This is a genomic window from Streptomyces sp. NBC_00989 (assembly GCF_045162655.1).
GTDB lineage: Bacteria > Actinomycetota > Actinomycetes > Streptomycetales > Streptomycetaceae > Streptomyces.
Genome location: NZ_CP108728.1, coordinates 1,146,098 through 1,203,768 on the forward strand (window position 1 = coordinate 1,146,098; position 57,671 = coordinate 1,203,768).

Consider the following 57,671-nt stretch of genomic DNA (forward strand, 5'->3'; position numbering starts at 1 on the left):
CGACGCCGCGAAGGGCCATCAGGCGGCGGTGGGCCTCGGCCAGCACTGGACCCACGACGGCGCCGTCAGCGACGTACGCCGCACCTGGCAACGCTGGATCACCGCCCGCGAGGACGGTCCCTTCCCGCCCGGCGAACTCCGCGACCTCAACTACCTCGCCCACGCGGCCTGTTACGCGGGCACGAAGGACATCTCGGCGCCGATCCTGGCCATGATGGGCCGCCGGGCGACGACGACTCCGTGGTCGTACACCGGGGATGCGGAGAAGCAGATCGTGAAGTGGCGGAAGGACCTGGGAGTGCGGCCCTGATACTGGGACGAGCAGAGAGTTGCCCGCACAAGGAGGTCGTACGTCATGACCGATTCCGAACTGGCCGCGCTGCGGGAGCGGGCCGAGGGCGGGGACGGGGACGCCGTCGACGAGCTGGTCCAACGTGCCGCTGGACTAGGGGACTTGAAGGAGCTGCGGCGGCTTGCCGAGGCCGGCAGCTCGGACGCCGTCGATGAGCTCGTTCAACTCGCCGCAGAACAAGGCGACTTGGCTGAGCTGCGGCGGCTCTCCGATGGTGGCAGCGCGACCGCGACCGATCAGCTCGTCGAGACCGCCACCGAGCTCGACGACCTGGACGAACTGCGGCGTCTTGCCGCCGGGGGCAATGTCACCGCCGCCGAGCAGCTCGCGGAACTCGGCGCCGAATAGCGGTCACTCCGCGGGCTGTTCCGTCGGCTGGGCCAGGCCCGCTGTCCACTTGTCCTCGATGCGGCCGAACTTCCAGACCAGCAGGGCCACGACCCAGGTCGCGAAGAACAGGCCGACGATGAGGAAGCCGATGACGTTCAGGTCGAGGCCCGCTACCCAGTCCCAGAAGAAGCCGTGGAGGTCGAGCTTCTCGGCGAACAGGCCCAGGAGTTCGACCGTGCCGATGATCAGGGCGACGGCGACGGACAGGCCGGTGATCGTGAGGTTGTAGTAGACCTTGCGGACCGGCTTGGAGAAGGCCCAGCCGTAGGCGAAGTTCATGAACGTGCCGTCGATCGTGTCGAGCAGCGACATACCGGCGGCGAACAGGACCGGCAGGCACAGGATCGCGTACCAGGGCAGGCCCGACGCGGCGCCCGAACCGGCGAGGACCAGCAGCGCGATCTCCGTCGCCGTGTCGAAGCCGAGGCCGAACAGCAGGCCCAGCGGGTACATCTGCCAGGACTTGGTGATCGACTTCATGAAGCGGCCGAGGATGCGGTTCATGAAGCCGCGGTTGTTCAACTGCTCTTCCAGCGCGGCCTCGTCGTAGTGGCCCGAGCGCATCTGGCGGAACACCTTCCAGATGCCGGCCATGATGACGAGGTTGATGCCAGCGATGACGTAGAGGAAGGTGCCCGAGACGGTCGTACCGATGAGGCCGGTGACGTCGTGGAGTTGGGAGTTGTCGTCGCGGACCGGGTTGGCCAGGGCCTTCACGCCGAGGGAGAGCAGGAGGGTCAGGCCGAAGACGATGCTGGAGTGGCCGAGCGAGAACCAGAAGCCCACCGACAGCGGTCGCTGGCCCTCGCTCATCAGCTTGCGGGTCGTGTTGTCGATCGCCGCGATGTGGTCCGCGTCGAACGCGTGCCGCATGCCGAGCGTGTACGCGGTCACGCCCATGCCGATACCGAAGGACTTCTCGCCGACGCTGTAGTGCCCCGGCGCGACGATCCACACGAGCGTGAACCAGCCGATCACGTGCAGCCCCAGCACGAACGCGGCCATCCCGCCGACCCGGGTCCACTCCTGCCGCGTCATCGACGTACGGACGCGGTACCAGAGCGACGGCCGCGAAGCCGCGGCCGTGACAGGGAGGGTCGGAGGGGACTCGGGGGCGGCCGTCATCGGGGAGGGTCCTTCTGCCGGGTACAGGTACGGGTGTGAGCATGGCGAGCATGACTACGCGGTTGCCGCGAGCAACCTCGTGCCATCCTCCCGCACCTGCAACCCATTCGCAGTAACGGTCGGCAAAGACCACGGCAGGTCTTGCCCAAAGGGAGGAAAAATACCTGGTCAGGCCGCCATCAAACCCCTGCCGAGCCAGTCCTTCGTGTCCTTCACACCCGGCAGCGCGTAGAAGTAGCCGCCGCCCGTCGGGGAGATGTAGTCGACCAGGGGCTCGTCGATGAGCCGGGTCTGGGTGGCCTCGAACTGCCGCTTCACGTCCTGCTGGTAGCAGCAGAAGACCAGGCCCATGTCGAGGTTGCCGACGGCGTCGATGCCCCGGTCGTAGTTGTAGCCGCGGCGCAGGATGCGTGAGGTGTCGGTGGCCGCGGTGCGCGGATTGGCGAGACGGATGTGGGCGTCGAGCGGGATCGCCGCGCCCTTGGGGTCCTTGGCGTAGAGCGGGATGTCCGTCTCCTTGGCGCCGTCCAGCGGGGCGCCGGTGTCCTTGCGGCGGCCGAACATCAGCTCCTGCTCGCTGAGCGACACCCGGTCCCAGAACTCGACCAGCATGCGGATGATCCGGATCACCTGGTAGCTGCCGCCGTTCGCCCACGCCGGTTCGCCCTGTCCGTCGCCGACCCAGATCAGCCGGTCGGTCTCGCGGGTGGACTTCACGTCCGGGTTGGCTATGCCGTCCTTGAAACCGAGCAGGTTGCGCTGGGTGCCGGTGGGGCGCGGGGTGTTCTGGAATCCGTCGATGCGCCACTTGATCTGCATGCCGCCCCGGGTGTGCCGGGCGATGTCCCGCAGCGCGTGCAGCACCGTGTCCTGACGGGCGCCGCACACCTGGAGCGACAGATCGCCGTGGCACTCGGCGGCCCGCAGGTTGTCGTTGGGGAACGTCTTCATCGGGGTCAGCCGGCGCGGTTTCGCCTTGGCGAGTCCGTAGCGGTCGTCGAAGAGGGACGCGCCCACACCGACGGTCACCGTGAGGGCGTCGGCGGGAACGTCCGGTCCGAGGATGCCGTTGTCGGCGGGCGGCGCGCCGACACCGAGGTCGGCGGGGGTACCGCCGGAGGTGAGGATGCGGGCCCGTTCGGTGATCGTCCGCAGCAGGTCGGTCAGTTCGGCGCGGTTGTCGGCGATCACGTCGAGGGAGACGAAGGTCGCGGCGGCCGGGGTGGGAGTGAGGATGCCGGCCTGGTGGGTGCCGTGGAAGGACACCTTGGCGGCGTTGGTGGCGTCCGCGGCCTGGGCCTGGGCCGTACCGCCGGTCTCGGCGAGCGCGAAGGCTCCGCCGGCCAGCACCGCTCCGGCGGCCCCGGCACCGAGCGCCGTCCGGACGAAGGAGCGCCGTCCGGCTCCGGCCGGGCAGCCCGGGGTTTCAGCAGACTGCATCGGACGGTTCCCCTCGCTACGGATGTTCTGAGTGCTGCGGCTGTTCTGAGCGCTACGGCTGTTCTGGGTACTGCGGGTGTTCTCGGTACCGCTTGTGTTCTCAGCACCGCGTGCGTCCTCGGTGCCGTTCGTGTTCTCGGTGCTCATCAGGCCGACTTCCTGATCTCCAGCAGGTCCGGCACCGGTGCCAGGTCCTCCAGCAACTTCCCGGTGGCGCCGTCGAGTTGGGCCTTCGCCGTCCCGTTCAGCTGCTCGACGGGCGTCCAACTGCCGCCCCGGTGAGCCGAATCGAGCAGCTTCTGCAGCCGGGCGATGTCGGCGTCGATGCCGGGAAGCAACTTCGGGGACTCCTTGGTCAGCAGCGGCTTGAGTACGGTGAGCAGCTCACGCGTGCCGGCGAGGTTGCTGTCGACGGTCGCGAGGTTGGTGCCGCTGCCTTCGTCGGTGTCTCCGGTCAGCTCGAACTGGAGGGCGTTCTCCAGGATTTCGTGGGCCCGCAACGGCAGATCCCCGGGGTCGAAGTCCTGGGTGGGGAACGCCTTCCGCAACCCCCCGACCGCGGCGGCGAGTTGCTGCGCGGGCACCTTCAACTCGCCCGCCGACTGCCCGTGCCAGAGCCCGTACTCGAGGCGGTGGAAGCCCGCGAAGTCCTTGTCCTGGACTCCCCCGGCCAGCCCGTCTGCCCGGCCGTTGATCTTCTGGTCGAAGTCCTCGAAGGTGCCGTAGGCCGCACCGAGGGAGGAGTACGTGCGGTGTGCGGTCAGCCAGTCGGTGCGCGCCTTGGCGAGGTGGTCGCCGGCGATGTCGTCGCTGAGCTGCCGGGTCTGCGTGACGAGGGTGGCCAGGCCTTGGTCGACGTACCCCTTGTAGGCCTTGAGGGGTGCGGCGAGGTCGTTCTCGGAGACGGGGACGACCGCCTTCACCGCTCCTCCCCCGCCGCTGACGTGGACCGTGGCGGAGGTGACGGCCTTCGCGCCGGTGGGCACGCAGCGCCAGGCGTACGAGCCGCCCGCGACGGTGGCGACGAGGTCCCGGGTGGTGCCGGGAGCGAGGCCCTCGACCTCGCCGTAGACCGCGTTGCTCGCCGGGTCGATCAGGTACACCTCGGCGGTCTTGTCACCGGTGTTGTGCATCTGGAAGGTCTGCCGCCCGGCGTCGGGCGCGGTGAAGCCCTTGCCGCACTCCGTCTCGGAGACGGCCACCGTCTCCGAACTCGCGGGCTTGGGACGGGCGAACGCGACGACGAACCCGGCCACGACCGCTGGTACGGCGACCACGGCGACCGGGACGACCCAGACGGGGCGGCGGCGCGGCGACAAGGACGGGGACGGGGATGGCTTGCTCAACTCGGCCGCCACGGGCGCTGGTTCGGGTGCGTGTTCGGGCGTCCGTGTCTTCACCCCGCGCACGAACAGGGGCATCACAGCCGCCAAATAGCCGACGTAGCCCACCACTTGGAGCCAGGTCATCGTGGGCATCAGGTTGAACACGCCCTGGATGAGGGTGCTGTACCAGGAGCCGGCGTCGACGCTGCCGCTGAGGTCGAAGGCGTAGGCGGTCAGGCCGGGGAGGACGCCGCCCTCCTGGAGGTCGCGCAGGCCGTAGCCGAGGACACCCGCCGCGATGACGATGAGGACGACGCCGGTGGCGGTGAAGAACTTCGTCAGGTTGATCCTGAGGACGCGGCGGTACAGGCCCCAGCACAGGGCCGCCGCGAGGACGAGGCCGATGCCGGCGCCCGTCAGGGGACCGGCGGACTCGCCGGCCGCGCGGGCGGTGGTCCACAGGAACAGGGCCGTCTCCAGGCCCTCGCGGCCCACCGCGAGGAACGAGGTGAGCATCAGCATCCCTGCGCCCATGCCGAGCGCGCCGGTCACCTTGTCCCTGATCTCGCCGGAGAAGGTGCGGGCCGACCGCCGCATCCAGAACACCATCGCGGTGACGAACGCGACGGCTATCACGCTGAGGATCCCGCCGAACGCCTCCTGGGCCGTGGCCGAGAGGTTCGCCGCCGTGAAGGTGAGCACCGCGCCGAAGCTCAGCGCGAGGGCGATCGCGGCCAGGACGCCCGTCCACACCTGCGGCAGCCGGGACCTGGCGTCGGCGCGGACGAGGGTGGCGACGAGGATCGAGACGATGAGTCCCGCCTCCAGCCCCTCCCGCAGCCCGATCAGAAAGCTCGGAAACGCGTCGTCCCACATGTCGTGCGGCCCTCCCGGCCGGTACCGGCCCCTGGCGTTGGTTAGCCAAGGCATGCCTTACTGCCGCGGACCATCATGACTACATGGGTGTAGTCGATCAGTCATGAAGTGGCAACGACCGGGCAAAACCGCGGAACTTTCCCGCCGGGACCTTCGGCGTGCTCAAGCGGAAGCGGCGGCCGGTGCCGAACCACGGGGCGACCGGGACGCCTTGCCCGACACCGGTCGCCGTGGACGGTACCGGCCGGGCCGGCCCCGGTCTCCGCTGCGGCCGAGCAGTCCGAGGTCTTCGGTGCGGTCGCCGTCGGGGCTGTAGTGGTGGTCCGTCCACTCGTGGTCCAACTCGGCGCAGCCGTGCGGTTCTTGGGGGCATGGCCGGGCCGGTGCCGGGAGGTGCACGTCCGTCTCCGCCGCGTCGTCGCCCGGGGCGGCCGGTGCGTCGCGCTCCAGCTCGAACCAGACCTCCTTGCCCTCCTCGACGAGGCGGCTGCCCCAGCGGTGGGCGAGCGCGTCGACCAGGAACAGACCGCGGCCGTTCTCGCTGTCGGGGTCCACGTCGAGGTCGTCGCTCTCGACGCGCCGGTGCGGCGGCCGGGGAAGGTGCCGTCGCTCGTCCGCGACCTCGCAGCGCAGTATGCCGACGCCCAGGGAGAGGGTGAGCCGGTAGCGGCCGCCCGCGTGCACGACCGCGTTGGTGGCGAGTTCGCTGACCAGCAGTTCGGCGACGTCCACCAGGTCCTGGAGGCCGTACTCGGCGAGCCGCTTGCGGACGAGTTCCCTGGCCTGGCGGACCGAGGACTTTCCGGGGCCCAGGATCGTGGTGCAGCCATCGCCCACGGTCGGCAGGCCGCGTGGACGGTCGTTCGGCATGGTCTTTTCCCTTCGGCCCCGGGGGCGTTCGGCTCGTGCGGTCCGAGGCCGGGTCCGCCAACAGACCCGGCCTCGTATCCACCATGCGTCCGCCGTGCCCTTCGGGGCGCGGGGGGAACTACCCGAATCCACGGGCCGGTTCGTCAACCTGCCGATACGAGGGCCGTCTCCATACGGATGGTCCACCCCTCCATCGCCCCGTCGCCGGACCGCATGTCGACGAACTCGCAGACCTGGCGGGTGTGCCAGAGCCCGTCCTCCGGCCGTACCTCGGCACCCGGCGGCCTGAAGCCGAGGAACGGGTCGGTGATACGGCCGCGCGGGGTGCGCAGTTCGCAGATGATGCGCTGTCGGGTGGACCACAGCCGCAGGTGTGCGCGGTCGCAGCCCTGGGACGCCGCGTAGCGCGTGGCACCGGACACGGCCTGCCCGAAGCGGGCCGCCTCGCCGGGTGCCATGCCGCGGGCCCGTGCCTGGTCCGCCGCGAACCGGTGACCGGCGGCCAGGTCCCCGTCGAGGCCGACGCCGACCGCGTTCCGCGGCGGTGCGGGCAGCGGGCCGAGGCTCTGGGTCGCGTAGACGGCGGGCTCCGTGAAGTGCGAACTGGGCCGGACGCCCTGCCGGTTGAGCTCCGTCGGGTGGGTGTGCCGGGCCGCGTCGACGACGTCGGGCGGTGCGGTACGGGTGTCGTACAGGCACATCAGGTCGGGCGGGGCGCCGGTGAAGAGTTCGGTGGCGAGGGCTTCGTACCGCTTCCACTCGGGGATCTGGCGCGGCGAGCGGCCGTCCCAGACCGGCTCGCCCGTCATGTGGAGAAGGCCCTCGGGGCTCGCGTGCGTGACGTAGTAGTCGAGGGCGGTGGCCATGCTGTTCGCGGGGCTTCCCCGGTACCACTGTGCGGAGTCGCGGAAGTCGACCCGGCGGGCGTCCGGGCCGAGCGCGTCCCGCAGCAGGTCCAGTTTGCGCGGGGTGGTGATGACCACCGGGTCCGGTTCCTCCTCGGCGACGATGCCCTCCCTGAGGAACGGCACCACCACCGCCAGGAACTCCTCGTCGGACGAGTGGATGCCGGCGTGGTGCTTCACGGGCGGGACGGGTGCGGTGGGTGCGGTGGGTTCTCCGTGTTCCATCGGGCTGCCTTCCTTCTCGTTCGGTTCACGGCCGTACGTGGTCTGGCAGTACGTCGTCGCGGTCGTACGGCATCAGGTGCGGGTGGCCCGGCGTGCCTCGGCCCAGACGGCGGCCTGGCTGCGCGAGGTGAAGCCCAACTTGCTGAGGATGCGCTCCACATGGCCCTCCGCCGTGCGCAGCGCGACGACCAGCCGGTCGGCGATCTGCTGGTTGGTCAGCCCCTCGGCGATCAGTTCGGCGACCTCCGTCTCACGGCGGGTGAGCGGGCTGTCGAACACCGGCCGGGCCGCGGACTCGCGCTCGCCCAGCGCGTAGGCCACCGCGTGGTCCGAGGCGAGTTCGAGGCCCTCGCGGTAGGCGCTCTTGAATCCGTCGCCCAGCAGCGCGCGGGCGACGTCCTCGGCCTCGGTGCGCACCGGGCCGTGGGACGGGGTGCGGTCCAGCGCGACGTGGGCGTCCTGCCAGATCCGTTTGGCGGCGCCCAGCAGGACGGCGGCGGGACGGCCCTCGCCGTCGCGGGCGTGGACCGCGGCGAGCAGTTCCAGCGTCATGCCGGTGCCGAACACGTCGCCGACCGCCCGCTTGAGCCGTAGGCACTCCCGGGCGTGGACCCGGGCCGACATCTGGTCGCCCTTGGCCCATTCGGCGAAGGCGAGGATGCGCAGGAGGTAGGAGTGGATCCACTGCTCGCCGTGGGCCAGGCAGATCTGCCGGAACTCCTCGCACAGGGCCATGGCACGGTCGTACTCGCCCTGGATCGCGAGGACATGGGCCAGTTCCACGTACTTGAAGCCGACCAGGCTCATCGACTCGCCCGCGCGCGGCGGCCGGGAGAGCGCCTCCTCGTACACGGCCTTCGCCCGCTCGTAGTCCCCGCTGATCAGGCAGGCGCCGCCCCGGCCGAAGAAGGTGTGCGCCACCTCGGCCTCGTCGCCCAGCCGCAGGGCGAGTTCGCGTGCCTCCTCGACGAGGGGCGCGGCCCGGACCGCGTTGCCCTGGCTGAGCAGCATCAGGGCGAGGGCCCACAGGGCGCGGGCCCGTGCGACGGTCGGCTCGGGGGCGGCGGCGAGCAGTCGCTCCAGCCAGTACCGGCCCTCCACCAGGGCGCCGGTCGCGAACCAGAAGAACCACAGGTGCCCGGCGAGCTTCAGTCCGGCCCGCAGCTCGCCCGGTGTGTTCAGACAGAACTCGAACGCCGAGCGGATCAGGTCCGACTCCGCGTGCAGCCGCCGGACCAACTCCGGCTGGTCGGGGCCGAACCAGCGCCGCTCGCACTCCTCGACGAAGTCCAGGCACCAGTCCCGCACCCGACGCCGGGCCGCCTCCTCCGCGTGGGCACCGTCCTCGCGGAGCCGGTCGAGGCCGTACTGCCGGATCGACTCCAGCATCCGGTACCGGGCGTGTACGGCGTCGCCGTCCCGGAGCAGCAGCGACTTGTCCACCAAGCCGGCCACGGCGTCCACCAGTTCGTCACGGTCGAGGCCGGGCCCGGCGCAGACCTCCTCGGCCGCGCCCAGGTCGAAGCTCCCGGCGAAGACGGAGGCGCGCGCCCACACCGTCCGCTCCTCGCGGGTGCACAGGTCATGGCTCCAGTCGACTGCCGCGCGCAGGGTGCGGTGCCGGGGCAGGGTGTCCTCACGGCCCGCGCCGTCCGTGCCGTCCGTGCCGTCCGTGCCGTCCGTGCCGTCCGTGCCGTCCGTGCCGTCCGTGCCGTCCGTGCCGTCCACGGTGTCGGCCAGCAACCGGTAACGGCGGTCGAGGCGTTCGAGCAGCTGCTGCACGCCGAGGGCGCGCATCCGTACCGCCGCCAGTTCGATCGCGAGCGGCAGCCCGTCCAGCCGACGGCACAGGGCGGCCACCGCGTCCTGGTTGGCCGCGGTGAGGGAGAACCCGGGCAGTACGGCGGCGGCCCGGTCGGCGAAGAGTGCCAGTGCCGGGTACTCCAGCGCGGGTTTGGGAGGCAGCGGCTCGCCCGGCGTGGGAGTCGCCAACGGCTGCACTTCCAGGACGTGTTGGGCGGGCACGTCCAGCGGATGTCTGCTGGTGGCCAGGACGCGCACCGCCGCGGTCTCCGCGAGCAGCGTCTCGACGAGCCGGGCGCACGCGTCCGCCAGGTGTTCGCAGTTGTCCAGGACGAGCAGCGACTCCCGGTCCTGGAGATGGTCGACGAGGACCCGTACCGGTGAACGACCCGACACGTCACGGATGTTGAGCGCCTCGATCAGGGCGAGCGGCACGAGCGAGGCGTCCCGCACACCGGCCAGCTGGACGATGTGCACCCCGTCGGCGAACGACCGCGCCAGCCGGGGCACGGCGTGCAGCACCAGCCTCGTCTTGCCGACACCGCCCGTCCCGGTCAGACTCACCAACCGGTGGGCGGCCACGAGACGTTTGACCTCGGCGGTCTCCTGACGCCGGCCGACGAAACTCGACGTCCTGACGGGTTGGCCGATGTTCTGCCGTGTCACGGATACCTGCACAATCGGTCCCGCCTCCGAAAGTGGACTTCAAGAACTGTATGGGCGAGACGCGGACGAAGCATCCGCAGCCCGACATTGCCACTTGAAGGCACTTTCCTGACGGAACGTGCACGGAATCCGTCACATGACGATCACCAGTGGATCAGCCGTGCAACGGCGGCGCTGGAGCCCTCCGGTCCACCGGGCGGAGGGCTCCACCGGACGGGAGGACTCCAGCGGCCGTACGACTCAGCCGGCGCTCAGCCGAACGAGAACGGCGGTGTCGGTACGAGGCAGCGACACCGTCAACTGCCCCTCGCGCGCGTCCCATTCCACACCCGCGTCCGAGGTCCCCGGATACAGCACGGTCGCGCGCACGGAGGCACCGCGCAGATGCGGGACCGTGAGCGTGCGGCCGGTGTCGTCCGACTTGCGTCTCCACACCATCACGTACGTCGCGTCCGCCCCCCGCAGCCCGTGCGCGATCCACCCGTCCTCCCACCCGGGAAGACCCAGCGGCCAGAACGGATGTGCCGTGGCGATCTCCCCCCGGACCTCCTTGTAGACGGAGACCGCCGAGCGGACGAGGCCGAACTGCTCGTCGTCCATGAGGTTGATGAAGCCGGAGAGGTGGATACGGCCGAGGAGCGGACCGGTGAGGGTGAAGGCGATCTCGTCGGGGGTCTGGTCCGGCTGGGGGTACGCCCACACCGCGGCCTGTTCGGGTGTCGTCGCGGTGGCGGCCGCCGCGGCGATGGGCGGGTAGCGCAGCGGGTCCTGCTGGTCACTGGTGGACTGGATCTGGGAGACGGCCAGTTGGGCGTAGTCCATGCGCAGACCGCCCGATCCGCAGTTCTCCAGGACGAGTTGGGGATGGCGGTCGAGGAGTCCGGCCAGCCAGTCGAGGTGGGCGCGGTGGTGCCCGAGCAGTCCGGCGCCCGCGCTCTCGGTGCCGTTCTCCGTGCCGGGGCCGATGTTGATGTTGTAGTCGAGCTTCAGATAGCCGACGCCCCACTCCCCCACCAGCCGGTCCACGACCTCGTCGAGGTGGGAGCGGGCGGCCGGGTGGCGCAGGTCGAGGTGGTGCCGGCCGTGTTCCGTGACGCGCAGTCCGCCACGCCGGAAGAACGCCTCGGGCGGCAGCGTCACGGCCAACGGGCTGCGTACGCCCACGACTTCGGGTTCGAGCCAGAGGCCCGGGGTCATGCCGCGCTTCGTGATGGCGTCGAGGACTTCCTGTATGCCGCCCGGGAAACGGTTGGGCGCGGGCTCCCACGCGCCGACGGAGTCCCACCAGCCCTGGGCGTCGTCGTCGTACCAGCCCGCGTCGATGACGAAGACCTCGGCGCCCGCGTCCGCCGCCGCCTCGATGAGCGGCAGGAGCCGTTCGGTGGTGGGGTCGCCGTTCAGGGTGTTCATGTAGTCGTTGTAGATCACCGGGAGGGTGCGGTGGTCGGGGTGGTCGCGGCGGATGCCCCGGCGGTAGTCCGTGAGGATGCCGAAGGCCGCGTCCAGACCGCCGGTCCCCGCGCGGACGAGGACGGCGGGGACGGTGTGGAACTCCTCGCCGGGTGCCAGGAGTTGGTGCCACTGGTGGTGGGCGTCGGAGGGGCCGAACAGGGCGACGTAGGCCGCGCCCTCGCGTTCGCCGGTCTCGTAGCGCCAGCCCGCGCTGGACTCGATCTGCCACAACCAGGCGTTGCCCTCCCGGTCGGTGAGGGCGGCGACCGGGAGGTGCCGGCCGGTGGACCAACTCCCTTGTGAGTAGCGCTCGAAGCAGCCGCGCCCCTCGCGTCCGTGGGCGAACCGGCTCAACGGCACGACCTCGTCGCGGAGTTCGGCCCGGCGCCAACGGCATTCGGCGAGCCAGTCGTTGTCCGCCCAGTGCAGGGTCAGTCCGTCGAGACCGTCTTCGACAACGGAGGATTCGGCGACAGGGGACGCGGCGACGGAGGAGGTGATCCCGCCAAGGGTCAGGGTCGTCACGCTCTCCAGCCGGAGCGGCTCGGCACCCTCGTTGACCAGCCGTACCCGCGAGCGCAGGAAGCCCGCGTCCACGCCCGTCGCCAGGGTGACCTCGGCGAGCAGCCCGGTCACGGGGTCCGTGAGCCGGATCGTCGTGCGGTCCCCGCTTCCGTCCCGCACGGTCTCGTGGTCGCGGTAGGTCAGACGGTCGCCGATGGCCGTCTCGATGAAACGTTCCCCCGACCACATGCGCCCGTGCCCCGTGGCGGTGACCTCGACGAGAGGCACCAGGCGGGCCCAGTCCTGATCGGGCGCTCCCAGCCGGACCGCCCCGGCGGCATCGACGAGGGCGTGCAGCCCGAGCGCCGGTTGCGACCAGATACGGGACCTCTCGACTGTTCCTACGACACTGGTCAACGCAATTTCCCCTTCTGGGACGGTTCGGTCCTGCGGCTCTCGTACGGGCGCTGAGCTGGGGCTTCTCGCCCGGTGGGCGGGAACTCGCCGCTCCCGCCGGTGTGTTCGAAAGGTAAATCCCCAGTTACGGTCTCTTGACGCCCACGTTGTGACCGCTCACAATCCTCGCATGGATGTGACCGGTCACACAAGCTTCGGCGGCCACGGCGACCCCCCTCAGGGGCCGCAGAAAGCCGCCAGTATCCGCGACGTCGCGGCTGCCGCAGGCGTCTCCTACCAGACCGTTTCGCGGGTCATCAACGGCCACCCGAACGTCAAGGAGGAGACCCGAAAGCGCGTCGACGCCGCCATCCAGACCCTCGGCTTCCGGCGCAACGCCACCGCGTTCGCCCTGGCCAGCGGCGTCACCCGATCGGTCACGGTCATCACGTCGAACACCGTCCTCTACGGCTATGCGGCCACCCTGCAGGGCCTGGAGGAGGCGTCCCGCGCCGCCGGATACGCACTCGGTGTGCGGGTGGTGACCCCGGAGGACGACCTGGACCGTACGATCGCCGCGGCCGCCGACACCGGTGGCGGCGTGGTGGTCATCGGCTACGACCGCATCGGTGCCGCCGCCCTGGACCGCGTACCCGCCCATGTACCGTGCGCGGCACTGGTGGAAGCGCCTCCGCCGGGCCGGACACCCGGCCGTCCGGCGGTGTGGGCCGACGACCGTGAGGCGGCCCGTGCCGCCACCGAGCACCTGCTGTCGCTCGGGCACGCGAACGTCCACTACGTCGCCATCCCCGCCTCGACCGGAACCCGGCGCCTGGCGGGCCCCCGAGCCGAGGGCTGGCGCCAGGCACTCGAAGCGGCCGGCATCACCCCGCCTCCGCCGTCCGGCAAGGGCTGGGACGCCCAGGCCGGCTACGAGGCCGGAAAGAAGCTCGCCCGGAACAAGGACGTCACCGCGATCCTGTGCGGCAACGACGACCTGGCGCTGGGTGTGCTGCGGGCCCTGCACCACGCGGGCCGGCGGGTGCCGGAGGACATCAGCGTCATCGGTTTCGACGACGCCCCGCACTCCGCGTTCGTCACCCCGTCCCTCACCACCGTCCGGATGGACTTCCACGGTCTTGGCCGCGCCGCGTTCGGGCTGCTGCGCGCCCAACTCGACACCGGTCAGCAGGAATCCGCGCCGCTACCTGCCGAACCCACCCTCATCCTCCGGGAGAGCTCGGGCCCACGGGCCACGTGAGCCGGACCGGACGTCCGCCCTCGCCCCATCCGTCACGTCCGCCGCGCTCGCCGTGTCCGTCAGCCGCCCTCCCCTCAGCCGTCGTACAGCTCCGCAGCACCGCCCTGCCCTCCTCCCTTCCGCGTACGAACAAGGATCCGCCATGAGAAGAGCCGTCTCCGTCCTTGCCACCGCCTGTGTCCTCGGGCTCACCGCCACCGCGTGCAGTGACAGCACCGGCGGCGCCACGACCGCCGCACCCGAGAGTTCGGTCGACCCGACCGCCTCCCTCAAGGGCGTCAAGCTCACGATGTGGGTCGCCCAGAACAGCGTCTCGGAGCCCAAGCAGGCCATCGAGGCGTTCGAGAAGGCCACCGGGGCCAAGATCAGCACCGAGGTCATACCGGACCCGTACGAGTCGAACGTCCCGACCAAGCTCGCCTCGGGCGTCAAGCCGGACCTGATGTTCTGGCAGCCCACGGGCAGCACCCTGCCGTTCGTCCAGCCGGCCAAGAACCTGCTGACCCTGGACAACGAGGACTGGGTCGCCAAGCTCGGCACCACGGAGAAGACCCTCGGCCAGGTCGACGGGCACCGCTACGCGGCCATCGTCACCAGCCCCGCCGTGCTCGGCGTCTACTACAACAAGGACGTCTTCGCGAAGGCCGGCATCACCACCATGCCGACCAGCTACGACGAGCTGCTCGCCGACGCCGCGAAGATCAAGTCGAAGGTCTCGGGCGTGGCCCCGTTCTTCGAGGTCGGCGGCGACAAGTGGCCGCTCCAGTGGCAGGTGCAGGCCCAGATGACGGATCTGCCGCAGTCCTTCTGGGACAACCTCAACAAGAACAAGGACAGTTGGACCAACAAGACCATCGTCGACGCGATCACCAAGTACAAGACGAAGGTCCTCGACGGCGGCCTGGCGCAGAAGAACTACAAGACGGCCACGTTCGTCGACCAGGGCAAGGCGATCATGGACGGCACCGCCGCGATGGCGGTCAACGTCACCGCGCTCCAGTCCGAGATCCAGGCCACCTCCAGCACGGCGGAGATGGACAAGAAGCTCGGCTGGTTCCCCATCGCCAACAGCTCCGCGAAGGCCGAGTACTCGCCGGACCAGACGAACGGCGTCGTCGCCTTCAACACCGGTGACACCAAGCGGCAGAACGCGGCCCGGCAGTTCATGTCCTTCTGGCTCGGCCCGGACTACCCGGCCTACATCAAGGCCAACAAGCTCGTGTCGGTCGAGCCTTCGGTGGCCAACCCCGACGGCCTGCCGCAGACCGCGATCGCCCAGGCCAAGGCCCTGTCCAGCGCCCAGGGCGTCTTCCAGGTCAAGGCGCTCACCGCCCCGGACCTGCACCTCGCGCTCGCCGACATGATCTACGGCAAGAAGACCCCGCTCCAGGTCGCCCAGGCTGCCGAGGACCAGTTCAAGCAGGTCCTCAAGGCGCGCGGCGTCTCCGGCTTCTGACCGGCGCCACCGAGCCAGCCCCTCCCCCGGGCCGCCCGTCGGCGGCGTGCCCGGGGCCGTACCGGAGGTAAGAAAGTGGTGGACACCGCCACGATGAATGCCATCGACGCCCCGCGCGCGAAGGACCGAGCCGAGGACGACGACAAGGACCGGACGTCCCGGCGCAACCGGCTCCGCAGCAAGGCCAACCAGCCGTGGTGGTTCGCCCTGCCCGCGCTCGCCGTGTTCGGCGTGTTCTTCCTGCTGCCGAACCTGCTGAACTTCGTCTACCCGTTCACCGACTGGTCGGCGTTCCACTCGCAGATCGGCTTCGTGGGACTGTCGAACTTCAGCACCATCCTGCACGACGGGTCGATGGCCCGTGACATCCGGATCACCCTGGAGTACGCGGTCCTCGTGGCCGTCTTCCAGAACGGCTTCGGTCTCGCCCTGGCCCTGCTGCTGGAGCGCGACACCCGCTTCAACCGCTTCTTCCGCGCGGTCTTCTTCCTCCCGGTACTGATCTCCGCGCTCGCCGTCGGCTACATCTTCCGCGCCCTGCTCGCCCAGGACGGCGCGCTCAACAGCGTGCTGTCCTCGCTCGCCGGACACCACGTCGACACCCCCTGGCTCGGCTCGACCACCTGGACGCTGGTCGTGGTGACCCTCATCCACGGCTGGAAGTGGATGGGCCTGGCCATGCTGATCTATCTGGCGGGCCTGAAGAGCATGCCCGGTGATGTGCTGGAGGCGGCCCGGATCGACGGGGCCGGCTGGTGGCGCACCTTCTGGTCGGTCAGGTTCCCGCTGCTCGCGCCCGCCGTCACGTTCAATGTGACGACCGCGCTGATCGGCTCGATGAACACCTTCGACATCGTGCAGGCGACCACCGGAGGCGGTCCCGGCGGCGAGACCGAGGTCTTCAACATCTACATGTTCCGCATCTTCGGCCAGGGCCTGTACGCGCAGGCGTCCGCGATGAGCCTGGTGCTCTTCCTCATCGTCGTCGTCCTCGCCGTGCCCGTCATCGTCGGCCTGCGCCGCAGGGAGAACAACCAGTGACCACCGTTACCGCGTTCGCCCCCACGCACCGGCGCCCGCTGCGCTGGGTCCAGCCGCTCGTCGTCCTGATCGTCGCCGGAGTCACCATCGGCATCCCGCTGTGGCTGGTCGCGGTCACCTCCTTCAAACCGCAGGCCGAGGCGATCAAGCCCAACCTCTCCCTGCCCCACCACGTCCAGGCCGCCGCGAACTACAAGCAGAGCTTCGACGAGGGCAAGATCGTCCAGGGCTTCGTCAACAGCCTCCTGGTCGTCGCCCCGTCCGTCGTCCTCGTCCTGCTCCTCGGGGCGGGCGCGGCCTGGGTGTTCGCCCGCCGCAAGGGCCGCCTGGTCAACACCCTGTACGCGCTGAGCATCAGCGGACTGCTGCTCCCGCCCGCGGTGATCACCATCGTCATGGAGCTGCGCCAACTCGGCCTGGCCGGCACCCGGCCCGGCATGATCGGCGTCTACGCCGGGATGTACCTCTCCACGTCGATCTTCTTCATGACCGGGTTCATCCGCGCCCTTCCCGAGGAGCTGGAGGAGGCCGCCCGCATGGACGGCGCGGGCCCGATCCGGGTCTTCTTCCGGATCATCCTGCCGCTCCTGCGCCCGGTCATCGCCACCGCCACGATCATGGTGATGCTCTATGCCTGGAGCGACATCTTCTACGCCTTCTTCGTCCTCGGCGGCGGCGACAAGGCCACCCTGCCGCTCAACCTGTACCAGGTCGCCAACGCCCAGCTGTACCTCAACAACTGGCACCTGATCTTCGCCTACGTCGTGATGATGAGCCTCCCCATGGTCCTCGTCTTCGTCATAGCGCAGCGCCGCATCGTCTCCGGCATCACGAGCGGCGCCGTCAAGTAGCCCCGGGGGACGGCCAGTTGAGCCGCCCCGGTCACCCCCGAAGTACCCGACAGCCTCCCGCAACGCCGCGGGAGGAGGAGGACAGCCATGCCTCGAACACCCCGTACATCCCGTTCTGTTCGCGCCCTCATGGGCGTGACCGTCGTGACCGCCGCCCTCCTGGGCACGGCGCTGACCGTCCCCGTCGCACAGGCGGCCACCCCGACGCTGAGCGTCGACCTCGGCACCACCACCGGCGCGGTCATGCACGGAGCCAACGGCGCCCTGTACGGCCTCAGCGACGACGGCGTGCCCGGCGACAACATCGTCACGCCCCTGCACATGACGTCCATCGCCCAGAAGGCACCCGACGGCGCCCAGCACCCGAACGGTGACGCGCTGGTCGTCCAGCCGGAGTTCGCCCGCGGTGGCGGCGGCGACAACCTCATCTACATGCAGGACGTCTACGCCGACTGGCCGTACGAGAACCTCGGGCTGAGCGACTACCTCACCAAGGTCACCACGATGGTCACCAAGGTCGCGGCCCGCTCCGACGCGAGCACGTTCGTGTGGGTGCCGTTCAACGAGCCCGACGGCAACTGGTACACCGGGCTTGGCAGTTCGACCACCGCCACGTACCAGAGCGCGCTCGCGAGCTTCGAGAGCGACTGGACGACGGTCTACGACAAGATCCGCTCGATCATCCCGAACGCGCGCATCGCCGGCCCCAACGAGACGCACTACGACGCCCGCCTGATGGGCGACTTCTATCCGTGGGCCAAGGCCAACAACGTCCTTCCGGACATGACCACTTGGCACGAGCTGGACCCCAGCTCCCTCTCCAACTTCGAGGGAAACCTGGCCGCCTACCGCACCATCGAGACCAACGCGGGCATCAGCCCCCGCCCGGTCAACATCAACGAGTACGGCGACCGCCGCGACCTCTCGGTGCCGGGCCAGATGGTCCAGTGGATGTCCATGTTCGAGCGGAACAAGGTCTACGCCGACCAGGCGTACTGGGACATCGCGGGGAACCTGGACGGCAACGTCAGCCAGACCAACATCCCCAACGGCGACTGGTGGCTGCTGCGTTGGTACGCGGGCCTGACCGGCAAGACCGCCAAGGTGACCCCGCCGCAGTCCAACGTCGTCGACACCCTGCAAGGCATCGCGTCCCTCGACACCGGCCGCAAGCAGGCCCAGGTCCTCCTCGGCGGCGGCACCTCCGGCTCGGCGAACACGGTCGTCAAGAACATACCGTCGTCGTTCGGCAGCACGGTCAACGTCTCGGTGGAGCGCACCGCTTGGAGCGGCTACGAGGGTGCGGGCCCCGCGCCATCGGTGCTCGCCCGCAGCACCTACACGGTCGCTTCCGACGGCAGCATCACCGTCCCGCTGACCAGCCTCGACCCGATGTCGGCCTACCGCATCGTCGTCAACCCGGCCGGCACCGGCACGCCCACCGCCGCGAGCACCCCGGCGACGGCGTCGTACGAGGCCGAGAACGCGACCATCACCGACGGCACCGTCTACACCCAGGGCAGCGTCACCAACGCCTACGGATACGCCACTTCGGGCACCAAGGACGTCGGCAGCCTCAACCAGTCGGACAGCAAGGTCGCCTTCACCGTCACCGCCCCCACCACGGGCACGTACAACCTGAACGTCTTCTACGGCAACCAGTCCGGCGGCCCGGCGACCCAGACGCTGACCGTCGACGGCAGCTCCTCCCAGACGGTCACCTACACACCGACCCTGAACTGGACCTACCGCTCCACGGCGAGCGCCTCCGTGTCCCTGACGGCGGGCACGCACACGATCACCCTGGCCAAGGGCACCAACGAGGTCACGCTCGACAAGATCGACCTCACCGCGGCCTCCACGGCGGACACCTCCTACCCCGCCACGTACGCGGACATCACCGGTTCGCCGACGTACAACTACACCGCGTCCGGTACGACGGGTGCCGGCGCGCTGGCCCTGACCTCGGGCACCTCGGCCGCCTTCGACGTCTACGCGCCGACCGACGGCTACTACACCGTGCACACCGACTACTCGTCCAACGGGTCCGGCACGCTCACCCTGGACGGCGCGACCGCCGTCACGCTGGCCTCCACGAGCGGGACGCTGACCGACAAGAGTTCGCGGCTGTACCTGTCGGCGGGCAACAACCGCATCACGGCGGCCACTTCGGGCTCCACCACGCTGACCGTGCGCGATCTGCGGGTGGCCGCGAGCGGTGACACCACGGGCGTCTCCGCGTACGAGGCGGAGAGCGCGACCCTCGCGGGAACCGCCGTCGCCACCTCGGACAGCTGGGCCTCGGGCGGCAAGTACGTCGGCTATGTCGGCAACGGCTCGGCCAACACGCTCACCTTCCAGGTGAGCGCGGCCAGTGCCGGGCGGTACGTCATGAACGTCCGTTACGCCAACGACCAGGTCTCCGGCTCCGGGAACTACAACACCAACGTCGTCTCCCGGGCGGCCCAGATCTCCGTCAACGGCGGCACCGCGCAGACCGTCATGTTCCGCAACAACTACAGCTGGTCCAGCTACTGGGACCTGCCCGTCCCGGTGACCCTCACGGCCGGCACCAACACGATCAGCTTCGCCAACGCGAGCGCCTACGCACCCAACATCGACCGCATCACGGTCGCGCCGGTCTCCGGCTGACACCAACTCCGGCCGGGGCCCGGGCACTTGTGCCGGGCCCCGGCCGGGGGTTCCATCCCAGAGATTTACTCTCCACCCCATCCGACACATCGAACAACGACTGAGATATCGAACAGAAGGGCGACCCGGTGGCGAACGCCGAGAGCAGCGAACACACCCATCCCGACACCTACGTCATCGGAGTCGACTACGGGACGCTGTCCGGACGGGCCGTGGTGGTCCGTGTCGCCGACGGCGCGGAACTGGGGACGGCCGAGCACGCCTACCGGCACGCGGTCCTGGACCGGCAACTGCCCGACGGCACCCCGTTGCCGCCGGACTGGGCGCTCCAGGTGCCGTCGGACTACGTCGACGTGCTGCGCGTCGCCGTGCCCGAGGCGCTGGCCCGCTCCGGTGTCCGGCCGGAGCAGGTCGTCGGTATCGGCACGGACTTCACCGCGTGTACGGTGCTGCCGGTGCTCGCGGACGGCACGCCGCTGTGTGAGCTGCCGGAGTTCGCGGGCCGTCCGCACGCCTATGTCAAGTTGTGGCGCCATCATGCCGCTCAGGGTCAGGCCGACCGCATCACCGCCCTCGCCGAGGCGCGCAAGGAGCCCTGGCTGAGGCGGTACGGCGGGAGGATCTCCTCGGAGTGGGAGTTCGCCAAGGCCCTCCAGCTGCTCGAGGAGGACCCGGATCTCTACGCGTTGACCGAGCGCTGGATCGAGGCGGCCGACTGGATCGTGTGGCGCCTGTCCGGCAGTTACGTCCGCAATGCCTGCACCGCCGGCTACAAGGGGCAGCTCCAGGACGGGAGTTACCCCTCCGGCGACTACCTGGCCGCGCTCAACCCCGCCTTCGCCGGTTTCGTGAGCGGCAAGCTGGACCAGCCGGTCGGCCAGCTCGGCGACCGGGCCGGCGGGCTGACGGCGGAGGCCGCGGCGTGGACGGGGCTGCCGGAGGGGATCGCGGTGTGCGTGGGGAACGTCGACGCCCATGTGACGGCGCCTGCGGCCACGGCGGTGGAGCCGGGCCGGATGGTCGCGATCATGGGTACCTCCACCTGCCATGTGATGAGCAGCGACCGGTGGGCCGAGGTGCCGGGCATGTGCGGGGTGGTCGAGGGCGGCATCCTGCCGGGGCTGTGGGGATACGAGGCCGGGCAGAGCGGTGTCGGTGACATCTTCGGCTGGTTCGTGCGCACCGCCTTCCCCGCGTCGTACGCCGAACAGGCCGCCGCGCTCGGCCGTGACCCGCACGAACACCTCACCGCCCTGGCATCCGAACAGCGGGTGGGCGGGCACGGGTTGATCGCGCTGGACTGGCAGAGCGGCAACCGCAGCGTGCTCGTCGACCACGACCTGAGCGGTGTCCTGGTCGGGCTGACCCTGGCCACCCGCCCCGAGGACGTCTACCGGGCGCTGCTGGAGGCCACCGCCTTCGGCACCCGCACCATCATCGAGGCGTTCGAGACGTCCGGCGTGCCGGTGCGCGAACTGATCGTCGCGGGCGGCCTGATGAAGAACCCGCTGCTGATGCAGATCTACGCCGACGTCACCCGCCTCCCCCTCGGTGTCATCGACTCGGCGCAGGGCCCCGCGCTGGGCGCGGCGATGCACGCGGCGGTCGCGGCCGGCGTGTACCCCGACATCCGGGCCGCCGCCCACGCCATGGCCAAGGCCCGCCCCGCCGCCTACCGGCCCGACCCGGAACGCGCGGCGGCCTACGACCGCCTGTACGCCGAATACCGGCTGCTGCACGACTACTTCGGCCGCGGCGCCAACGAGGTCATGCACCGGCTGCGCCACCTCCGCGCCGAGGCCTCCGCCTGAGCGGCACACCCCCCGCCCGGCGGTCAACTCCCGGCACCCCCCTGCCCGGTGGTCAACGCCCGGCGGTCAACTCTCTTTGAAAGGAACCCTCATGGACACCGACCACGCGCCCTACCCGGGTCAGGAGATCTGGTTTCTCACCGGCAGCCAGGGCCTGTACGGCGGCGACATCCTGCACCAGGTCGCCGAACAGTCCCAAAGCATCGCCGAGATCCTCGGCGGCCCGGGGAAGATCCCGGTCCGCATCGTGTGGAAGCCGGTCCTCACCGACGCCGACGCGATCCGCCGGCTGTGCCAGGAGGCGAGCGCCTCCGACACCTGCGTGGGCGTGATCGTGTGGATGCACACCTTCTCCCCGGCCAAGATGTGGATCGCCGGACTCACCGCCCTGGACCGGCCGCTGCTGCACCTGCACACCCAGTACAACCTGTCGCTGCCCTGGCCCAGCATCGACATGGACTTCATGAACCTCAACCAGGCCGCCCACGGCGACCGGGAGTTCGCCCACATCGAGTCCCGCCTCAACATCGACCGCAAGATCGTCGCCGGTCACGCCACCGACCCACGGGTCGTCCGCCGGGTGGCGGCCTGGGCGCGGGCTGCCGTCGGCCGCCACGCCTCACGCACCCTGAAACTGGCCCGCTTCGGCGACAACATGCGCGACGTCGCCGTCACCGAAGGCGACAAAGTAGAAGCCCAACTACGGTTCGGCTACTCGGTGAACACCTACGCCGTCAACGACCTGGTCGCCGTCGTCGACCAGGCCGGGGACAAGGAGACCGCCGAACTCGCCGCCGAATACGTCGAGTTGTACGACGTCGTCCCCGCACTGCGCCCCGGCGGCATCCGCCACGACTCCCTCCTCTACGCGGCCCGCCAGGAGATCGGCCTGCGCACCTTCCTCACCGAAGGCGGCTTCACCGCGTTCACCACCAACTTCGAAGACCTGGGCGGACTGCGCCAGCTGCCCGGCCTCGCCGTCCAGCGCCTGATGGCCGACGGCTACGGCTTCGGCGGCGAGGGCGACTGGAAAACCTCCGCGCTGCTGCGCACCATGAAGGTCATGGGCGCCGGCCGGCCCGGCGGCACCTCCTTCATGGAGGACTACACCTACCACCTCGGCCCCGGCACCCCACGCATCCTCGGCGCCCACATGCTGGAAGTCTGCCCCTCCATCACCACCGACCGCCCCAGCTGCGAAATCCACCCCCTGAACATCGGCGACCGCGAGGACCCCGTCCGCCTCGTCTTCAACGCGGCCCCCGGCCCCGCCGTCGTCGTCGGCCTGGCCGACCTCGGCGACCGCTTCCGCCTCACCGCCAACACCGTCGACGTCGTCACCCCCAGCGAACCCCTGCGCCGCCTCCCGGTGGCCCGCGCCGTGTGGAAGCCACGCCCCTCCCTCGCCGAGTCCGCCGAGAGCTGGCTGCTCGCGGGCGCCCCGCACCACACCGTCCTCAGCTCCGCCGTCGACACCGAGACCCTCACCGACTACGCCAACATGACCGGCGTGGAACTGCTGACCATCGACGAGACCACCAGCACCGGACACCTCGCCAAGGAAATCCGCTGGAACGCCGCCTACCACCGCCTCGCCCAGGCCCTCTGACACCCATGATCCTGACCGATCTGCAAGGAGAGCACCGATGACCGCACACGTCCGTGCCGGCCTGCGGCACGAGGTACTCGACGCCAACCTGACCATCCCCCAAGCCGGTCTCGCGACCCTCACCTGGGGCAACGTGAGCGGCGTCGACCGCGAGGCAGGCGTGTTCCTGATCAAACCCTCAGGGGTGCCCTACACAGACCTCGCCCCCGACGATCTGGTCACCGTCCGCCTGTCCGACGGCAAGATCATCGACGGCAACCTCCGCCCCTCCACCGACACCGAGACACACCGCTGCCTCTACCTCGCCTTCCCCTCCATCGGCGGCATCACCCACACCCACTCCACCCACGCCGTCGCCTTCGCACAAGCCCGCCGTGACATACCGGTCCTGGGCACCACCCACGCCGACACCTTCAACGGACCCATCCCCTGCACCCCCGACCTCACCCCCGACCAGTGCACGAAGAACTACGAATACAACACCGGCCAAGTCATCGTCGACATGCTCGACGGCGACGACCATCAGGCCACCGAGGTGCCGGCCGCCCTCGTCGCCAACCACGGCCCCTTCACCTGGGCCACCACCCCCCGCACATCCCTGGAACACGCCATCATCTGCGAAGCCGTCGCCGACATCGCCATCAACACCCTCGCCCTGGCCCCCACAGCCCCACCACCACCGCACCTCCTCGCCCGGCACTACACCCGCAAACACGGCCCCGACGCCTACTACGGCAACCCGGACACGACGGCCGCCCTCTGACCGATGCCACAGCCACCCTTGTCGCTCACGGCGCGACGGTGGGCCCGTCCGGGTGGTTGTGGCGTTGTTCGACCATCTCGCGGGTCAGGCCCTCGGTCTCCGGCTCGGGCAGCCGCTCGAAACCGTCCTCGGTGATGACCGAGACGATGGGGAAGATACGGCGGTTGATGTCGGGGCCGCCGGTCGCGGAGTCGTCGTCGGCCGCGTCGTACAGGGCCTGCAACGCGGCCAGGGCCGCGTCGCGGCGGGACATGCCCTGGTGGTACAGCTTCTTGAGGGAGCCTCTGGCGTACGGGGAGCCGGAGCCCTCGGCGTGGAAGTCCGGCTTCTCGTAGGTGCCGCCGACGACGTCGAAGGTGAAGATGCGGCCCTTGGCGCCCTCGGGGGCGGCGGGGTCGTAGCCGACGAGGAGCGGTACGACGGCGAGGCCCTGCATGGCCTGGCCGAGGTTCTGACGGATCAGGCCGGCGAGGCGGGTGGCCTTCGCGTTGAGGGTCATCGGGACGCCCTCGATCTTCTCGAAGTGCGTCAGCTCGACCTGGTACAGCTTCACCATGTCGACGGCGAGCCCGACCGTACCGGCGAAGGCGACCGCGGTGTAGTCGTCCGCGGGGTGCACCTTCTCCAGGTCGCGCTGCGCGATGACGTTGCCCATCGTGGCCCTGCGGTCGCCGGCGATCAGCACGCCGTCACGGTAGGAGAGGGCCAACACCGTGGTGCCGTGCGGGAATTGGTCGGCGCCGGCGCGGACGCCCTCCGGGAAGGGGCGGCGGGTCGGCAGCAGTGCGGGCCGGTGCGCCGACAGGAACTCGGTGAAGGACGAGGTCCCGGGAGTGAAGAACTCGTCCGCCAGCCGGCCACTCATCTCATTCTCCGCCATACAACTCCCCCTCGCCCACGGACAGATATCGGACTCCTACCTGAACCGGCCGGGCGGGAAACGCGGTTGAGGTCAGAGTGCCTTGCGCCGGACCAGCACCCCGAGCACCAACAGGCCGGGGATCAGCGGCAGCCACACCGTGAGCAGCCGGTAGCCGAGGACGACGGAAGCGGCGGCCGACGCCGTGGTCCCTGACTCGGTGAGCGCGAAGACCAGGGCCGCGTCGAGGGAACCGATACCACCCGGTGTGGGCAGCAGCGCGGCGGCGCTGCTGGCGGCGAGGTACAGCAGCGCCACCCGGGCTGGGGACAGCGGCAGTTCGACGGCCTGGGTGACACAGATCAGCACCAGGCAGTTCAGCGCGGCGAAGGCCAGCGAGCCGCCCCACAAGGCAACTGCCCGGTGCGGCAAGGTGTGTACGGCCCGGATGTCGGTCAGCACCGTGCCGAGCGCGCGCCGGCACCGGGGCCACAGCGGGCAGTTGAGCAACACGGTGACGAGGACGACGACCGCGAGGACGACGCCCACCACGCCCATGGAGATGTCCGGGACACGCAGCACACCCGGACAGACCGCGGCGAGAACGCCGATGAGCACGATCCGGACGACCACGCCGGCGGTCGCCTTGACGGCGAGGGCGCTGGCTGAGCGGCCTACCGGCAGCCCACAGCGCATCAGGAAACGCAGATTGACGGCACCGGCGCCGAGCCCGGCGGGCAGCACATGGTTGGCGGCGGACGCGGCGAGCTGCGAGGCCACCAGCCTTCCGCCGGGCAGCCGTTGGGGCACCGCGCCCTGCTGAGCGAGCGCCGAGGACACCCACGTCCCGAGCGCGGCCGTCGCGGCCACCAGCAGCCACCCCTGATCGGCGCCGGCGAGCCGCCCGGCCCCGCTCGCGAGCACGGGCCAGTGCCGTCGCACCATGCAGACCACGGCGATCAGGACAGCAAGGGTCAACGCGGTGTGCAAGAAGGCGCGTCGTCGATGTGTGGTGGTCGTGGGGGTGGGGGTGGGGGCGGGCGGTGCCGTCATCCGCCGCCACCCTTCGGCGTGGTGGGGGCGACGCCGAGGCTGAACGCGCCGCGGCAAACGCGCTGAGCTGGACGCCCGGCCTGTCGGGCGACGCGCCTGCGCGTGGTCGGCACGGTGCGGGTGACACGTGCCGCCGGCCCCGCCCCCCGGAGGCCACAGAGGACGGGCGCGCCGTAGCGACGGACAAGCAGGACCGCGGACTGCCGGCGAACAGGCTCGCTCATGGTCGCCGTGCCGGGGGCGGGCGGTGCCGTCATGTGCCTCCGCCCCTCTCCGCGCTCGGGGCCACGCGGAGGTCCAGCGTGCCTTGGCGGTGCACGGTCCAGTCGCGGGCGTACGGGGGTGGGCGGCTGCCGACCGGTGTGATGTCGGCGACGGGCATGCGGCGTGCCGTGCGGTCGAGCGTCGTCCGGGAGGTGTTGGCGTTGTGGCCCCCGATCGCGGCGGAGGCGCAGCCCGTGTAGAAGGCGATCGGGATGGCGTCCTGGCCGGTGAGCAGGCACGGCTTGCTCACCCCGAGGCGGTGGAGTTCGGCGGCGGTGCGGGACCAGTCGCGGTGCTGGGTGTTCGTACGGCTCACCGTCCGTTCCAGGACGGCGAGTTGGATCGCCAGATGCCCGGCGAGCCCCACCGCGAGCAGGGTCACGGCCACCGCCCGCCATGCTCCGGTCGGTCTGGTGACCAGGTGGATCAGCGCGTCGGCGACCGGGATCGCCACCAGCGCGTAGGCGGGCAGCAGGAAGCGCGGAGCGGCGTATCCGATCATGAACAGGTACGGGAAGGCGGCCGTGGCGGCGCAGGCGAGCGGGACGGCGGTGGCCGCCGTGCGCCGTGCGCGGACCGCGACGGCCAGTCCGACGACGGCGAGTACGGGGAGCACGAGCCACCACAGGTCCACCGCCGGGTTGGGCATCTCCCCCGTGCACGGGCGGCACAGGGCGCGTCCGCCCAGGCTGCGCAGCTGGTCGACGACCGCGACATGCCAGCCGAGTCCGCCCTCGATGACCGAGGCGTCGTGCAGCCGCTGCGTCAGGCCGCCGTAGCTGACGTACGCCTCGATCACCCACTCCGCGGCGCCGGACGCGAGCCCGGCGAGGAGGGCCACGAGCAGGCGCCACTGACGGACGGCCACGACGAACACCAGCAGCGGCAGCGTCGCCCAGACCGCGTCCGTCGGGCGCATCCACGCCATCAGGGACGCGCTCGCCGCCAGGCCCCACAGCGCGGCGCGGTCGGAGGGGTCGGCTCGGGCGCGCAGACAGCAGCCCGCCGCGGCGAGGGCGCCCACGGCGACCCAGTAGTTGGGCATGGCCTGCGGGCCGTAGAGGAGGGTCACCCAGAGGGAGGCGAACAGGGCGCCCGCGAGGGCGAGGACGTGGACGGGAAACAGGCCGCGCCAGGTGCGGAGGGCGAGGAGGAGGGCCAGGCCGGAGAGGGTGGCGAGGTAGACGCGGAGCAGGGTGGTGGACGAGGACCAGGAGGTGACGGGGGCGACCAGAAGGGAGATGCCGCGGGCGCGGGGTGCGCTGAAGAAGGCGGCGGGGGCGTGCGCGCTGAGCTGGCTGACGTAGACCGTCTCGTCCCAGCCGAGGCCCAACCCGGGGCGTACGAAGACCAGTTGGGCCAGGGTGAAGGCCACCGCCACCACGGCGAGCGGGTACTCCGAGCGGCGGGACGCGGTCGGCGGTCCGAGCCGTCGCGTCCCGGCGAGTGTGGCGTACGCGCTGCCGGACATTGCCCACCCCTCCCCCTACAGTTTGTAGGGTTTCCAGCACCCTACAGCCTGTAGTTATAAAGGCCGGAGCCAGGGAAAACATGGACAAACTACCTCGCGGTGGGCGCGGCTGCGGCCTGCAATTCAGCCAAGCGGCTGACGGCCCTGCACGCTGCACGTCTCCTCAGGGGACGCCCGCGCGCTCTCCCGGCCCGCTTCGAGGGCGAAGCCGTAGGTGTCCTTCCCAGCGGTCAATTGCCCTGATCGCGTGCGTTGTTGACCGCTGCCTGAATTCGCAGCCAGGTCGGATCCGCCGCCGTCGCGATGGTCACCGTCGCCAGATCGTCCGATTCCCAGGTGCGGGTCCCGTCGGTCACCACGAGGTGGTTCTCCAGGTCGTCGCCGTCGGGAACCTCAGGAACCTCGGAGGTGGCGTCCAAGAACGCCGTGACCGCGGCCCTCGCCGCGTCGGAGTCCTGGCCTCGGGTCTTCGGGGAGTCGCCGCGCACGGACAGGAGGACGAGGTCGCCTCCCGCGCCGGCGACAACGAGTTCGCCCGCCGGCGTGGCGCCCAGCCCGGAGACCGGGGAGCCGGCCGGCACGTCGTGCACGACCGCGGTCTCCGTTTCGAGATCGACCTCGACGAGAGTCCCGGTGGGCGTTCCGACCCAGAGCACTCCGGGCCGGACTCCGAACGCGATGTTCTGCCGTGACCAGGCGCGCATCTCGTCGAGCCACTCCTGCGGGTAGGGGTAACCCGGGCTGGGCTCGCCGAGCGTTGTCGCCAGAACGCGGCGCAGGGAAGGAAACGCGAACACCTCCAGCGAGTTGTCGTACGCGTTGCCCCTAACAGCGAGGTGACGTCCGTCCGCGCTGAAGACCGGCGTCTCGTATCCGTCGACGTCCAGGATCAACGCCCGGCGCAGCACCCGCATCGAGGCGCCGGGCGCGGTCTCGCTGTCGACCCGCGCGAAGAGCACGTACGTCGCGCCCTGATCGCTGCGGAGTGTCGCCACCAGTCCGCCGCCGGGATGCTCCGCGATCCCGGTGTCCCAGCGCGGGCCGGAACCGACCGTCCCCGACACCGGATCGAGGACGTCGGAGCTGTCCCACGGCTTGTCCTCGTCGCCCGACGACGGCGACGCCCACAGCGTCCGACCGTCCGGACTGAACGCCAGACCGCGGTAACAGGCAGTGGGAGGAGGCCCTTTCAGCTCGACAGCTTCGGCAGGACCGGCCGGGGACCACCGCACCACCCTGCCCGCGCCCGCCACCATGAGGTGCGGCTCGTGCGGATGCCAGGCCACAGCGGGCGATTCCCGCGCCCGGTCCCGGTCGACGGCTTCGTCGTATCCACTCAACTCGGCTGCGACAGACGCTAGTTCGCGCAACTGGCCCGCACCGCAGTCCCAGATGTGGACCACCGGACGTTCCGCCTCCAGGCCGGCGACGAGCGGAAGCCGCGGATGGCAGACCAGCCGCCCGACACTCCGCCCGCCACCGACTCGTACCCGTGCCACAGCCTCAACGTCAGTCACCACAACACCCTAGTTTTCTAGGGCCCGTTCGGCGACCCGCCGGCCGGCGTGGGGCCGCGTCGACTCGTGCGCAAAGTCGGTGGAGGGCTTGTGGCCTGCTCTGTTACGGTCCTGGGGCCGGCCGCGGGACTCCGGTGCGACTTCCGGAACCTGCCTATGAAGCAATGATTCGCAGTTCGTGCCCCCATTCCCCGGCCGGCGTCCACATCTACGGGGGACGACAGGGGGAGAGTCGTATGGATTCGTACGGGGACCTCATCGCGGCCGACGACGTCCTGCTCTTCGTCAACGCGGCGATCACCTCCACCGGCCAGCGCGAGTTCCACAGCGACGCGGGCGAGCAGCGACTGTCGTTGGACTTTCTCCACGCGTACATGCTGGGGAACTACCGTGACCTGTACGCCGGGGTGCTCGCGCTCGACATCAACGACCACAACGCGGTCCTCATCGTCCGGCACCTGCTGGAGACCTCCGGTGAAGCGACCGCCGAGCAGCGTCGCAGCGAGGGCCGGCTGATCGCGGGCCGGCTTGCGATACTGCCGCCGCAGCGCGTGTACGGACTGTTCGACGCCCTGCGCCGGGCCCGGGTGAACAACCGTCGCTGCCGCGCGATCATGCGTGACTGGCTGTCCGCCCGCCCGGACGCGGCGTTCGACGCCGTGAAGTACCGCGGCGGCCTCAAGCGCGCCCTTCGCCACGCCCATCTCGCGCCCGCCACCGAGGAGTTGGGGGCGTTCGTGTTCGCGCCGCTGACCCGCAAGCACTACGAGGCACCCCTCCTGGAGACATGGCGGCGCGCGCACTACGAGCAGGCCGCACTGTACGAACTGCCCTACACCGCAGCGGAGGGCTTCGCCGCGAAGCACGGCATTCCCAGGAAGGTGTTCCTGGAGCGCATAGCCCCGCGGATGACCCGTCTGGAGGCTCTGCGGCTGCGGGACTCCGCGCACCGGATCGGCGCCACGGGGATACCTTCGGACCTGGCCCGGATGCCGCTGACCCGGTTGGCGACCTATGTGCTCTCGCTGCCGGTCGAGGATCGTCTGCGCCGGCGCGCCGAGCTGACCCACGCCCTGGAATCGGCCGCCCGCCGGGTCGCCGGACCGCACCGGGGAAGCTGGGGCAAGGTCACCGCCGTACTGGACGACAGCTTCTCCGCCTTCGGCTCGGTCCACAAGCGACGTCGGCCGCTGGCCGTCGCCCTGGCCTGCCACCATCTGCTCGCGACCCTCGCCGACGACTACACCGGGCTGTGGACGTCCGGGCGGACCGACGCGCTGCTGGCCCGTCCGTACGGGCCGACGCCCTTGGGCCGCCGGATCCTGGACGCGCTGGACACCGCGCCGTCGAGACTGGTGATCGTCTCCGACGGCTGGGACAACGCGCCTCCCGGCCTGGCCGGTGAGGTGCTGCGCGTCTTCAGGACCCGGCTCGACCCCGAGCGCCGCACCAGCATCGTGCACCTCAACCCGGTCTACGACGCCGCCGACTTCGACGTGCGCCGGCTGTCCCCGACGGTGCCCACCGCCGGTGTCCGTGACGCCGAGGACCTTCCCGCGCTGGTGGAACTCGCCCAGTTCGCGGAAGGCCGGACCGGGCTGGCCGAACTCATCACCTACCTGGACACCCGGGCGACCCGCATGCTCGACGCCACCCACCAGGAGCGGGCGCGATGACCACACTCGACCTGACCGGCCTGACCACCCGCCCCTCACAGATCTGGGGCGGCGTCCGCCTCGTGCCACTCGTGCGCGAGGAGCCCGTCGTCGACCTCCGTCTGAACCCACGGCTCTACGGCGACACGGTCGGCCTGGTCGAGGTCGGCCCGCGGCATGCCTACCTCTCCTACGTCCCGCACGGCTTCGTCGCCACCTGGACCGGCGACGGCACACCGGCGGCCGCCTACGGCACCCAGCTCTCCGCCGACGCCGACCCGGTGCCGACCGCCACGATGGGCCTGCGCATCCACCGCAGAATGGCCCGCCGCGAGGCCAAGGGCCGGCTGCGGTTCCTCCCCATGCATCTCGCGCTGGAGGGTTACCTGGCACTGCACTTCGGCGGCCCGACGATCGCCTGGGAGGAATGGTCGCAGCGCGCGATCCGCCAAGGCCTCTCCCCGCGCGTCGAGGAGGCCTACGTGGGCGCCGAAGTGCGCGGCCTCGCCGACGCGTTGCGCGTCTTCGAGATCCACCCCGGCCAGTGCGGTCTGATGGTCTACGTCTCGGACGCATTGGCGGCCGCGTTCGTGGTCCCGCATCCCGACGACTACCGGGCGCTGCACTCGTCGCTCCTCCAGGACCTGTACGGCGAACTGATCCACCACTACGCCCTGTTGATGCCGCCGGTACAGGACTTCCGGGCCCGTGTCCCTGACGCGGGGATCCGCTCCCTGGCCCAGCTGCGCACGGCGGCCGCCGAACAGGAGCGCGTCTGGGCGCAGTTCCACGACACCACCATGGCGGCCGAACTGCTGGAGCAGGAGCACACCTGGCAGTCGGTCCACCGGATGGGGCGTTTCACCCTCTCCCGCTTCCTGCCGCAGTTCCGCCCCAAGCAGGGCAACCACATCGGCGAGGCCATCACCGACGACCGCGGCCGGATCACCTACCTCAAGACCTTCCGCCTGTCGGAGAGCCAGGTCCGCCGCGGCCACCTCCTCAGCAGACTCGCCGCCAACGACTGGCACCTGGCGGACACCGCGGCCGAACTCGGCGTCAGTGAAGCCCAGTTGGGGCTACGGCTGGATTCCGCCGGCTTCAGCTTCCTGCTCCGGCAGGACATCCTGGACGGATACCGGAAGCAGCGACGGACCTGAGGCCACCGAGAGCAGGCTCGGGTGCGGGAGCACCTGGTGCCGGTGTACGCGGGATCGGGGCGACGGCCTGCACCGTGTCACTCAGGACTTGACCGGCTTCACGCTCCGGTCGACGCCATTGACTCGCACGGTGACGTTCTTCCGGCTGCGTGCCCGGTCGGCCACGACTCTGTACGACGTGACCTTCCCGTCCCGCCATGCGCAGCTGACCTCGTAGCCGCCACGGGCACGGAGCCCGGTGAAGGAACCCTTGGCCTTCCACGCGTCCGGCAGGGCGGGCAGCAGGTCGATGACTCCGTCGTGGCTCTGCAGGAGCATCTCCGCGACGGCGCCCGTGATACCGAAGTTGCCGTCCATCTGGAAGGGCGGGTGGTTGCCGAACATGTTGGGGAGCGTGTTGAAGGTCAACAGCCCACGCAGCATGATCTGGGCGCGATGTCCGTCACCGAGGCGGGCGAAGAGGGCCGCCCGCCAGGGCCAGGTCCACGAGCGGCGGCTGTCGCCGGACACCGTGGCGGCCGTGAACGGGACGCCGTCCTCCTCGCCGCACCGTGCCTTGAGCGAGACGAGGGCGGCGGCCGCGAAGTCGGTTGTCTTCGGGGTGATCTGGCGGCCCGGATAGACCGCGAAGAGGTGCGAGGTGTGGCGGTGGTGGTCGGTGGGGTCGTCCAAGTCCTCCTGCCACTCCTGTAGTTGACCCCATTTGCCGATCTTGTTCGGAGCGAGGCGGGCCTGCATGTCGGCGACCTTGGCCCGGTAGGCGGGATCCGCCTTGAGTACCGCCTCACAGTCGAGGTAGTTCTGGAACAGGTCCCAGATGATCTGCTGGTCGTACATCACGCCGTCCTCACGCGGCCCGTGCTCGGGCGACCAGCCGTCCGGTGACACGAGGAGTCCGTCCTCGCGCTCCTTGAGCCGGTCCTCCCAGAACTGGCAGATCTCCTTGATCATCGGGTGGGCGACGGTGCGGAGGTAGGCCAAGTCCTGGGTGAACGCCCAGTGCTCGTAGAGGTGTTGGGCGTACCAGGCGCTCGCGACGGTGTTCCACTCCCAGGAGTTGCCGCCGAAGACACTCTGGCTGGTACGGGCGGTCCAGCCACGTGTGTCCTTGCCGAAGGCGTTGCGCGTCGCCACGCGGCTGGGCACCGCCACCTGCTCGACGAACCCGACGAGTGCCTCATGGCACTCGGACAGGTTGGTCGTCTCGGCCCCCCAGTAGTTCATCTGGACGTTGATGTTGGTGTGGTAGTCGGAGGCCCATGCCGGCTGGTTGCTGTCGTTCCACAACCCCTGGAGGTTGGCGGGCAGGCCGTTCGGGCGGGAGGAACTGATCAGCAGGTAGCGGCCGTAGTCGAACATCGTCTGCTCAAGTGTCGGGTCCTCGCCGCCCGCCGCGTACCGCGTCAGCCGTACGTCGGTCGGCAGCGCTGCGACGGTGGGCGCCGAGGTGCCCCAGGCGACCGAGACCCGGTCCATGAGGGAGCGTGTCGCGGCGGTGTGCTCGTCGCGCAGTCTGTCGTAGGGCCGGGCGACAGCCTTCGTGAGCGTCCTGGCGACGACCGGTTCCGGAGCCGGTCCGCGCCACCCGGCGGCGGCGTCGAGCTTGTAGTCGGTGCGGGCGTCGAGGAACAGGGTCAGGGTCGTACAGCCGCTGAACCGGAGCACCGACCCGTCGGCGCGGAGGTCGCCGTCGGTGTGTACGGCCTGGACGGTGCAGGTGTGCCTGAGTCCGTTGCCCATGACACCGCTGAAGGCGATCCGCCCCGCGCCGGCGTCGACGGTCGTAGGAGCGTCGTCCTGTGCGGACGTCAGTGACATCGCGCCGGACAGTCCCCCGGCCTCGTCCGAGCTGTACCGGAAGACCATGACGTCCGCGGACCGGCTGGCGAAGGCCTCGCGCAGGACGCGGCGCCCCGGCGCGCCGAAGCGGGTGACGTGGATGCCCTTCACGAAGTCGAGGCTGCGCTGGTAGTCGACGACCGTCCGCTGCGTGCGTGTGTCGAGGTCCGCGCCCACCAGGGCGATCTCCGCGATCTGCAAGCCGGTGGCGGACGCGCCGGGGGTCAGGGTGAGCCGGTAGACGCGGTAGGCCGTGCTGTTGGCGAACCGGAAGGTCCGGGTCTCGCCGCGCCCGGCGAAGGGCGCTCCGGGGTTCTGCGTGTCGAGGGCCGTCCAAGTACGCCCGTCCTGCGACGCCTCCAGGACCCACCGCCGGGGGTCGTCGCGCGGCCGGTCCGGAGCCGCCGTCAGCGCGTACGACGTGACGGCGACCGCGCGGGGCAGTTCGGCCTGCCAGACGACCGCCGGTGCGTCGGCGTGGACCCGCCAGACCGTGGCCGGGTCGCGGTCCACCGAACGTGAGATGTCCGTGGCCCCGGCCCCGGTGCCGGACCCCTCGGAGTGGCCGCTCGGTGACGACAGGTACACCGAGCCGCCCGCGCCGAAGTCGACGCCGGACAGCCCGATCTCGCTGACCTGGAAGTGGCTGACGCCGGCCTTGGGGACGAAGTCGAACCGGTAGAAGCGGTAGGCGGCGGGGGCCGCGCAGGTGAATTCCTTCGTCTGGAAACGGTTCTCGAAGGGCGCCGTCAGCGTGCGGCTGTCCAGCGTGGTCCAGGTGGTGGCGTCGGCGGAACCGGAGAGCGTCCACTCCTGGGGATCGCGCTCCGGGACGTCGTTGGCGCTCGTCAGACCGTAGGTCGCGACCACGACCGGTTCGGGCAGCTCGACCAGCCACTGAACCTTCGAACCTGGCCCCTCGATGCACCACTTGGTGCTCGCGTCACCGTCGTACGACTTGTCGACGCCCTCCGACGAGGAGCTGCTGTACGGCCCACCCGGGGCCGTGACCGTCGGACTCGCGCGCGGAGCGAAGGTGACGACGACGTCACCGAAGTTCCGGTACGAGCCGAAGCCCGTCATACCGGTGTCGAAGTCGCTGTCCGGCTTGCCGGCGAGCGCGTTGTCGTAGTTGTTGAGGCCGCCCCACAGGCTCTGTTCGTTGAACTGGATCCGCTCCTCGTACGGATCGGCGAAGAGCATGGCGCCGAGTCGGCCGTTGCCGATCGGCAGCGCCTGCGACTCCCAGTCCGTGGCCGGTACGGAGTACTTCAGCGCCTTGCGCGACAGGACCGGCCACCGGACAGCCGACGACGCGCCGCGCTCCGCGGCGACGGCCTGCCCCGCGAGGGTTCCACCGGCCAGCTCGGCCAACAGAGGTGCGAGAGCGAACGCACCGCCGATCTTGAGGACGCTACGGCGCTGCGGTTGGGGCTCATTGACCACGGTGAAATCTCCCGGCGCATTCATCGGCTCAATTACAAGGAGGCGGCTCCACATCGACCTCTGTGGAAAGCGCGTTCATCGTCGCGGCAGAATAGATCGGATGTCTATAGGCGTGCACTGCAGAACGCGCTGAACTCACCGGACGGGGCTGTGGTGCGCGGGACGCAGGGCGGCCAGGGCGACGAAGGTGTCCAGTGCCGTCGGGTCGGTCAGGGTGTCCCGGTCCACTACCTCGGCCGGAGCGGCTCCCAACAGGACCTTCTTCGCGGGCAGTTCGAGTTTCTTGCCGGTGCGATTCCGCGGGACGACCGGCACGGCGGTGATGGCGTCGGGCACGTGGCGCGGGGACAGGGCGCCCCGCAGCGCGGCGGCGATGCCCCCTCGCAGGGCGTCGTCGAGTGCGCCGCCGGCCCGCGGTACGACGAACAGCAGCAGTTCGCCGGGGCCACCACCGGCCTGGTCCTCCAGGTGGACGACCAAGCTGTCGTCCACGTCGGGCAGTTCCTCGACGACACGGTAGAACTCCGCGGTGCCCAGGCGTACTCCGCCGCGGTTGAGGGTGGCGTCGGAGCGTCCGGCCACCGTGCAGCTGCGGTCGCCGCGCTGAAGCGCACCCAGTCCCCGTGGTGCCACACACCGGGGTAGGTGTCGAAGTAGGCGGCCCGGTAGCGGGAGTTGTCGGTGTCGCCCCAGAAGCCGACGGGCATCGAGGGCATGGGACGGGTGATCACCAACTCGCCGAGCGCGTCGGTGATTTCGTTGCCCTCTTCGTCGTACGCGGTGGCGGCGACGCCCAGACAGGGGCCGGAGAGCAGCACGCCGGGGCCGAACTGCTCGCGCACCCGGCTGCGGACGGTGAACCCGAACGCCTTCCCCGCCCTGACCCGCAATCTCGGTCTTCTGGAGAACAACGCGTTCCTGGTCCGATGGGACTCGGGCCGGGACCGGCCCATGGACCGCAGCTTCGAGACCGCACTGGAACTGCTGGTCCTGGGACTGCGCGCCAAGCTCAACACACAGTGACAGCGGGCGAGTTCGGGGTGAGGCAGCACACCGGCCGACTCCCCCGGTCCCGGCCGCGACCACATGATCACCCGTCCGACGACACGGTCGTATCGCGCCCTCCCCGATCACGAAGGCAGAGGCGAGCGCGGCCTGATCACACTGCGCCGTGCCACGGACCCCGTCAGCGCGCCTTGCCTATGGTGCGGCGCACGACGAGGTGCGGAGCCAGGATCACCTCTCGGGGTTCGGTGCGGCCCTGGTCGAGGCGTTCCACCGCGGCGGCGACCGCGTAGCGCGCCTGCGCCTCGGCCCCCTGGCTGACCGTGGTCAGGTCGAAGCAGCTCAGGCGGGAGAGCCTGTCGTCGTCGTACCCCGCGACGGACACCTCACCGGGGACGGAGACACCGGCGCGGGCCAGACCGGCCAGCACACCGATCGCGCTCTGGTCGTTGAACGCGACCACGGCGGTGGGCAGTTGGCTGGCGTCGAGGAGGTGGCGGGCGGCGCGCTCGCCGGCCGCCTCCGTGTTGTCGCCGCGCAGCACCTTGATGTGCGCGTCCAGACCGTTCCGCCGCATGGCCGTGCGGTAGCCGCGACGCCGGTCGGTGGCGATCACGCCCTTGCCGCCGTCGACGTACGTGATCTCACGGTGCCCGAGCGTCACCAGGCGGTCGATGATCTGCCCCACGCCGTCGTCGTCCGCGGTGCGGACCACGTCCAGCTCCCCTTCCTCGATCCGGCGGCCCACGACGATGACGGGGGCCTTGCCGTCGAGCGCGGCGAGCGTGTCGACGGGGGCTGTCGGGCCGAGCAGGATCAGTGCCTCGCTGCGGAAGGCCAGCAGTGTCTCGACGGCGGTGCGCTCGTCCCGGGTACGGGTCTGGGTGCTCAGGACGAGGTCGTAGCCGACCTCCTCGGCGGCCGAGTGCAGGTGCTCGACCAGGTCGGCGTGGAAGGGACTGTGGACGTCGACCATGACGCCGAGCATCCTGGTGCGCCTGCTCGCCAGCAGGCTGGCGGTGCGGTCCACCTGGTAGCCGAGCTCGGCGGCGGCCTTCAGGACTCGCTGCCGGGTGCGTTCGCTGGGGCCCGCCACACCGCGCAGCACGAGGGAGACGGACGCGGTGGAGACACCCACGCGTGCGGCCACGTCCTCCAGCCGTGGGCGCTTCTTCGCGGCTGCCCGGCGACGTTCCGCCCCCACGTCCTCCACTGTGCCTCCCGGCCGCAATCTTCTCGCGCAACACCCTTGACACGCTCTCGAAACGAGTCGATAGTACCAGGAATTAAAGCGCTTTAAATTGTCATGACGTCCCAACGTCCTGATCTTCCGATGAAGGTCGTTGGAACATCGCCCGCGATCGGCGGGGACACTCCCCCACCGTCGACGCCGCCCACAAGGCGGACCAAGCGGTCGCGGACGGCACACCCGGCCGCCACAGCTCCTGCGAGCCGACTCCGATCCTCCGTCCAGACCCCGCCCCCGGCCCATCAAGCAGCCGCGGACCCACCGCCCTGCCAGCTCCTTTCAGTCGCACAGCGAGGTGCACGAACCATGAGCCGTACATCCCTTCCCCGCTCCCGCAGAGTCCTCCCCGTCGTGGCCGTCGCCGCCGCGACCGCCCTCACCCTCGCGGGCTGCTCCAGCAGCTCCGGCGGCAAGAAGTCCGCGGACTCCGCCGCCGATGCCTCGGTGGGCAAGGCCAGTACGCCCCGCATGACCATCGCGATGGTCACCCACGCCCCTTCCGGCGACACCTTCTGGGACACCATCCGCAAGGGCGCCGAGGCCGCCGCGGCCAAGGACAACGTCAAGCTCATCTACTCCAACGACGAGACGGCCGCCGACCAGGCCAACCTGGTGCAGAACGCGATCGACCAGAAGGTCGACGGCATCGCGGTCACCCTCGCCAAGCCCGACGCCATGAAGGCCGTGGTCGCCAAGGCCGAGCAGGCCGGCATCCCGGTCGTGGGCTTCAACGCCGGGCTGAGCGACTGGCAGAAGCAGGGCCTGCTCTCCTTCTTCGGCCAGGACGAGGCCGTCTCCGGGCAGGCGCTCGGCACCAAGCTCAACTCCACCGGCGCCAAGCACACGTTGTGCGTGATCCAGGCCCAGGGCGACGTCAACCTCGAACAGCGCTGCGCCGGCGTGAAGAAGACCTTCAGCGGCAAGACCGACATCCTCTACGTCAACGGCACGGACATGCCGTCGGTGAAGTCGACGATCTCCGCCAAGCTCACCCAGGACAAGTCCATCGACGAGGTGGTCACCCTCGGCGCGCCCTTCGCGCTGACGGCCGTGCAGTCGCTGTCCGACGCGGGCAGCAAGGCCAAGGTCGCCACCTTCGACCTCAACGCGAGCCTCATCTCCGCGATCGAGAAGGGCACCATCCAGTTCGCCGTCGACCAACAGCCCTACCTCCAGGGCTACTTGGCGGTCGACTCGCTGTGGCTCTACAAGACGAACGGCAACTACAGCGGCGGCGGTGAGCAGCCCGTACTGACCGGCCCGGCCTTCGTCGACAAGACCAACGTCGACGCCGTCGCCAAGTTCGCCGCGAAGGGCACCCGGTGATGAGCATGACCCAGCACGCCGAGCCGGCGGTGACCTCACCGCCGGCCCCCGGCCCCAAGGAAACCGACGGCCGGACCACTGAACGGCCCCTGGCGATACGACTGTTGGCGCGTCCCGAGATAGGCGTCTTCCTCGGCGCCGCCGCCGTCTTCGTGTTCTTCCTGATCACGGCCCCGCCGGTGCGGGACGGCTCGTCGATGGCGAACATCCTGTACAGCTCGTCGACGATCGGCATCATGGCGCTGCCGGTCGCCCTGCTCATGATCGGCGGGGAGTTCGACCTCTCCGCCGGTGTCGCGGTCATCACCTCGGCACTGACCGCGAGCATGCTCAGCTACCAACTCACCATGAACGTGTGGGTCGGTGTGATCGTCGCCCTCCTGGTGTCGCTGGGCATCGGATTCCTCAACGGCTGGCTCCTCGTCAAGACCGGCCTGCCCAGCTTCCTCATCACCCTGGGCAGCTTCCTGATCCTCCAGGGCGTCAACCTCGCCGTGACGAAACTGGTCACCGGCAACGTCGCCACCGACGACATCAGCACCATGGACGGCTTCGACCAGGCCAAGAAGGTCTTCGCCTCCTCGTTCGACGTCGGCGGCGTCGACGTCAAGATCACCGTGGTGTGGTGGCTGGTCTTCGCGGCCATCGCGACCTGGGTACTGCTGCGCACCAAGTACGGCAACTGGATCTTCGCGGTCGGCGGCAACAAGGAGAGCGCCCGCGCCGTCGGCGTCCCGGTGAACTTCACCAAGATCTCCCTGTTCATGCTGGTCGGCTTCGGTGCCTGGTTCATCGGCATGCACCAGCTGTTCTCCTTCAACACCGTGCAGTCCGGCGAAGGAGTGGGACAGGAGCTCATCTACATCGCCGCGGCCGTCATCGGCGGCTGTCTCCTCACCGGCGGCGCCGGCTCCGCGATCGGCCCCGTCTTCGGCGCGTTCATGTTCGGCATGGTCCAGCAGGGCATCGTCTACGCCGGCTGGAACCCCGACTGGTTCAAGGCCTTCCTCGGCGTGATGCTCCTCGGCGCCACCCTCATCAATCTGTGGGTCAGCCGCGCGGCGACCCGGAGGTGAACCAAGTGACCACCACCCACCCGACCACTCTCACGGACCCCGCAACGGGCAGCGATGCCCCGGTAGTCGAGCTGAAGAACACGGGCAAGTCCTACGGCAACGTCCGCGCCCTGCACGGCGTCGACCTCGCGGTCCGCCCCGGCCAGGTCACCTGCGTGCTGGGCGACAACGGCGCGGGCAAGTCCACGCTCATCAAAATCATCTCCGGGCTGCACCAGCACACGGAGGGCGAGTTCCTCGTCGACGGCGAACCCGTCCACTTCACCACCCCACGCCAGGCACTCGACAAGGGCATCGCCACCGTCTACCAGGACCTGGCGACCGTCCCCCTGATGCCGGTGTGGCGCAACTTCTTCCTCGGCTCCGAGATGACCAAGGGCCCCTGGCCGTTCCGCCGTCTCGACATCGAGAAGATGAAGAAGACCGCGGACGAGGAACTCCGCAACATGGGCATCGTCCTGGACAACCTGGACCAGCCCATCGGCACCCTCTCCGGCGGCCAGCGCCAGTGTGTGGCGATCGCCCGCGCCGTCTACTTCGGCGCCCGCGTCCTCATCCTCGACGAACCCACCGCCGCGCTGGGTGTCAAGCAGTCCGGTGTCGTGCTGAAGTACGTGGCCGCAGCGCGTGAACGCGGACTCGGCGTCATCTTCATCACCCACAACCCGCACCACGCCTACATGGTCGGCGACCACTTCAGCGTCCTGCGCCTGGGCACCATGGAACTCTCCGCCGAGCGCAGCGAGATCACCCTCGAAGAGCTCACCAACCACATGGCCGGCGGCACCGAACTCGCCGCACTCAAGCACGAGTTGTCCCAAGTCCGCGGCGTCGACGTCAACGAGCTGCCGGAGGACGAGGACGTCACGACCTCGGCCGGAACAGCGGACTGACGACCACACCACCCCCGTTCCTCTATCCCCGAAGGCATTCCCCCATGAAGATCGCCCTCGACCCGTACATGATCCGTCATGTCCCGCTGCTCGAACTGCCCGGCGTGGTGGCCGAGTTGGGCTACGAGTGGATCGAGCTGTCACCCCGTGAGGACTTCATCCCGTTCTTCCGGCATCCCCGGGTGGACGACGGCACCGTACGCAAGTTCCGCAAGGCGCTGGACGCGGCCGGCGTCGGGATCTCCTCCCTGCTGCCGCTGTTCCGCTGGTCCGGCCCCGACGAGGACGCCCGGCAGGCCGCCGTGCGCTACTGGAAGCGGTCCATCCGGATCTGCGCGGACCTCGGAGTGGACAGCATGATCTCCGAGTTCAACGGACGCCCCGAGGAAACGGACCGCAGCGAGGCCCAGTTCTGGAACTCGATGGACGAACTGCTCCCGCTCTTCGAGCGCGAGGGCATCAAGCTCGCCCTGGAACCCCACCCGGACGACTTCATCGAGAACGGCTACGAAGCGGTCAACCTGATCCGGGGCATCAACCACCCCAACGTGAGCTTCCTCTACTGCGCCCCGCACACCTTCCACATCGGGAACGACGCCCCCGGCATCGTCAAATACGCGGGCGACCTGCTCACCCACGTCCACCTCGCCGACGCCTTCGACCACAACGCGTCCTCCGGCAACCGGTACATCCTCAACCCGCCGGGCACCACCGCGCGCATCCACCAGCACCTCGACATGGGCGAGGGCGAGGTCGACTTCGACGAGTTGTTCCGCGAGCTCCGCGCGAACGGCTTCGACGGCACCCTCACGGCCTGCGTGTTCGCCTGGGAGGAACGGGCCAAGGAGTCGTCCGTCCTCATGCGCGAGAAGATCGCCGGGTATCTCGCCGCCTGACAGCGGCACCCCCTCCGCACGACAACCGCACGCGGAGAATCACACCCTTCTTTTAAAGCGCTTTAAGACCATCGAAAGGAACCCGATCCGATGCCGTTGGAAGTGCTGACCATGGGCCGTGTCGGAGTGGATGTGTATCCGCTCCAGACCGGCGTGGGCCTGGCCGAGGTCACCACGTTCGGCAAGTACCTCGGCGGCAGTCCCACCAACGTCGCCGTCGCCGTCGCCCGGTACGGGCACTCCTCGGCCGTGGTCACCAAGACGGGCCGCGACCCGTTCGGCGACTTCGTCCGTACCGCACTGGCCGGCTACGGCGTCGACACCCGGTTCGTCGCTACGTCGGACATCGCGCCGACGCCGGTGACGTTCTGCGAGATCTTCCCGCCGGACGACTTCCCGCTCTACTTCTACCGGCTGCCCAAGGCCCCCGACCTGGACATCCAGCCGGACGAACTGGACCTCGACGTCGTCCGTGACGCCCGGATCTTCTGGTTCACCGGCACCGGGCTGAGCGAGGAACCGAGCCGCTCGGCCACCCTGGCCGCGCTCGCGCACCGGGCGAAGTCCGGGACGACGGTGTTCGACCTGGACTGGCGGCCGATGTTCTGGAGGGACGCGGATCAGGCTCGTTCGTACTACGCCGAGGCACTGCGGCACACCACGGTGGCCGTCGGCAATCTCGACGAGTGCGAGGTGGCGACGGGTGAGCGCGAGCCGTACGCCGCCGCGAAGGCGCTGCTCGCCGCCGGGGTGGAGCTGGCCGTGGTGAAGCAGGGCCCCAAGGGTGTCCTGGCCGTCGACCGCACGGCGTTGGCGGTGGAGATTCCGCCGGTCCCGGTGGAGGTCGTCAACGGGCTCGGTGCCGGTGACGCCTTCGGCGGCGCGCTCTGCCACGGTCTGCTGTCCGGCTGGGACACCCGCCGCACGGTCGCCTTCGCCAACGCGGCCGGTGCCGTCGTCGCGGGCCGGCTCTCCTGCTCCGACGCGATGCCCACCGAGGCCGAGGTCGACTCCAAGCTCCGCGAGGCATCCCTCGTCTCCGCCTCCCCCACCAACGAACGAAGGGCGTGACAACGTGCTGTCCGACAACGTGAGCCGGATCGTGTCCGCCCGGGTGGGCGACCCCGGTGCCGTCGCGGCCGCCGCCGCGCGCCGGGTCAGGGCCACCTCGCCGCTCGGCGAGCACGGCCGGGCAATGATCATCGCGGCGGACCATCCCGCACGGGGCGCCAACGCAGTCGGCGCGAACCCCAACACGATGGCCGACCGCTTCGAGCTCCTCGACCGCCTGTGCACCGCGCTCGAACGGCCCGGCGTCACAGGGGTGTTGGCCACCGCCGACATCCTGGAGGACCTGCTGCTGCTCGGCGTCCTGGACGGCAAGAGCGTCTTCGGCTCCATGAACCGCGCGGGCCTTGCCGGTTCGGTCTTCGAGATCGACGACCGCTTCACCGGTTACGACGCCGAGACGATCGCCGCGATGGACTTCGACGGCGGCAAGATGCTCACCCGTATCGCCCTCGACGACCCGGCGACACCCTCCGTCCTGGAGAACACCGCCCGTGCCGTCAACGAGCTGAACAACCGTCAACTCATCGCCATGGTAGAGCCGTTCCTCTCCTCCTGGCAGGACGGCAGGATCCGTAACGACCTCTCGACGGACGCCGTCGTCAAGTCGATCACCATCGCCTCGGGCCTGGGCCGCCGTACCGCCTACACCTGGCTGAAGCTGCCCGTCGTGGACGGCATGGAACGCGTCCTGGCCTCCTCGACCCTCCCGGCGCTCCTCCTCGGCGGTGAGGTCAAGGACGCCGAAGCTGCCTTCGCCTCCTGGGGCAAGGCCCTCCGACTCCCCAGCGCACAGGGCCTGGTGGTCGGCCGCTCCCTGCTCTACCCGTCCAACGGCGATGTCGCCGGCGCGGTCGACAAGGCGGTGAGCCTGCTGTGAGCGACACGAGCAAGTACCACCTGCCCAGCGGGACTTCGGCCGACGGCCCCTACGACCTCCTGGTCACGCCCGAGTCGGCGGGCTGGGGATACTCCGGCCTCAGGATCCTGACCCTGAGGCCGGGCGAGGCACACGCCCTGTCCACCGGGGATTCCGAGTTCCTGGTCCTGCCGCTGACGGGTTCCTGCACCGTCACCACGGACGGCACGGCCTTCGAACTCGCCGGTCGGACAGGCGTGTTCGCCTCGGCCACCGACTTCGCGTATCTGCCGCGCGCGTCGGAGGCCCTGATCAGCAGTGCGGACGGTGGAACGTTCGCACTGCCCTCCGCCCGTACCGAGCGGAGCTCACTCTCCGCTCGGTACGGGCCCAAGGAGGACGTGCCCGTCGAGCTGCGCGGCGCCGGCGCGTGCTCCCGCCAGGTCAACAACTACTGCCTGCCGGGCACCTTCGACGCCGAGCAGCTCCTGGTCTGCGAGGTCCTCACGCCCGGCGGCAACTGGTCCTCGTACCCACCCCACAAGCACGACGAGGCCCGCCCCGGAGTCGAGTCCGAGCTTGAGGAGATCTACTACTTCCAAGTCGCGGGCGACGGAAACGGCTTCGGGTACCAGCGGGTCTACGGCACGCCCGACCGCCCCATCGAGGTGCTCGCCGAGGTCCGCTCCGGCGACACCGTGCTGATCCCGCACGGCTGGCACGGCCCGTCGATCGCGGCACCCGGCTACGACCTCTACTACCTCAACGTCATGGCCGGCCCGGGCCAGGACCGCGCCTGGCTGATCTGCGACGACCCCGCCCACGGATGGGTGCGGGAGACCTGGCGGTCCCAGGACGTCGACGACCGCCTGCCCTTCGAAGGACTCACGCAGCGATGAGCACCGTACGACTCACCACCGCCCAGGCCCTGGTCCGCTTCCTCGCGAACCAGTACAGCGAGCGCGACGGCCAGGAACAGCGCCTGATCCCCGGCGTCTGGGGCATCTTCGGACACGGCAACGTGGCCGGCGTCGGCCAGGCGCTGCTCCAGGCCGCCGTCACCCAAGAGGCCGACCTGCCCTACTACTTGGCCCGCAACGAACAGGGCATGGTCCACGCGTCGGCGGCCTACGCGAAGATGCGCGACCGGCTGGCCACCTTCGCCTGCACCGCGTCGACGGGCCCCGGCTCGACGAACATGATCACGGGTGCGGCGCTCGCGACGACCAACCGCATACCGGTGCTCCTGCTGCCCAGCGACATGTTCGCCACCCGCGTCGCGGAACCGGTGCTCCAGCAGCTGGAGGACACCCGGGGCGGGGACGTCACCGTCAACGACGCCTTCCGGGCCGTATCGAAGTACTTCGACCGCGTCTCCCGCCCCGAGCAGCTGATCCCGGCCGCACTCGCGGCGATGCGGGTGCTGACGGACCCGGTGGAGACCGGCGCCGTGACCCTCTCCCTGCCGCAGGACGTGCAGGCCGAGGCGTACGACTGGCCGGTCGCGTTCTTCCGGCGCCGGGTGTGGCATGTGGGCCGCCCGGTGCCGGAGCCCGCCGCCGTCGAGCGGGCCGCGCGGTTGCTGCGGGGGGCGAAGCGGCCCCTGATCGTGGCCGGTGGCGGGGTCGTCTACTCCGGCGCCGAGACGGCGCTTCGGGCGTTCGCCGAGGCCACCGGTATCCCGGTCGCCGACACCCACGCCGGCAAGGGCGCCGTCCCCTGGGACCACCCCTGCGCGGTCGGCGGCATCGGCTCGACCGGCTCGTACGCGGCCGACGAACTGGCGAAGGAGGCCGACGTCGTCCTCGGCATCGGCACCCGCTACAGCGACTTCACCACCGCGAGCCACACCGTCTTCGGCAACCCGGACGTCGCCTTCGTCAACCTCAACGTCGCCCGCCTGGACGCGGTCAAGCACTCCGCGGAGCCGCTGGTGGCCGACGCCCGGCTCGGCATCGAGGCCCTCGCGGACGCGCTGGCCGACTGGGAGGCGGCCCCGGAGTACCGCGCGCGGACCCGTCAACTCATCCTCCGTACAAGGGAGATCGAGGACGGCTGCTTCACCGTGGGCCACGGTCCGCTCCCCGCGCAGACGGAGATCCTGGGCGCTCTCAATGACGTGCTCGGTGATCGTGACGTCGTCATCAACGCGGCCGGATCCCTGCCCGGCGATCTCCAACAGCTGTGGCGGGCAAGGGATCCGAAGGCATACCACGTCGAGTACGCGTACTCCTGCATGGGCTACGAGATCGCCGCCGGCGTCGGCGTGAAGATGGCCGATCCCTCACGCGAGGTCGTCGTACTCGTCGGCGACGGCTCTTATCTGATGATGGCTCAGGAGATCGTGACCATGGTCTCGGAGGGCCTGAAGGTCATCGTCGTCCTCGTCCAGAACCACGGCTTCGCCTCCATCGGCGCCCTGTCGGAGTCGCTCGGCTCGCAGCGGTTCGGCACCAAGTACCGCTACCGCGACGGCACTTCGGGCCAGCTCGACGGCGACGTCCTCCCCGTCGACCTCGCCGCGAACGCCTCCTCGCTCGGCGCGGACGTCCTGCACGCCACCTCCGTCGACGAGTTCCGTACGGCGATGGAGAAGGCGAAGGCCGCGAGCCGCACCACCGTCGTCCATGTCGAGACCGACCTGTACGGGCCCAACCCGCCCGCGCACGGCTGGTGGGACGTGCCCGTCAGTCAGACCTCCGCCCTGGACTCCACCAGCGGCGCGTACGAGACGTACGCCTCCCACAAGCACGCCCAGCGCCACTACCTGTAAGGACACCTTGCCGTGAATACCATTCAGCACTGGATCGACGGTTCGGCCGTGCCCGGCGCGGACACCGCCGCGGTGTTCGACCCGGCCACCGGCCAGGAGCAGGCCCGGGTGGTCCTGGGCGGGCCCGATGCCGTGAACACCGCCGTGAGCGCCGCCGAGCGTGCCTTCGAGTCCTGGTCGGAGTCGTCGCTGTCGCAGCGCACCCAAGTGATGTTCGCCTTCCGGCAGTTGCTCGTCGAGCACGAGGAGGAGCTGGGCCGGATCATCTCCGCGGAGCACGGCAAGACCGTGGCCGACGCGCGGGGCGAGATCACCCGAGGCCGTGAGGTCGTGGAGTTCGCCTGCGGTCTCGGGGATGTCCTGAAGGGTTCGTTCTCCGATCAGGTCTCGCGGGGCATCGACGTGCACGACTTCCGTCAGCCGCTCGGTGTCGTCGCGGGCATCACGCCCTTCAACTTCCCCGCCATGGTGCCTCTTTGGATGCATCCGATCGCCATCGCGACGGGCAACACGTTCATCCTCAAGCCGTCCGAACGCGACCCCTCCGCCGCGAACTTCGTCGCCGGGCTGTACCAGCAAGCCGGGCTCCCCGACGGTGTGTTCAACGTCGTGCACGGCGGCAAGGACGCCGTAGACGCGATCCTCACCCACCCCGGCATCGCCGCCGTCTCCTTCGTCGGGTCGACGCCGATCGCCAAGTACGTGCACGAGCAGGCCAGTTCGCACGGCAAGCGCGTCCAGGCCCTCGGCGGAGCCAAGAACCACGCCGTCGTCCTGCCCGACGCCGACCTGGAGTTCGCCGCCGACCACATCACCGCCGGCGCCTACGGCTCGGCCGGCGAGCGCTGCATGGCCGTCTCCGTGGCCGTGGCCGTGGGTGCCGCGGCGGACGGCCTGGTGGAGGTGCTGGCCCGCAAGGCCCGCGAGGTGAAGGTCGGTCCCGGTCACGTCCCCGGCGTGGAGATGGGGCCGTTGATCACCAAGGTCGCGCAGGAGCGCGTCGAGAACGCCGTCGCCACGGCCGGCGAGCAGGGCGCCACCGTCGTGGTGGACGGCCGCGGGCTCAAGGTCGAGGGCCACGAGGACGGCTTCTTCACCGGTCCGTCCCTGCTCGACCATGTCACCGTCGAGATGGACGCCTACCGGGACGAACTCTTCGGCCCGGTCCTCGCGATCGTCCGCGTCGACACCCTCGACGAGGCCATCGCCGTCATCAACGCCAACCCGTACGGCAACGGAACCGCCCTGTTCACCGCCTCCGGTGAGGCCGCGCGCCGCTTCCAGCGCAAGGTCAGGGTCGGGATGATCGGCGTCAACGTGCCGGTGCCCGTGCCGATGTCGTACTACTCCTTCGGCGGCTGGAAGGACTCCCTCATCGGCGACTCCCCCATCCACGGCCCCGAGGGCATCCGCTTCTACACCCGCCCCAAGGTCGTCACGACCCGCTGGCCGCGGACCGCCCAACAGGTCACCGCCGGCTTCGACTTCCCCACCTCCAGCTGACCTCTCTTCCCAAGGGACACCTCATGACCTCCTCCGCCAAGCCCTTGTCCGTCGCGGTGATCGGAGCCGGTATGGCCGGCCGCAGCCACGCCGCCGGATACCGCAACGCCAACACCGTGTTCGGGGCGGGACTACCCCCGGTCCGGCTGGCCGCGATAGCCGACGCCAACACCGCGCTCGCCGAGGACGGCGCGCGCCGCTACGGCTTCGAGAAGGCGCTGCCGAGCTGGGAGGCCGTCGCCGAGGACCCGACGATCGACGCCGTCAGCATCGTCGTGGGGAACGCGCTGCACCGGCCGATCGCCGAGGCACTGGTCGCGGCCGGGAAGCACGTGCTGTGCGAGAAGCCGCTGGCCGGTTCGCTCGAAGACGCCCGCGCGATGGCCGAGTTGGAGCGGACCGCCGGTGTCGTCACCGCCGTCGGGTACACCTTCCGCCGCTCCCCCGGCATCGCCGCGATCCGCGACCATGTGCGGCGCGGCGAGCTGGGCGACCTCACCCTGTTCAGCGGACGCTACTGGTGCGACTACGCCACCGACCCCAAGGGGCCGCTGAGTTGGCGTTTCAAGGGGGGTGCCGGTTCCGGCGCGCTGGGTGATGTCGGCTCGCACGTCATCGACGCCGCCGAGTACGTCGCCGGGCCCATCACGTCGGTCTCCGGTGCCACGCTGTCCACGCAGATCCCCAAGCGTCCGCTGCCGCTGGGCGCGGTCGTCGGGCACAACGCCGCTCCCGTCTCGGACGAGTTCGGCGAGGTGGAGAACGAGGACACCGCGTCCTTCACGGCCCGCTTCGAGTCCGGGCTCGTCGGCACCTTCTCCGTCACCCGTACGGGCTTCGGGCTGCCCAACGGGCTCGCGTTCGACGTGCTCGGGGTCGGCGGGCGGGCCGCGTTCGACCAGCACCGGCCGGCCGAGTACCTCTTCGACGACGCCCAGCCCGACGTCCGCACCCGCGGCGCCCGGCAGATCATCGCCGGTCCCCAACTGCCGTACTTCGCGGGCGGGGTGCCGATGGAGGCGCCGGGTGTGGGCGCGAGCAACGCCGACAACTTCACCTACCAGGCCCGGGCGTTCCTCGACCAGGTCGCGGGGGTCGCCGACCCGCTGCCGGCCTGCGCCTCGTTCGCCGAGGGGCTGCGGACCATCGAGATCATCCGCGCGATCGTCGAGTCCTCGCAGGCCGGCGGCGCCGCCGTCACCGTCCCGCCCGCCGTCTGACCACCCGTACCGATCCAAGGAGCACCCGCATGTCCCTCAAGCTCGGCGCCTACACCGCCTGTCTGCACGACCGCCCGCTGGCCGAGGCCCTCGACATCCTCAAGGAGAACGGCCTGGCCTCCGTCGAGGTCAACACCGGCGGGTTCATCCCCTCCCCGCACTGCCCGGTCGACCTGCTGCTGTCCTCGGCGACCGCGCGCGAGGAGTACCTGGCGGCCTTCGCGGACCGCGGGATGGAGCTGACCGGTCTCAACTGCAACGGGAATCCGCTCAATCCGCTCCCCGGGGTCGGCCCGAAGCACGCGGACGACCTGCGCCGTACGATCCGTCTCGCGGGCCTGCTCGGTGTGCGGCACGTGGTCACCATGTCCGGCACGCCGGGCTCCGACCCGGACGCCAAGTACCCCTCCTGGGTGGTGAATCCGTGGGACGGCGTCTACATGGACGTCCTGGACTACCAGTGGGGTGTGGCGGTCGAGTTCTGGAAGGAGATCGACGCGCTGGCCCGGGAGAACGACGTCCGGGTCGCCATCGAGATGCACCCGCACAACCTCGTCTTCTCCCCGGTCACCCTGAAGCGGCTCGTCGACGCGACCGGCGCGACCAACGTCGGTGCGGAGATGGACCCTTCGCACCTGATGTGGCAGGGCATGGACATCGTGGCCTCGATCAAGTGGCTGGGCCCGCTGGTGTTCCACGCCGCCGCGAAGGACGCGACGCTCTGCCCCGGCGCCGACATCCGCGGTGTGCTGGACACGTCGTTCACCCGCGTGCCCGCCGACGCGCCGGACAAGGTGCCCACCGGCTACGGCTTCTGGTGCAACTCCTGGCCCGAGAACCCGGCGTGGAAGTTCGTCGCCGTCGGTGTCGGCCACGATGTCGCGTACTGGACGGAGTTCCTGCGCGCCCTCGCCGAGGTCGACCCGGACATGGCCGTGAACATCGAGCACGAGGACGCCGCCTACTCCCAGACCGAGGGCCTCGCCCTGGCCGCGAAGAACCTGCACGCCGCGGCCGCCGCCCTCTAGCGCCAACTCCCCACACAAGTAATGAAGTTCACGACCGCGCCCGGTGGACAGGGCGCGGTCGTGTCGCCTTCTTCCGGCTTGGACGAACATCCAATTCTTCCGCGGTGAACGTTCGTGGCCTTCTGCGGAGACGCCACGTGAACCATAGTTGCCATCGATCAGCGGAATACTAATTCCGTATGGCGGAATTCGTGTCGGAGGTAGCTCGTGCCGCTGTCCGCACCGTCCCTGCCACGACGTACCGCGCGTGTGCTGCGCACGTCACTGTTCGCACAGGTCGCCTGCGCCCTGGTGCTCGGCGTCGTCGTGGGCCGCCTCTGGCCCCATCTGGGCACCGCCGTCCAGCCGTTGGGCGACGGCTTCGTACGGCTCATCAAGGCGGTGATCGCGCCGCTGGTGTTCTGCGTGGTGGTCACCGGCATAGCGAAGGCCGGGAATCTTCGGACCTTCGGCCGTATCGGCGTCAAGGCGCTGATCTGGTTCGAGGTGGCGACGACGTTCGCCCTGCTGCTCGGCCTGGTCGCGGGCAACCTCGTCCAGCCCGGTGCGGGCATGCACGTCGACCCGGCCACCCTCGACACGAACGCGGTCGACGCGAAGACCGGCGGCGCGGCGCTGCCGTCGACGAGCGAGTTCCTGCTGCACGCCCTGCCCGACAGCGCGGTCGGCGCCTTCGCCGAGAACTCGCTCCTCCAAGTCCTGGTCCTGGCCTGCCTGGTGGGCGCGGCCCTGCTCCACCTGGGGCACACGAAGGTGCCCGCGATCCTGCCGGCCGTCAACCAGGTGCAGGAGATCGTCTTCGCGATCGTCGGCTTCGTCATGCGGCTCGCGCCCCTCGCGGTCTTCGGCGCCACCGCACACCTCGTCGGCCAGTACGGCCTGGGCGTCATGTCGACGTACGGCAAGCTCATAGCCGTCAGTTACGGCGTGGCCGCGCTGTTCCTCCTGCTGCTCGCGGTGGCGCTGAAGGCGTTCACCGGGCTGAGCCTGTGGAAGTTCGTCCGCTACACCCGCGAGGAGATGCTGCTCGCCCTCGGCACCGCCTCCAGCGAGACCGTGATGCCGCGGATGATGCAGAAGCTGCGGCACGCCGGCTGCCGCGACGACGCGGTGGGGCTGGTGCTGCCCACCGGCTACTCCTTCAACCTCGACGGCGCCTCCATCTACCTCTCCGTCGCGACGCTGTTCATCGCGCAGGCGGTGGGCGTCGACCTCACCCTGGGCCAGCAGGTGACCGTCGTCCTGATGCTCATGCTCACCAGCAAGGGCATGGCGGGCGTGCCGGGTTCGGCGTTTCTCGCGCTGTCCGCGACCGCGTCCGCGCTCGGCGTCATCCCGGCCGGCGCGGTCGCCCTCCTGCTGGGCGTGGACCGCATCATGGACTCGATGCGGGTGGCCACCAACCTCCTCGGCAACTGCGTGGCCGCGTTCGCGGTGTCCCGCTGGGAGGGCGCGCTGGACATCTCGCAGGCGAAGCGGGCACTCGACGGGGAGTCCGCCTTCGTACCCGACCCGGAAGACCCGAACGGCGCGGACAACACGGTCGCACCTGCCGAGGGCCTCGTTCCGAGGGTGACAGCGAAGCAGGATCTCGCGCCGTAGGACAACCCCGTAGAAATACCCCCGTACGGGCCCCGCTCCGGTGGGGCCCGTACCCGTACAAGTACCCATGGTCTCGGGTCGGCCCCCTCACAGAGCCTTACGGCGACCGGTTCCGTTTCGGCATCGGCATCGGCAATCGCCGCACGCCGCAATCCAGTTGCCGGGTTGCTCGTACAACAAGGAACTCATGTGACGACCGAGACGCAGGGCGGGCTTTCCCGGAGGTCGTTCCTCGCCGTCATGGGGGCCGCCGGCCTGCTGGCCGGCGGGATGGTGGCCGTAGGCGCGCCGACCGCCGGCGCCGCGCCCGGTGCGAACGCCGAGTGGCAGATCACCAGTGAGCCCGCCGACGCCCGGACCGGGTACGCCACCGTGCTCAACGCGATCAGGCAGGGGGTCTCCTCCCACCGGGTCAGACCCGAGGGCGGCCGCCCGGTCGACGTCACCGACCAGGACGGGACGGAGCAGTACATCAGCCTCGACCTCCAGGTCGAGGAGGACAACCAGTTCATCCGGGTGTTCCTGCGCCGCTCGGACATGTACGTCATGGGCTGGCGTCCCGGCACCGTGACCACCGACGGGGGCCCGACCTGGCGCAACTTCTTCACGCTCGAATCCGACGTGGATCTGCCGGGCGCGGTCCGCACCGGCACCGGCGCCAACGTGAACACGCGCTTCGAAGGGCTGTCGAACTACTCCGACCTGGCCAACCTTTGATATGAACGTCTCACTTGGAGGAGAACAGTGACGCGGACCGCGCTCATCACAGGCGCCGGCAGCGGGATCGGGCTCGAAGCGGCCCGCCTCCTCGCCCGGGACGGCATCACCGTCGTCCTCGTCGGCCGCCGCCAGGAGGAGCTCTCCAAAGCCGAGGCCACGATCCACGCCGAGGGAGGAACGGCCCTCGCCGTCGCGGCGGACATCACCCGCGTCGACGACGTGACCCGCGTCCTCGACCGGGTCCACGCCGCATTCGGCCCGGTCGACATCCTCGTCAACAACGCGGGAAGCGCGTCGTCCGTGCTCGACCCGCAGTGGCTGCCGCACGACGAGTGGCGCCAGGTCCTGGACGTGAACCTCACCGCGGTCTTCCAGCTCACCCAGGCCGTACTGCCCGACATGCTGGACCGTGCCGGCGGGACGATCGTCACGGTCTCCTCGCTCGCCGCCGTCAACCCGAACCTGCTCGGCGGGGCGGCCTAAGGAGCGGCCAAGACGGGCGTCCGCAACTTCATGACCTTTCTGCACAACACCTTCCGCAACCAGGGGCTGCGGGCCATCACCGTGCTGCCCGGCGAGACGGACACCCCCATCCTCGACAACCGGGCCCGGCCGCCGGCCGCCGAGGAACGCGCGCACATGCTGCGGCCGCAGGACGTGGCCGAAGCGATCCACCTCGCGATCACCCTGCCCCAGCGGGTCGTCCTCCAGGAGATCGTCGTCGCCCCGACCCGGCAGCGCGACACCTCGGCCGACCTCGAGATCAGCCGCTGGGCGGGCGCCCCCGCCGACGCCTCGCCCCACGCGTGACGCCCCCGCCACTCCAGGAGAACCGCATGCCCTCCACCGTCACCGCCGGCCCGCTGTCGTCGTTCGCGCCCGCCGCGGCCGTCGCCCGGATCGCCGCCACCTCCCGCCGGACCCAACAGCCGCAGTCCGGGGGCGACTTGGTCTCCCTCGCCATGGGCGAACCCGACTTCGACACACCCGGGCAGGTGACCGAGGCCGCCCTCGCCGCCCTGCAGGGCGGTCGTACGCACTACTCACCGCTGCTCGGCGAACCGGCCCTGCGCGAGGCGCTCGCCGACAAGCTCGCCGGCATCGCCGGAGCGCCGGTCTCCCCCGCCGGCATCCTGATCACCCAGGGCGGCACCGCCGGCCTCGCCGCGTCGATCCTCTCCCTCGTCGACCCCGGGGACAGGGTGGTCATCCCCGACCCCACGTACTCCCTCTACGCCGACCTCGTCAGCATGGCCGGCGGAGTCGTCGTCCCCGTCCCGCTCGCCCGCGACCTGCACTGGGACCTCGACCTCCTGGCCGACGCCCTCGCCGGGGCGAAGCTCTTCGTCTTCTGCAACCCGAGCAACCCGACCGGAATCGTGCACAGCCGGGCCGAGTTGGAAACCCTCGCCGACCTCCTCGACGGCACGGCCACCCTCGTCATCTCCGACGAGGCCTACGCCGACCTCGACTTCACCGGCCGCCCGTTCACCTCGACGATCTCCCTCGACGGTCTGCGCGACCGTACGGTCTCCTGCCAGACCTTCTCCAAGAGTTACGCGATGACCGGCTGGCGCATCGGCTACCTCTGGGGCCCTACACCGCTGATCCAGGCCGCCGCACGCGTCCACAACACCTTCAACGGCTCGGTGAACACGGTCGTCCAGGACGCCGCGCTGGTCGCGGTGCGGACCTGCGACGCCGACATCGCACGGATGCGGGCGGAGTACGAGCGGCGCGGCGACCTCATGCGGACCGAACTCGCCAAGGTCCCGGGCCTCAGCCTGAGCACGCCCGAGGGAACGTTCTACCAATTCCCGCGCTACGACGTCGACTTGCCCTCCGTGGAGGTCGTGGCGGCGCTGCGCACGCACGGGGTCGCGGTCCGGCCGGGCAGCGAGTTCGGCGCCCGGGGCGAGGGACATCTGCGCCTGTCGTACGCTGCCGACGCGGAGTCCATCACCGAGGGCGTCCGTCGTCTGGCCCACGGCCTCTCGGCCCTGCGGTGAACACCGCCGCGACGCGAACGGGGAGTCTACCCATGCGCAGTGACACCCAGCGCAACCGCAGGCAACTCATCAAGGCCGCCGCGGAGTTGTTCGAGAACTCGCCGACGCCGGTCAGCCTGACCGAGATCGCCAAGCGCGCCGAGGTGTCCACCGCGACGGCCTACCGCCACTTCTCCTCCGTCGAGGACGTCCTGCACGCCTTCCGTGCCCAAGTCGGCTCCGAACTGCGGGACTTCAGCGCGGCGCAGACCACCCGGGGCATGCAGCGCCTCGAAGCGGTGTCCCGCCACTGGGTGTCGCTCGTCCTCGAGTACGGCGGCGCGATGGCGCAGATGCGCTCGCACCGCGGCTACCTGGAACGGCTGCGCGAGAACACCGGCTACCTCGCTCCCCAGGCGGAGGCGCTCACCGAACCCCTCCGGCAGACCACCGAGGACCTCGGCCTCGGCGACCTCGGCGACGAAGCGCTGTATCTGTGGAACGCCCTGTTCGACCCGCGCGACATCCTCGACCTCATCAAGAGCGGACGCACCGAGGACGAGGCGGCGTCCCGCCTCGTGGCCGCCCTGCGCGGCGCCCTCATCGGCTGGTCCACGGCGCCTGACCGCAAGTACGACAGACGTCCGGAGCTGCTCACGGGCGACTCACCGGGGCCCCGGCTCACCCACCGGCTCAGGTGGACTCGCGGACGACGAGTCGGCAGGGAACGCTGTGCAGTCCGGGCGCCGGCTCGGAGTTGATGGCGTCCAGCAGCAGGAGGGCGGCCCGTCGGCCGACCTCCGAGAGGTCCGTGTCGATCGTGGTGAGGGGCGGACGGGAGGCCAGGGCCATGACGTCCCAGTTGTCGTACCCCACGATCGACACCCGGCCGGGAACGTCCAGGCCGTTCTCGCGCAGCGCGTCGGCGACGCCTCTGGCGATCTGGTCGTTGCCGCAGAAGAAGGCGTCCGTGTCGGGTGCGGTGCGCAGCACCGCTTCGGCGGCGCGGCGGCCCCATGCCTCGCTCCACTCCCCGAAGTGGACCCGGCCGGTGGCGAGTTCCATGGCGGAGTGCCTGAGCAGTTCGAGGGTGTGGTGGGCGCGGTCGCGGGCGGCCGCGTGGTGCGCCGGGCCGGTGATGTGCGCGATCCGGCTGCGGCCGGTGCCCAGCAGGTGCTCGATGGCCAGCTGGGCTCCGCTCCGGTCGTCGGACACGACGGAGATGTCGTCCGGGTCCGTGGACGGCGAGAGCGCGTAGACCGTCGGGATCGGTTCGATGCCTTTCAGCGGCGGCCGCGGGTCGGTCCTCCGGCCGGTCACGATGATGCCGTCCACCCGGCGGTCCATGAGATTGCGCAGGTGGTGCTGCTCGCGGATGGCGTCGCCGCGGGTGTCGCACAGCAGCACGGAGATCTTTCCGGCGCCGAGCGCGTCCTCGGCCCCGAGGAGGACGGGCGTGCTGAAGCGGCCGATCCCGTCCGTCGTCATCAGCCCGACGGTCCAGCTGCGGCCGGTGTGCAGGCTCTGCGCCTGCTGATTGGGCCGGAAGTCGAGTTCCTCGACGGCGTCCAGGACCCGCTGCCGGGTCTCCGGGCGCATGCTCCCACTGCCGTTCAGCGCCTTTGAGGCCGTCCCGACACTGACACCGGCCAGCTTGGCCACGTCGGCCAGCTTCGCCCGCCCGGTGGGCGGAAGACTTGGAACGGCGGTCACACGCAACCCTTTTCCTGGATGACATCGGCAGCAGCATCCTGACACCGTTCGCGGCAGCTGGCCAGCCCCGACCAGGGGAGGAAAATGTTTGGGCAGACCTCTTGACGCGCACTCGGTCCCGTTCCTACCTTTCCCGGCAGAAAAACGTTTTCCTAAACGGGTTCGAGAGACGGAGCAACGCCCCTCGGACCTCAGGGACGCCCTGACGCACTTCGCGCGCCGGGTCTCCGTCTTGCTTCCCGCCTACCTCTCCGGAGAGCCATGCCCCGCCCACGTTCCACCGCGCTTTCCTCCCCGGCCCCGTCCCCGTCCGAACCGGCAGGCACCGGCACCGGACCGGTCCGCCTCGGACCGGACGCCAAGGCCGCACTCTCGCCTGCCGCGGTCGAGGTGCGCGCCGGCTTCTGGAGCACCCGCCGCGAGGTGAACGCGCGCGTCTCCCTCCCGCAGGGCCCCGAACTGCTGGAGTCGGCGGGGAATCTGCACAACCTGCGGCTGGCGGCGGGCGCGGTCGAGGGCGAGTTCCGGGGCGCGTACCCGTTCGTGGACACCGACGTCTACAAGTGGCTGGAGGCCGCCGCCTGGCAGCTCTCCCAACAGCCCGACGCCGAACTGGAGTCGGAGGTCGACCGGATCATCGGCCTGGTCGCCGCCGCCCAGCAGCCCGACGGCTACCTGAACACGTGGTTCCAACTGGTCAAGGGAGGCGAGCGGTACAAGGACCTGCGCTGGGGCCACGAGCTGTACTGCGCCGGCCATCTCATCCAGGCGGCCGTAGCCCACCACCGGGCCACCGGTCGGCCCCAACTCCTGGACGTGGCCCGCAGGTTCGCCGACCACATCGACTCCGTGTTCGGCCTCCCCGGCAGCGGCAGGGAGATCGACGGCGTCGACGGCCACCCCGAGGTCGAGACCGCCCTGGTGGAGCTGTACCGGGAGACCGGCGAGCGCCGCTACCTCGATCTGGCCGGCTACTTCGTCGGCCGTTTCGGCCATGGCCTGCTGGGCGGCGAGGCGTACTGCCAGGACCGGGTGCCGCTGCGCGAGGCGGACAACGTGGAGGGCCACGCCGTACGGCAGTTGTACCTGCTGGCCGCCGCCGCGGATCTGGCGACCGAGACCGGGGAGTCCGAACTCCGGGCCGCGAGCGAGCGGTTGTGGCGGGCGATGACCACGACCAAGACCCACCTCACCGGCGGACTCGGCGCGCACCACGACGAGGAGGACTTCGGCGACCCGTACGAACTGCCCAACGAGCGTGCCTACTGCGAGACCTGCGCCGCCATCGCGTCCGTCCAATGGAGCTGGCGCATGGCCCTGCTCACCGGCGAGGCCCGCTACTCCGACCTGATCGAGCGCACCCTGTACAACGGCTTCCTGGCGGGAGTGTCGCTGGACGGCGAGCGCTGGCTGTACGTCAACCCGCTCCAGGTCCGCGACGGCCACACCGACCCCGGCGGCGACCAGTCGGCCCGCCGCACCCGCTGGTTCCGCTGCGCCTGCTGCCCGCCGAACGTGATGCGGCTGCTGGCCTCGCTGGAGCACTACCTCGCGTCCGGTGACGAACAGGGCCTGCAGATCCACCAGTTCACCACCGGCCGCTACTCCTACGGCGAGATGTCCGTCCGCGCCGAGACCGACTACCCCTGGCACGGCACGATCGCCCTCACCGTCGAGGACACCCCCGACCGGCCGTGGACCCTGTCCCTGCGCGT

46 protein-coding genes (2 of these 46 running past the window's edge) are annotated in these 57,671 nt (G+C 70.1%); 31 read left to right on the plus strand and 15 right to left on the minus strand.

Annotated elements, in window-relative coordinates; all coding sequences use genetic code 11:
- Window positions 1-310, plus strand: partial view of a hypothetical protein gene (locus OG714_RS05200; protein ID WP_406118838.1) — the final stretch only. 650 nt of this gene lie to the left of the window's left edge; 310 of the gene's 960 nt are visible here — the last part of the coding sequence; its start codon lies beyond the left edge, outside the window; the stop codon is at window positions 308-310.
- A 45-nt stretch (window positions 311-355) separates the two neighbouring features.
- On the plus strand, window positions 356-700 hold the full coding sequence (locus OG714_RS05205) for a hypothetical protein (protein WP_406118840.1): 345 nt from the start codon (window positions 356-358) through the stop codon (window positions 698-700).
- Window positions 701-703: 3 nt separating this feature from the next.
- Here the strand turns inward: OG714_RS05205 and OG714_RS05210 are convergent, their stop codons facing one another.
- From OG714_RS05210 to OG714_RS05240, 7 genes are all read right to left on the minus strand, one after another.
- Entirely contained in the window at window positions 704-1,867 is a 1,164-nt protein-coding gene (locus OG714_RS05210) for a HoxN/HupN/NixA family nickel/cobalt transporter (RefSeq protein WP_406118841.1), read from the minus strand.
- A 168-nt stretch (window positions 1,868-2,035) separates the two neighbouring features.
- Window positions 2,036-3,307: an iron uptake transporter deferrochelatase/peroxidase subunit gene (gene efeB, locus OG714_RS05215; protein WP_406131722.1), complete on the minus strand. Its 1,272-nt coding sequence runs from the start codon at window positions 3,305-3,307 to the stop codon at window positions 2,036-2,038.
- Between the two features lie 146 nt (window positions 3,308-3,453).
- Entirely contained in the window at window positions 3,454-5,508 is a 2,055-nt protein-coding gene (efeU, locus tag OG714_RS05220; RefSeq protein ID WP_406118843.1) for an iron uptake transporter permease EfeU, read from the minus strand.
- A gap of 162 nt (window positions 5,509-5,670) precedes the next feature.
- Window positions 5,671-6,378: an ATP-binding protein gene (locus OG714_RS05225; protein ID WP_406118845.1), complete on the minus strand. Its 708-nt coding sequence runs from the start codon at window positions 6,376-6,378 to the stop codon at window positions 5,671-5,673.
- 143 nt (window positions 6,379-6,521) lie between these two features.
- Window positions 6,522-7,508: an anti-sigma factor RsbA family regulatory protein gene (locus OG714_RS05230; protein WP_406118846.1), complete on the minus strand. Its 987-nt coding sequence runs from the start codon at window positions 7,506-7,508 to the stop codon at window positions 6,522-6,524.
- A 72-nt stretch (window positions 7,509-7,580) separates the two neighbouring features.
- Window positions 7,581-9,977 (minus strand): ATP-binding protein, encoded by a 2,397-nt coding sequence (locus OG714_RS05235; RefSeq protein WP_406118848.1) that lies wholly within the window; start codon window positions 9,975-9,977, stop codon window positions 7,581-7,583.
- Window positions 9,978-10,217: 240 nt separating this feature from the next.
- Window positions 10,218-12,350, minus strand: coding sequence for an alpha-galactosidase (locus tag OG714_RS05240; protein ID WP_406118850.1), 2,133 nt, complete (start codon window positions 12,348-12,350; stop codon window positions 10,218-10,220).
- A 169-nt stretch (window positions 12,351-12,519) separates the two neighbouring features.
- Here OG714_RS05240 and OG714_RS05245 point away from each other — a divergent pair, with 169 nt between their 5' ends.
- The 8 genes from OG714_RS05245 to araD all read left to right on the plus strand — a co-directional run bounded on the left by OG714_RS05245 (window position 12,520) and on the right by araD (window position 23,773).
- Complete coding sequence (locus OG714_RS05245) at window positions 12,520-13,590, plus strand: LacI family DNA-binding transcriptional regulator (protein WP_406118851.1); 1,071 nt, start codon at window positions 12,520-12,522, stop codon at window positions 13,588-13,590.
- Window positions 13,591-13,732: 142 nt separating this feature from the next.
- On the plus strand, window positions 13,733-15,046 hold the full coding sequence (locus OG714_RS05250; protein ID WP_406118852.1) for an ABC transporter substrate-binding protein: 1,314 nt from the start codon (window positions 13,733-13,735) through the stop codon (window positions 15,044-15,046).
- A gap of 93 nt (window positions 15,047-15,139) precedes the next feature.
- A complete protein-coding gene (locus OG714_RS05255) occupies window positions 15,140-16,087 on the plus strand; it encodes a carbohydrate ABC transporter permease (protein WP_406118854.1) in 948 nt (315 codons plus the stop codon).
- Window positions 16,084-16,938, plus strand: coding sequence for a carbohydrate ABC transporter permease (locus OG714_RS05260; RefSeq protein ID WP_406118855.1), 855 nt, complete (start codon window positions 16,084-16,086; stop codon window positions 16,936-16,938). The genes OG714_RS05255 and OG714_RS05260 overlap by 4 nt, the downstream gene beginning before the upstream one ends.
- Before the next feature lie 87 nt (window positions 16,939-17,025).
- Entirely contained in the window at window positions 17,026-19,590 is a 2,565-nt protein-coding gene (locus OG714_RS05265) for a CBM35 domain-containing protein (RefSeq protein WP_406118856.1), read from the plus strand.
- A 128-nt stretch (window positions 19,591-19,718) separates the two neighbouring features.
- Window positions 19,719-21,401, plus strand: coding sequence for a ribulokinase (gene araB / locus OG714_RS05270; protein ID WP_406118857.1), 1,683 nt, complete (start codon window positions 19,719-19,721; stop codon window positions 21,399-21,401).
- A gap of 91 nt (window positions 21,402-21,492) precedes the next feature.
- The gene (araA, locus tag OG714_RS05275) at window positions 21,493-23,010 is read left to right on the plus strand and encodes an L-arabinose isomerase (protein WP_406118858.1); all 1,518 of its coding nucleotides are present in this window, start codon (window positions 21,493-21,495) and stop codon (window positions 23,008-23,010) included.
- Window positions 23,011-23,047: 37 nt separating this feature from the next.
- The gene (gene araD / locus OG714_RS05280; protein WP_406118860.1) at window positions 23,048-23,773 is read left to right on the plus strand and encodes an L-ribulose-5-phosphate 4-epimerase AraD; all 726 of its coding nucleotides are present in this window, start codon (window positions 23,048-23,050) and stop codon (window positions 23,771-23,773) included.
- A gap of 25 nt (window positions 23,774-23,798) precedes the next feature.
- Here the strand turns inward: araD and prcB are convergent, their stop codons facing one another.
- The 4 genes from prcB to OG714_RS05300 form a co-directional block, all read right to left on the minus strand.
- Complete coding sequence (prcB, locus tag OG714_RS05285) at window positions 23,799-24,653, minus strand: proteasome subunit beta (RefSeq protein ID WP_406118862.1); 855 nt, start codon at window positions 24,651-24,653, stop codon at window positions 23,799-23,801.
- 72 nt (window positions 24,654-24,725) lie between these two features.
- Window positions 24,726-25,685, minus strand: a complete 960-nt coding sequence (locus tag OG714_RS05290; RefSeq protein WP_406118864.1) for a YbhN family protein — start codon at window positions 25,683-25,685, stop codon at window positions 24,726-24,728.
- Window positions 25,686-25,938: 253 nt separating this feature from the next.
- Window positions 25,939-27,420 (minus strand): hypothetical protein, encoded by a 1,482-nt coding sequence (locus OG714_RS05295; protein ID WP_406118865.1) that lies wholly within the window; start codon window positions 27,418-27,420, stop codon window positions 25,939-25,941.
- Between the two features lie 230 nt (window positions 27,421-27,650).
- Complete coding sequence (locus OG714_RS05300) at window positions 27,651-28,937, minus strand: hypothetical protein (RefSeq protein ID WP_406118866.1); 1,287 nt, start codon at window positions 28,935-28,937, stop codon at window positions 27,651-27,653.
- Between the two features lie 236 nt (window positions 28,938-29,173).
- Here OG714_RS05300 and OG714_RS05305 point away from each other — a divergent pair, with 236 nt between their 5' ends.
- Entirely contained in the window at window positions 29,174-30,613 is a 1,440-nt protein-coding gene (locus tag OG714_RS05305; RefSeq protein ID WP_406118867.1) for a hypothetical protein, read from the plus strand.
- A complete protein-coding gene (locus OG714_RS05310) occupies window positions 30,610-31,752 on the plus strand; it encodes an ARPP-2 domain-containing protein (protein ID WP_406118868.1) in 1,143 nt (380 codons plus the stop codon). The genes OG714_RS05305 and OG714_RS05310 overlap by 4 nt, the downstream gene beginning before the upstream one ends.
- A gap of 81 nt (window positions 31,753-31,833) precedes the next feature.
- On the opposite strand, the gene OG714_RS05315 is transcribed toward OG714_RS05310, so the two are convergent.
- Together OG714_RS05315 and OG714_RS05320 are read right to left on the minus strand one after the other, a co-directional pair.
- Window positions 31,834-35,061 (minus strand): glycosyl hydrolase family 95 catalytic domain-containing protein, encoded by a 3,228-nt coding sequence (locus OG714_RS05315; RefSeq protein WP_406118870.1) that lies wholly within the window; start codon window positions 35,059-35,061, stop codon window positions 31,834-31,836.
- A gap of 111 nt (window positions 35,062-35,172) precedes the next feature.
- A complete protein-coding gene (locus OG714_RS05320; protein WP_406118872.1) occupies window positions 35,173-35,670 on the minus strand; it encodes an AMP-binding enzyme in 498 nt (165 codons plus the stop codon).
- A 48-nt stretch (window positions 35,671-35,718) separates the two neighbouring features.
- Between OG714_RS05320 and OG714_RS05325 the strand changes: the two genes are divergently transcribed.
- A complete protein-coding gene (locus OG714_RS05325; RefSeq protein ID WP_406118874.1) occupies window positions 35,719-36,060 on the plus strand; it encodes a hypothetical protein in 342 nt (113 codons plus the stop codon).
- A gap of 163 nt (window positions 36,061-36,223) precedes the next feature.
- On the opposite strand, the gene OG714_RS05330 is transcribed toward OG714_RS05325, so the two are convergent.
- Entirely contained in the window at window positions 36,224-37,255 is a 1,032-nt protein-coding gene (locus OG714_RS05330) for a LacI family DNA-binding transcriptional regulator (RefSeq protein ID WP_406118875.1), read from the minus strand.
- 342 nt (window positions 37,256-37,597) lie between these two features.
- Between OG714_RS05330 and OG714_RS05335 the strand changes: the two genes are divergently transcribed.
- The 17 genes from OG714_RS05335 (at window position 37,598) to OG714_RS05415 (ending at window position 55,004) form a co-directional block, all read left to right on the plus strand.
- Entirely contained in the window at window positions 37,598-38,617 is a 1,020-nt protein-coding gene (locus tag OG714_RS05335; RefSeq protein ID WP_406118877.1) for a sugar ABC transporter substrate-binding protein, read from the plus strand.
- Complete coding sequence (locus OG714_RS05340) at window positions 38,617-39,693, plus strand: ABC transporter permease (protein ID WP_406118879.1); 1,077 nt, start codon at window positions 38,617-38,619, stop codon at window positions 39,691-39,693. Before OG714_RS05335 ends, OG714_RS05340 begins: the two co-directional genes overlap by 1 nt.
- A 5-nt stretch (window positions 39,694-39,698) precedes the next feature.
- Window positions 39,699-40,586: an ATP-binding cassette domain-containing protein gene (locus OG714_RS05345; protein WP_406118880.1), complete on the plus strand. Its 888-nt coding sequence runs from the start codon at window positions 39,699-39,701 to the stop codon at window positions 40,584-40,586.
- Window positions 40,587-40,630: 44 nt separating this feature from the next.
- On the plus strand, window positions 40,631-41,482 hold the full coding sequence (locus OG714_RS05350; protein ID WP_406118882.1) for a sugar phosphate isomerase/epimerase family protein: 852 nt from the start codon (window positions 40,631-40,633) through the stop codon (window positions 41,480-41,482).
- Between the two features lie 90 nt (window positions 41,483-41,572).
- Window positions 41,573-42,553, plus strand: a complete 981-nt coding sequence (gene iolC, locus OG714_RS05355; protein ID WP_406118884.1) for a 5-dehydro-2-deoxygluconokinase — start codon at window positions 41,573-41,575, stop codon at window positions 42,551-42,553.
- A 4-nt stretch (window positions 42,554-42,557) separates the two neighbouring features.
- Window positions 42,558-43,430, plus strand: coding sequence for an aldolase (locus OG714_RS05360; protein WP_406118886.1), 873 nt, complete (start codon window positions 42,558-42,560; stop codon window positions 43,428-43,430).
- Entirely contained in the window at window positions 43,427-44,308 is an 882-nt protein-coding gene (gene iolB, locus OG714_RS05365) for a 5-deoxy-glucuronate isomerase (RefSeq protein WP_406118887.1), read from the plus strand. The genes OG714_RS05360 and iolB overlap by 4 nt, the downstream gene beginning before the upstream one ends.
- Window positions 44,305-46,182 (plus strand): 3D-(3,5/4)-trihydroxycyclohexane-1,2-dione acylhydrolase (decyclizing), encoded by a 1,878-nt coding sequence (iolD, locus tag OG714_RS05370; RefSeq protein ID WP_406118889.1) that lies wholly within the window; start codon window positions 44,305-44,307, stop codon window positions 46,180-46,182. Before iolB ends, iolD begins: the two co-directional genes overlap by 4 nt.
- Window positions 46,183-46,194: 12 nt before the next feature.
- Window positions 46,195-47,685, plus strand: a complete 1,491-nt coding sequence (locus OG714_RS05375) for a CoA-acylating methylmalonate-semialdehyde dehydrogenase (protein WP_406118890.1) — start codon at window positions 46,195-46,197, stop codon at window positions 47,683-47,685.
- A gap of 23 nt (window positions 47,686-47,708) precedes the next feature.
- On the plus strand, window positions 47,709-48,905 hold the full coding sequence (locus OG714_RS05380) for a Gfo/Idh/MocA family protein (protein ID WP_406118892.1): 1,197 nt from the start codon (window positions 47,709-47,711) through the stop codon (window positions 48,903-48,905).
- 29 nt (window positions 48,906-48,934) lie between these two features.
- Complete coding sequence (locus OG714_RS05385; RefSeq protein WP_406118894.1) at window positions 48,935-49,933, plus strand: sugar phosphate isomerase/epimerase family protein; 999 nt, start codon at window positions 48,935-48,937, stop codon at window positions 49,931-49,933.
- 207 nt (window positions 49,934-50,140) lie between these two features.
- The gene (locus OG714_RS05390) at window positions 50,141-51,535 is read left to right on the plus strand and encodes a cation:dicarboxylate symporter family transporter (RefSeq protein WP_406118896.1); all 1,395 of its coding nucleotides are present in this window, start codon (window positions 50,141-50,143) and stop codon (window positions 51,533-51,535) included.
- 189 nt (window positions 51,536-51,724) lie between these two features.
- Complete coding sequence (locus OG714_RS05395; protein ID WP_406118898.1) at window positions 51,725-52,252, plus strand: ribosome-inactivating family protein; 528 nt, start codon at window positions 51,725-51,727, stop codon at window positions 52,250-52,252.
- A 27-nt stretch (window positions 52,253-52,279) separates the two neighbouring features.
- Window positions 52,280-52,738, plus strand: a complete 459-nt coding sequence (locus OG714_RS05400; RefSeq protein WP_406118899.1) for an SDR family NAD(P)-dependent oxidoreductase — start codon at window positions 52,280-52,282, stop codon at window positions 52,736-52,738.
- A gap of 30 nt (window positions 52,739-52,768) precedes the next feature.
- The gene (locus tag OG714_RS05405) at window positions 52,769-53,065 is read left to right on the plus strand and encodes a hypothetical protein (RefSeq protein WP_406118900.1); all 297 of its coding nucleotides are present in this window, start codon (window positions 52,769-52,771) and stop codon (window positions 53,063-53,065) included.
- Window positions 53,066-53,091: 26 nt separating this feature from the next.
- Window positions 53,092-54,264, plus strand: coding sequence for a pyridoxal phosphate-dependent aminotransferase (locus tag OG714_RS05410; RefSeq protein ID WP_406118902.1), 1,173 nt, complete (start codon window positions 53,092-53,094; stop codon window positions 54,262-54,264).
- A gap of 32 nt (window positions 54,265-54,296) precedes the next feature.
- Window positions 54,297-55,004, plus strand: a complete 708-nt coding sequence (locus tag OG714_RS05415) for a TetR/AcrR family transcriptional regulator (protein WP_406118904.1) — start codon at window positions 54,297-54,299, stop codon at window positions 55,002-55,004.
- On the opposite strand, the gene OG714_RS05420 is transcribed toward OG714_RS05415, so the two are convergent.
- Window positions 54,937-55,956 (minus strand): LacI family DNA-binding transcriptional regulator, encoded by a 1,020-nt coding sequence (locus OG714_RS05420; protein ID WP_406118906.1) that lies wholly within the window; start codon window positions 55,954-55,956, stop codon window positions 54,937-54,939. The two genes, OG714_RS05415 and OG714_RS05420, sit on opposite strands and share 68 nt — an antisense overlap.
- A gap of 261 nt (window positions 55,957-56,217) precedes the next feature.
- On the opposite strand from OG714_RS05420, the gene OG714_RS05425 reads away from it, so the two are divergent.
- Window positions 56,218-57,671: the 5' portion of a glycoside hydrolase family 127 protein gene (locus tag OG714_RS05425; RefSeq protein WP_406118908.1), read on the plus strand. 508 nt of this gene lie beyond the right edge of the window; the window shows 1,454 of its 1,962 coding nt (coding positions 1-1,454); the start codon lies at window positions 56,218-56,220; its stop codon lies beyond the right edge, outside the window.

Excerpts from the sequence above, each read along its gene's own strand:
- OG714_RS05205 (WP_406118840.1), top strand. The coding sequence starts at position 356 with ATGACCGATTCCGAACTGGCCGCGCTGCGGGAGCGGGCCGAGGGCGGG.
- OG714_RS05210 (WP_406118841.1), bottom strand. The coding sequence starts at position 1,867 with ATGACGGCCGCCCCCGAGTCCCCTCCGACCCTCCCTGTCACGGCCGCG.
- efeB (WP_406131722.1), bottom strand. The coding sequence starts at position 3,307 with ATGCAGTCTGCTGAAACCCCGGGCTGCCCGGCCGGAGCCGGACGGCGC.
- efeU (WP_406118843.1), bottom strand. The coding sequence starts at position 5,508 with ATGTGGGACGACGCGTTTCCGAGCTTTCTGATCGGGCTGCGGGAGGGG.
- OG714_RS05225 (WP_406118845.1), bottom strand. The coding sequence starts at position 6,378 with ATGCCGAACGACCGTCCACGCGGCCTGCCGACCGTGGGCGATGGCTGC.
- OG714_RS05230 (WP_406118846.1), bottom strand. The coding sequence starts at position 7,508 with ATGGAACACGGAGAACCCACCGCACCCACCGCACCCGTCCCGCCCGTG.
- OG714_RS05245 (WP_406118851.1), top strand. The coding sequence starts at position 12,520 with ATGGATGTGACCGGTCACACAAGCTTCGGCGGCCACGGCGACCCCCCT.
- OG714_RS05250 (WP_406118852.1), top strand. The coding sequence starts at position 13,733 with ATGAGAAGAGCCGTCTCCGTCCTTGCCACCGCCTGTGTCCTCGGGCTC.
- OG714_RS05255 (WP_406118854.1), top strand. The coding sequence starts at position 15,140 with ATGAATGCCATCGACGCCCCGCGCGCGAAGGACCGAGCCGAGGACGAC.
- OG714_RS05265 (WP_406118856.1), top strand. The coding sequence starts at position 17,026 with ATGCCTCGAACACCCCGTACATCCCGTTCTGTTCGCGCCCTCATGGGC.
- araA (WP_406118858.1), top strand. The coding sequence starts at position 21,493 with ATGGACACCGACCACGCGCCCTACCCGGGTCAGGAGATCTGGTTTCTC.
- araD (WP_406118860.1), top strand. The coding sequence starts at position 23,048 with ATGACCGCACACGTCCGTGCCGGCCTGCGGCACGAGGTACTCGACGCC.
- prcB (WP_406118862.1), bottom strand. The coding sequence starts at position 24,653 with ATGGCGGAGAATGAGATGAGTGGCCGGCTGGCGGACGAGTTCTTCACT.
- OG714_RS05290 (WP_406118864.1), bottom strand. The coding sequence starts at position 25,685 with ATGACGGCACCGCCCGCCCCCACCCCCACCCCCACGACCACCACACAT.
- OG714_RS05295 (WP_406118865.1), bottom strand. The coding sequence starts at position 27,420 with ATGTCCGGCAGCGCGTACGCCACACTCGCCGGGACGCGACGGCTCGGA.
- OG714_RS05305 (WP_406118867.1), top strand. The coding sequence starts at position 29,174 with ATGGATTCGTACGGGGACCTCATCGCGGCCGACGACGTCCTGCTCTTC.
- OG714_RS05310 (WP_406118868.1), top strand. The coding sequence starts at position 30,610 with ATGACCACACTCGACCTGACCGGCCTGACCACCCGCCCCTCACAGATC.
- OG714_RS05315 (WP_406118870.1), bottom strand. The coding sequence starts at position 35,061 with ATGAATGCGCCGGGAGATTTCACCGTGGTCAATGAGCCCCAACCGCAG.
- OG714_RS05335 (WP_406118877.1), top strand. The coding sequence starts at position 37,598 with ATGAGCCGTACATCCCTTCCCCGCTCCCGCAGAGTCCTCCCCGTCGTG.
- OG714_RS05340 (WP_406118879.1), top strand. The coding sequence starts at position 38,617 with ATGAGCATGACCCAGCACGCCGAGCCGGCGGTGACCTCACCGCCGGCC.
- OG714_RS05350 (WP_406118882.1), top strand. The coding sequence starts at position 40,631 with ATGAAGATCGCCCTCGACCCGTACATGATCCGTCATGTCCCGCTGCTC.
- iolC (WP_406118884.1), top strand. The coding sequence starts at position 41,573 with ATGCCGTTGGAAGTGCTGACCATGGGCCGTGTCGGAGTGGATGTGTAT.
- iolD (WP_406118889.1), top strand. The coding sequence starts at position 44,305 with ATGAGCACCGTACGACTCACCACCGCCCAGGCCCTGGTCCGCTTCCTC.
- OG714_RS05380 (WP_406118892.1), top strand. The coding sequence starts at position 47,709 with ATGACCTCCTCCGCCAAGCCCTTGTCCGTCGCGGTGATCGGAGCCGGT.
- OG714_RS05385 (WP_406118894.1), top strand. The coding sequence starts at position 48,935 with ATGTCCCTCAAGCTCGGCGCCTACACCGCCTGTCTGCACGACCGCCCG.
- OG714_RS05405 (WP_406118900.1), top strand. The coding sequence starts at position 52,769 with ATGACCTTTCTGCACAACACCTTCCGCAACCAGGGGCTGCGGGCCATC.
- OG714_RS05410 (WP_406118902.1), top strand. The coding sequence starts at position 53,092 with ATGCCCTCCACCGTCACCGCCGGCCCGCTGTCGTCGTTCGCGCCCGCC.
- OG714_RS05415 (WP_406118904.1), top strand. The coding sequence starts at position 54,297 with ATGCGCAGTGACACCCAGCGCAACCGCAGGCAACTCATCAAGGCCGCC.